Origin of the sequence: Dyella silvatica (assembly GCF_026283955.1) — a bacterium.
GTDB classification, from domain to species: Bacteria; Pseudomonadota; Gammaproteobacteria; order Xanthomonadales; family Rhodanobacteraceae; genus Dyella_C; species Dyella_C silvatica.
Genome location: NZ_JAPDPE010000021.1, coordinates 1 through 50,938 on the forward strand (window position 1 = coordinate 1; position 50,938 = coordinate 50,938).

Sequence of the window (50,938 nt, forward strand, 5' to 3'; positions counted from 1 at the left end):
GCATGCGGCAAAGCCGTGCGCGAGGTTGCCGCAGGACAGTCGCTCGCGATGGGTGCCCGGACCCTCGGCTGCCTCGATCCGGCTGAGGTAGGCCGCGCGCGTCGCGCGGCTGCGTTCGCGCAGGCGCTCGGTGACTTCGGCGACGACAGGGTGCAGCGTACTCATGATCGAACTCCAAAACAGACGCCCGTGCGGCTAAGCGCAGGCAACAGACGAAGGCAAATACATACGCGACTCAACGACACCAATAAACCGATACCGGTACCAGCTTTTGCGTCAATACCGCGCGTACCGGATAGTTAAGCGCCGGTCCGATACCCGACCGGGCATCGGCAAGCAGGTCGCGTTTGATGTCGCCTTCGATATGCAAGTACAGCGCGCGGGTTTGTAGTAGCGCAGCCAGCGTGAAGGTAATGCGTGGCTCGCCTGCGCCCTCGGCGCGCATGGGCAGCACGCGCACATTGCTCTGTAGATCCAGGGCCTCATCGAGCCGATCGCCGCCCGGAAAGAACGAAGCGGTATGGCCGTCATTGCCCATGCCGAGAATCACCGCATCGAACGGCAGTTGCAGCGCGGCGATACGAGCCTTGACGATAGCCAGCCCGGATTCCGGGGTGGCGCTATCGGCATACAGCGGCACGAACTGCGCCGCTGAGGCCTCGTGTTGCAGCAACAGCGATTTGACCATGCCGGCATTCGAGCGCTCATTGGTCTCGGGCACCCAGCGTTCGTCGACCAGGGTGACCTGTACTTTTGACCAATCCAAATGCTGCCGCGACAAGTGCGCGAAAACATGTTTCGGCGTGCTGCCGCCGGATAGCGCCAGCAACGCGCTGCCACGCTCGGCAATGCCTTCGCGCAATTGCTCGGCGATACGTTGCGCCAGTGCCTGGGCCAAGGCCTCAGCATCGGTGAAGCTGTGCGTGGTGACATTTAGCATGAGGGACTCGACCGCTTTAGTGCGCAAAAGAATCGTGCTTGCCAAAACCCGACTACTCGCCGTCTTCGCTCCAGGTGCGGCCATCGCGCTCGATCAGCGCCACGGCCGCGCTCGGCCCCCAACTACCGGCGGTATACGGCCGCGGCGCTTCGCCGCTGGCCGACCACGCCGCCAGGATCGGATCGGCCCAACGCCATGCCGCTTCCACTTCGTCGCGACGCATGAACAAGGTGGGGTTGCCACGCACGACGTCGAGCAGCAAACGCTCATAGGCGTCAGGCTGCTGCACGCCAAAGGCCTGGGCAAAGCTCATGTCCAGCGGCACGTGGCGCAAACGCAAGCCGCCGGGGCCGGGGTGCTTGATGGTCAGCCATAGCTTCACGCCTTCGTCCGGCTGCAGCCGCAAGACCAGCCGGTTTTGCGCCAACGGACCCGCCGAAGTGCCGAAGATCGAATGCGGCACGGGCTTGAACACCACGACAATTTCCGACAGCCGCGACGGCAGCCGCTTACCCGTGCGCAGGTAGAACGGCACGCCGGCCCAGCGCCAGTTCTGGATCTCTGCCTTGAGTGCGACAAAAGTCTCGGTATTAGACTTGCCGCCCTCTAGCTCATCGAGATAGCCCGGCACGCTTTGGCCTTCGCTGGCGCCGGCACGATATTGACCGCGCACGGTGACTTGCGCCGCGTTGCTTTCGTCGATGGCTTTCAGTGAACGCAGCACTTTGAGTTTTTCATCGCGCACCGCATCGGGCGCCAGCGATGAGGGCGGCTCCATCGCCACCATGCACAGCAGCTGCAACATGTGATTCTGCAACATGTCGCGCAGCGCACCGGCGCGATCGTAGTAGGCGCCACGGCGGCCTACGCCGAGGGTTTCGGCCACGGTGATCTGCACATGATCGATGTGCTCGGCGTTCCACAGCGGCTCGAACAAGGCATTGCCAAAGCGCAGCGCCAACAGGTTCTGTACCGTTTCTTTGCCTAGGTAATGATCGATGCGGAAGGTTTGCGATTCGGCGAAGACGCGGCCGACTGCATCGTTGATCTGATTGGCGCTGGCCAGGTCACGGCCGATCGGCTTCTCCAGCACCACGCGCGACTTGCCGCGATTGAGTCCGTGATGGCCAAGGCGGGAACAGATGTCGACAAACAATTCCGGCGAGGTGGAGAGATAAAACACCCTCACATGCTCGGGCTGTTCGCCGATCAGCGCGACAAACGCGTCCCAACCTTCGTCCTTGCGGGCATCCAGCGGGCGATAACTGACCTGTTTCAGGAACGCGTCGATCTTCGCCTTGGTACCACCGGCGTCATGCAATGCGCTGCGCAGGCTGGCGCGGTAACCGTCATCGTCCAGCGTTTCGCGGGCGATACCGACGATGCGGCTACCGGTGGGGATCTGGCCGTCGACAAAACGGTGGAATAGAGCAGGGAGCAACTTGCGGATGGCGAGGTCGCCAGTACCGCCAAAAATCACCAGGTCGAACGCTTCGACCTGAGCCTGGGAAGCCGTCACTTCGATGTCCTCGATGCGATGCTGGGCAGCGGCCGGGATGCCGTGCCGGATCGGCTTGGATCGTACCAGTGAAATACCAGATCACGCCAGCGTCTATCGCGCCATGCATACGTATGCGCTCGGATGGCTTTGAGATGCGGCGCGAGGAGCCAGCTGGTATCCGCGCTCAGCCGCATAACTATGCCCTAGTTGCTCTACTGGTATGGTCATTGGTATCTTTCATGCCATGGAAACCGCCCTGGCCAATGAATACCGCCGCCTCTGTGATGATTCGGCGATACATCAACCACTTGCCTATCTGCGGCTGCGGCGGGCGATTCGTAATGTCATCGAACATCGCGATATAGAACCGGGACAAACCTTGCCCAGCGAGCGCGATCTGTCGCGTGTGCTCAATCTGTCACGGGTCACCATTCGCAAGGCCATTGCCGGCCTGGTCGAGGAAGGGCTGCTGACGCAACGCCACGGTGCCGGCACCTTTGTCGCCGAGCGCATCGTCAAGCCGATGTCGCGGCTCACCAGCTTTACCGAAGACTTGCGCGCGCGCGGCCTGCATCCACGCTCCGAGTTTTCCGAACGCGGCATTGGCGAGGTCACGCCGGAAGAGTCGATGGCGCTGAACCTTTCACCGGGGTCGTTGGTGGTGCGCCTGCATCGCGTTCGCTATGCCGAAGACGAGCCATTGGCGATCGAGCGCAGCGTGGTACCCGCCAGCGTCTTGCCCGACCCGATGCTGGTGCACGACTCGCTTTACGAAGCGCTGGAAAAATTCGGCTGCCGCCCACGCCGCGCCTTACAACGTTTGCGCGCCGTCTCGCTGGGCGCACAACAAGCGCGCCTGCTGCACGTCGCCACCGGCAGCGCCGGCCTGAATATCGAACGACGTGGTTTTCTCGACGATGGCCGCGTCGTGGAATTCACCAGCTCCTGGTATCGCGGCGACATCTATGACTTTGTCGCGGAATTGCAGACTGACTGATCGGGCTTGCAAAAAAAGATCGCCGCAGTCCGCGGCGATCTTTTGGGAAAACGCTCAGTCATTGCAGCGCCTAGGCTCCCAACAACTTGGCTGACGTTACAGCGAGAAGTCGTAACGTGCCCCGAGCTGGAAGTAGCGCGGGGTCTGGAAGGCCAACGGGCGCAAGTACTCGATATTGCGCGTGGGTAGATGGGTGGTCCGATCGACCGTGGCGTTTTCGCCGACTTCGATCACGCTCAATACCTGTTTTTTCGAGAACAGATTGAATACGTTGAAGGTGAAGGCCAAGGGCTGATCGCTGCCGGCCCAGCGCGGGCGGTACTCGGCGTTCATGTCGAGCGACCAGGTCCACGGCAACCGGCCTTTGGAGCCACGCGGGCTGGGTTTGAAATTGCACTCGAAATACGAAGCGCCGTAGCCGATCGAATCGACCGGATCCAGACCGATGCAGTTCTTCGGGCGACCCGAGGCGACCGACAGATTCGCGCCGAACAACCACTCCTGCGTGGCCTGGAAATAACCATAGGCTTTTAGCTGGTGGGTACGGTCGTTAGGCAGCGGGCCGTTGGTGTACTGCATGATTTCGGGCGCGTCCCAATCCTGGGTCACCGACGGATCGAGCTGGCCGATATCCGATTTCAGCTGGCCTTCCGAATTGCCGTAGCTGCGCGAGAAGGTGTAATCCACGCGGCCGTACCAGCGCTGATCGAACTGGTGTTCCAGGTATAGATTCAAGGCGTAGTACTTGCGCTTGAGGTCCGGGAAGGCAACATTCCCGGGCGGTGGCGTGGTGAAATCGTCCTTGGTCAGCTTGAACGGCACGTAGTTGCCCTGGCCATTGATATCGACCAGGAATTCGTTGGACTGGCCCGGATTGAACAGATAGCAGCCGGCGAGGCGCGCGTTGCTGATGTCGATGTTGTTGCGCCTGGCGTATTTCTGAAACGGACGGGCGTCGCAGAAATCGTCGATCGAGCTTTTCAACTTACGCAAGGTCGCCTTGGCGCCGAAGCTCCAGTTGTTGCCGAGGGTCTTGTCGAAACCAAGAATGTATTCGTCCTGGTAGTAGGCCTTCATGTTTTGCGCGGCCACCGTACGTGTATCGGGTGTGGTGCCGTCCTCGCCATTCAAGTAGAACCGCTTGCCGAGCTGCTGCAGGTTCAGCGGTTCGCCATTGGTGCCCACACCGTTATAGGCGTAGTACTCGCTGTAGTAGTTGGACGCGGACGCGGCACGAATAGCGACGTTGGACGGTACGGCCAGATGGTAGCGACCGGCATTGGCGTAGACCTTGAAGCTGGAGTCGCCAAAGACGTCCCAGGTAAGGCCTAGCCGCGGTGCCAACTGATGGCGCTGTTTGACGTAAACCTGCCCGGCGCCATTGAGGTTCTTGAATTGCTCATTGCGCAGGCCGAGGTAGGCCATCCAGCGATCGGACACCTGCCAATGATCTTCGATGAACTGCGCGTCTTGCACTACCTTGACCGTGGCGCCGGTCTTGAACAGGCGTTTTTCGGCCACGTATTCGGTGCCGGGAGGCGGGACGATATCCTCGCGGCCCGGCACCGCACCCGCATTGCGATAGACCCAGCGATAACCGCCTTCGTATTCATTGCCCGCGGTGGATTGCAACGTCTGCGTATCCAGGCCGGCGCGCAAATTATGCGAACCAAGCTTGTATTCCACATCCAGGCGCCAGCCGCTGGTCTTGTCTTGCGCGCCCTTACCGAGCACGGTGCCATTGACCAGGCCGCAGCCGACGATGGTCTCGGGTGCGCCGCGACGCGCGTCCAGAATCCACGGACAGTTCGGATTCGAGGCGTAGCTCAAGTTGCGCACATGCTTGGTCTTGCTGGTGCCGTACAACGCGTTGACGGTCAGGCTGTCGGTGATATAGCCGGTGTACTTGCCTATATAGACATCGCCGCCGGGTGAAGAGCCAGGGCCGGAATCGAAGTTCTTGGTCTTGTCCGAGCCCAGATAATCGGTCGCCCGCATGCTTTTGTAGTCGTACTTATAGACCTGGGTATCGATATTGGTCTTGTCGGACAGGCCGGTGAGTTCGAGGATGTGGTTGTCGCTGATGTTCCAGTCGATCTTGGTCAACCACTTGGTCGCTTTGCTGTTGTAGTTCGCTTGCTGTGGCGTGGTGATCGGCCCGACCGTCTTGCCGCTGGTACCGGTGAAATCGCCGGCCGCATAGAAGAACAACTTGTCTTTGATCAACGGGCCGCTGATATAGCCGGTGTACTGAGTGGACGAGCTTTTGTTGTCGCCACGCGCCTGATACAGGGTGCCGTCAGTGCGATAAATGCTGCGCGGCGAATCGCGCAGATACTGCGGGATCACATAAGCGCCGAGGCCGCCCTTCCATTGATTGCCGCCGCGCTTGGTCACCACGCTGATCACGCCACCGGTAGAGCGGCCGTATTCGGCGCCATAGCCGCCGGTGTAAATCTGCTGTTGGTCGATGGCGTCAAAAGGCAGGCTGGTAAAGCCCAGGCCGGTCAAGGCATTGGTGACCGCATAGCCATTGATGTAGTACTGGTTCTCGGAGGCCGACGAGCCGCCGAACGATGCCACGTTGCCGTAACGCGAGTCACCGGAGATCACCCCCGGCGCCAGCAAGGCGGCGGCGGTGACATTGCGAGCCAACGGCAGCTTTTGCAATTGCTCCGAAGTCAGCACCGTGCGCGAGTCGACGGCGGATACATCGATCGCCGGCAAGGCATTGCCGGTGACCTGGATGCTTTCCAGATTCTTGGCCTGACCCGCGGCGGCGGTTGCGGTAAACGAGACATCGACACCCGAACCTACGTTGACGCTGACGTTGTCGCGCGTCTCGATCGCCTGACCGTTTTTCTGCAAGGTGACTTTATAGCGGCCGACCGGCAAAGAGCCCGCGCGGTAGCGGCCATCGGCCTCGACGGCGATATCACGGCTGAAGCCGGTATCGAGGTTTTGAATCTTGACATTGGTGCCGGGTTCAGCGGCGCGGCCGAAGATGGCGCCGGAGGCATTGGACTGTGCCATGGCGGCACCGGCGAAGCTCAAACTTAATGCGGTGGCGAGCGCGCTGTGGCGCCACAACGGGACTCGCGCACACTTCTGAAGTAATGACATTCGATGGTTCTCCCCAAAACGGTTCAATGTGATGAGCGCAATGGCGCCCAATCGCGAAGCGCGGGCTACGACGTTCGTGGCTGCTGCCTGCAGCGGGTAAACCACCGAAGCATCCCTCCATGCCTCGACCACTTTCGTAATTTTTCACGAATCGCTAACCGACCTTAGGGGCCGCAAGAAGGATGCGTCAACATAAAAACTTACGCCTGGCGTCGAATGAGCGTGGCCACAAAGTTCGCCGATACCAATCGCGATATTGAATTTAAAGTTCAATAAATTCATAGCATTGATGATGAAGCCGTGACGAGCTTGGGGTTTTGGAATCAAGCCGTATAGCTAAACACCTGCTTAATGATAGTATTTTCTTACGCTAGGCTTTCGCAGCTTTGCGCGCTGCCTGGACGCCGTCGGTAACCCAGCCCGTCGCTGGCGGACGGCTATCGCTAAGGCCGGCACCTCAAGCATCAAAAGGCCAGGGCAGCAGAGGTGAGCCGGTCATGCGGACAAACAGGCGGTCACGGTTAAGCCGTGTCGGCGCCCCCTGCGCCCTGACGCGGCCTGAGCAGACAGCGCCTCGTCTGGACTGCGCACTTATCTGGCCGCCAACGCCACTCAACGCGAGCCGCCGGAGATCGCCAACACACTCTGGAAGTAGGGGGTACTACCGGCACTACTCAGTACGGGTTTGCGCAGGCATAAAGCGAACATGATTAAGCCCCGCGCCCATTCTGTTCCCATGCCTTTGACGTGCTGTCGTCGATGGCCGCGCGAATCTGCCTGGATGCCGCGACCATGAATTTTTTCGCGCCGATGATCCGCCGTCCGGTGGGTACATCCTTGATGGCCATCGGACTGACCTTGGCCGGTATTTGCGCCTATCTGTTATTAGGCGTGTCCGCGCTGCCGGAACTGAAGTTTCCGGGCATGGCGGTGTATGCGGAGGTTCCTGGGGCGACTGCGCAAACCATGGCCTCGACGGTGGCCGCACCGCTGGAGCGCCACTTGGGGCGCATCCCCGGCCTGAAAGAAATGCATTCGGAAAGCAACGACGGCTCGACCTCGATCCGCCTGTTGTTCAACTTTGGCAAATCGACCGACAAACTGGCCCGTGATGTGCAGGCGGCGATCAACGCATCGGCTCGGGATCTGCCGTCAAGCATGACGGTGCAGCCGCGTTACTTTAAATTCGATACCGCGCAAATGCCGGTATTGCTGCTTGCGCTCACCTCCGACAGCTTGCCACCAGACCGCCTGTTCGATCTGGCAGACACGCTCGCCAAACCGGCGATTTCGCAAATCCCCGGCGTGGCCCAGGTGCGCGTGATCGGCGGCCGCCCTAAGGCGGTGCGGGTGCAGTTGAATAACAATGCGCTGGCAAACATGGGGCTTACCGCCAACGATGTAAGTAATGCACTGACCGCGGCCAATGTGACCTCGCCGCAGGGCACCTTGAGCGATGGCCGCAACCAGATGACGGTTACTGCCAACGACGCGTTGCAGACTCCTGAAGAATTCGCGCAGCTGGTTATCGGCACCCGTAACGGCAATTCGATCCGGCTCGCCGATGTCGCGACGGTAACCAGCGGACAGCAGGATGAATATCAGGCCGCCTGGTTCAATGACACCCGCTCGGTCAGCCTGCGCGTCACCCGGCGGCCCGAGGCCAATGCATGGCTGCCGGCCGACCTGAAAATCACGCCGATCTTCGATCTCACCCAGACCACCAAGTCGGCGCTGCGCGAAGTGCAGATCGCGCTGCTGATCAGCGTGGCCATGGTGGCCTTGGTGATGCTGGTGTTTCTGCGCCGGTTGCGGCCGACCCTGATCGCCATGCTCAGCGTGCCGTTGTCGCTGGCCGGCGCTTTCGTCGTGATGTGGGGGCTGGGCTACACGCTTAATACCTTGTCGCTGGTGGCCTTGGTGTTGTGTATCGGCTTTGTGGTGGACGATGCGATCGTGGTGATCGAGAACATCGTGCGCCATCTGGAGCATGGTCAACCGCCTTTGACTGCCGCACTGGACGGCGTCCGCGAGATCGGCTTTACCGTGGTGTCGATTACGTTATCGCTGATCGCGGTGTTCGCGCCCTTGCTGCTCGGCAACAATATTCTCGTCATGCTGTTGCGCGAGTTCTCGGTGACACTGGCGGCCGCGGTGGTGATTTCGGCGCTGATTTCGCTGACGCTGACCCCGGCATTGTGCGGTTATTTCCTCAAGCTCGAACCGCCGGGCGCGCACCAGCCCGGACGCATGGAGCGCGCGCTGGAACGTTTCGATCGCTGGCTGCAAGGCCTGTATGAGCGAGCGCTCGATTGGGCCATGCATCACCGCCGCTTGATGCGTTGGCAGCCCCTGCTGTTGCTGATCGGTACGATCGGCCTGGCGATTGCGGTAACCCAAACGGCCGGCGCCAATTTCATGCCTGACGAAGACATCGGCATGATCCAGGCCAACATCACCGCCGACGCCAATATCTCACCGACATTGATGGCCGAACGCGCGCAGCGCGCGGCCAAAATCATGCAGGCAGACCCCGCCGTGCTGGATGTCACTACCTTTCTCGGCAGTGACAACGCTGGCGGCAATGTCGGTAGTCAAGCGACTATGTTTGTCGATCTCAAGCCGATGGGCCGTGGCCCCGGCGAACGCCAGGATCACATCAAGCAAGTCATCACCCGGCTGGCCAAAGCCTATGAGGTGTTGCCGGAACTGCGGGTATCGCTGAACGCCATGAGCTTTCTCAACGGCGGGGATAATGGCGGCCCGAATTTTCAATTGATCAGCAGCAACAATATCGACCTGCAGCCCTGGGTGTTCAAGGTCACCAAGCTGATGCGCGGCATGAAGGAGTTTCGCGAGGTCAGCAGCGACTACGACAACATTGGCAAACAGCAAATGTTGAAGGTGGATCGCGCCGCTGCCGGCCGCTTGAAAATCGGCATGGGCATGGTCGACTCGGCGCTGTACAACGCCTTTGGTCAGAATCAGGTCTCGATCATTTATTCGGATATCAATCAGTACTGGGTGGTGCTCACCTCATCGGGCGAGCACTCGCTAAGCCCCAATACCCTGCTGAACACCTATGTGCGTACGCCACAGGGCCAGATGGTGCCGCTGTCGGCGATTGCGCATATCGAATCGAATATCGCGCCGTCGCTGGTCATTCATACCGACCAGCTGGAGGCCGCGCAAATTTTCTACAATCTGGTCCCCGGCGTCCCCCAAGACCAGGCCATGAAACTGATCGAGCAGGCGGTGCAGAACGCCCACCTGCCTGCCGGTGTGCAATTGGGCTATAGCGGCGATAACCAGCGCTTGCAGGAAAGCCAGTCCAACGTGCAACTGCTGTTGATCGGTTCGATCCTGGCGATGTACATCGTGCTCGGGATTCTTTACGAAAGTCTCGGCCATCCGCTGACCATTCTGTCGACCTTGCCCGCGGCCGGCGTGGGTGCATTCCTGGCCATGCTGATCACCCAGACTCCGTTGTCGCTGATGGCGATCATTGCGATCTTGATGTTGATCGGTATCGTCAAGAAAAACGCCATCCTGATGGTCGACTTTGCCCTGGTTGCACAGCGCGAACGCGGACTATCCGCTGCCGAGGCCATTCGCGAAGCGGCCATCGTGCGTTTTCGCCCAATCACCATGACGACCCTGGTCGCAATGGGTGCCGCACTGCCGTTGGCGATCGGCTTCGGCATGGGTTCGGAGATGCGCCAGCCCTTGGGTATCGCCATCGTCGGCGGCCTGCTGGTATCGCAGCTGCTGACCCTGCTCAGCACGCCGGCGATCTACCTGTGGAATCATGACCGACTGGTTCGCAAGGAAGCGCGACGCCAGCGCCGGGCCGCGCGCCGCGCGATGAAGGCGGGCTTGGCCACCTGAGATCGTGCTAATGGAACGTTGGCGTTGGCAAACCTTACGGCAGGCCTTCGCCGGGCTTATCCGTGATGATCGTCTTCACTTCATGTAGGCGGGAAAGCGGGCAAGATTCGGCCCCTGCCTTTCGGCAGGGACGGACTTCAGGCACATTCGCCGGTCATATACGGCAGGCATAAAGTCAAGATGATTGAACCTGCCGATCTCGCTGCTTTCGAAGACGCATCGCGTCATGTCGCGCGATGTCGTTTGTGTGGGATCCGCCTGGTACGTTGCAGCGATGGCCCGGGAGGCCTGTGAATATTTTCGCACCACTGATCCGCCGTCCGATCGGCACCTCATTGCTCGCGCTGGGCCTGATTCTGGCGGGTTCATGGGCGTATAGCCTGCTCGGCGTAGCAGCGCTCCCGTCGCTGGAAATTCCTGGCGTGTTCGTCAGCGCGCAAATGCCCGGCGCCAGTGCGCAGACCATGGCCAATAGCGTGCTCGCGCCGATCGAACGCCATCTTGGCCGTATCCCCGGCGTCGAGGAAATGTACGGCAATGCGACCGAGGGCTCGGCCACCGTCCAGGTGCGTTTCAACTACGACCGCAGCGCGGACAAAGCCGCCCGCGATGTGCAGGCGGCGTTGAACGCCGCCGCCGCGGATCTACCCACCAGCGGCATGCCTTCGCAGCCGCAGTATTTCAAATTCGATACCTCGCAGCTGCCCATTCTGTTTATTACGCTGACCTCGACCGGCATGCCGCCGGATAAGCTGTATGAGCTTAGCGATAACTTGCTCAAGCCGGCGATCGCGCAGATTCCCGGCGTAGCTCAAGTACAGATATTTGGCGGTTCGCCGCATGCGGTGCGAGTGGAATTGAATACCGCGGCGCTCGCTGTCAAGGGCTTGAGCGCCAACGATGTCAGCAATGCGCTGATCGCTGCCAACGTCAACTCACCGCAAGGTTTGTTGACCGATGGCCACACCCAGATGACGGTCACCGCCAACGACTCGCTGCATTCGCCGGAGGAATTCGGCAGTTTGCTGATCGCCATGAAGAAAGGCATACCGGTGCGTTTATCCGATATCGCCACGGTCAGCAGCGGCCCACAAGACGAGTACCAGGCCGCATGGTTCAACGGCAAGACGTCCGTGGCGATCCAAATCACCAAGCGAGCCGACGCCAACGCGGTGGCCACGGTGCAAGCAGTGCTCGACCGGCTGCCGGAATTTCATCGCTGGATGCCTGCCGATATCGTAATGACTCCCACCTTCAACCTGACCGAGACGACCAAGTCCGCGCTGCATGAAGTGGAGATCGCATTGCTGATCAGTATCGCGATGGTGATGCTGGTGATGCTGGTGTTTTTGCGCCGCATACGCCCCACCTTGATTGCCATGCTGAGCGTGCCGTTGTCGCTGGCCGGTGCGTTCGTAGCGATGTGGGCGCTGGGTTATTCGCTCAATACCTTGTCGTTGGTAGCGCTGGTGCTGTGTATCGGCTTTGTGGTGGACGACGCCATCGTGGTGATCGAGAACATCGTGCGCCATATGGAGCATGGCGAGCAGGCATTGCCCGCCGCCCTGAACGGCGTCCGCGAGATTGGCTTTACGGTGATCTCGATTACCTTGTCGCTGGTCGCGGTGTTCGCGCCGCTGCTGTTCGGCAACAACATCGTCGTCATGTTGCTGCGCGAATTCTCTGTCACGCTGACGGTCGCGGTGGTGATTTCCGCCATCGTCTCGCTCACGCTTACGCCAGCGCTCTGCGGCTACTTTCTCACTGTCGAGAAGCCCGGCGAGCGTACGCCCGGCAAGCTGGAGCTGGCGCTGGAGCGCTTTGATCGTCGCCTGCATCATCATTACGAGCGGGCGCTGGACTGGGCCATGCATCATCGCCGAATCATGCGCTGGCAGCCGGTGATCCTGCTGCTGCTTACGGTGGGGCTTGCCGTCGCGACAGCGATGACCGCGGGTGGCAACTTCATGCCGGAGGAAGACACTGGCCTGCTGCAGGCTGATATCACCGCCGACGCGAATATTTCACCCACGCTGATGGCCGAACGTGCGCGACGGGTCGCCGACATCATGCAGGCTGACCCTGCTGTGCTGCATGTGCTGACCACGTTGGGCAGCAACGACGGCAATGGCAATGGCGCGGTGGGCAATAACGCCGGCATGTTTGTCGATCTCAAACCGCGTGGCGATGGCCCCAACGATCGGCATGAAAGCGCCAAGGCAGTGATGGAGCGGCTGTCCAAACAGTACGACCTGATGCCCAATACCAAGGTGACACTCACCCTGTCGCAGTTCCTCGGTGGCGGTGGTAGCGGCGACAAGGGTGGCCAGTACGAGTTCCAGCTGATCGGCACCAGCGGCGAAGACTTGCAGCCCTGGGCATTGAAGATGGTGCGCCAGTTGCGCACGGTCAAAAGCATGCGTGACGTGACCAGCTCGTTCGAGCTTACCGGCAAGCAACAGCTGCTGAAGGTCGATCGCGAATCCGCGAGCCGCCTGCAGGTCAGCGCGGCCATGGTCGATACGGCGCTGGCCAACTCGTTCGGGCAGAGTCCGATCTCGGTAATCTATTCGGATATCAACCAGTACTGGGTGGTGCTGACCTCGTCCAGTGCGCAGACGATCAGCCCGGCGGCCTTGCTTAATCTGTATGTGCGCAATGCCCAGGGCACGATGATTCCGATGTCGGCGCTGGCGCATATCGAGCCTAACGTCAGCCCGTTGAAAATCCGCCACCACAATCAGCTGCAAGCGGCCACCATCAGCTACAACCTCGCCAAAGACGTCAAGCAGGATCAAGGCATCAGGCTAGTGGACCAGGCCGCCCTGGCGGTGCATTTACCGGCGGGCGTGCATGTGGAATACACCGGCAACAATCAGCGCCTGCAGCAGGCGCAATCCAATGGGTTTGTGTTGTTGCTCGGCTCGATTCTCGCCATGTATATCGTGCTGGGCATTCTCTACGAGAGTCTGGGGCATCCACTGACCATTCTGTCGACGCTGCCGGCGGCAGGCATGGGTGCGTTCCTGGCGATGCTGGTCACCCAGACGCAGATCACCTTGATGGCGATCATCGCGATCTTGATGCTGATCGGCATCGTCAAGAAGAACGCCATCCTGATGGTCGACTTTGCCCTGGTCGCGCAGCGCGAGCATGGCATGTCGCCGCCGGATGCGATTCGCCAGGCGGCGCTGGTGCGCTTTCGTCCGATCACTATGACTACCCTGGTGGCGATGGGCGCGGCATTGCCGCTGGCGATCGGCTTCGGTATCGGCTCGGAGATGCGCCAGCCCCTGGGCGTGGCCATCGTCGGCGGCCTGCTGGTGTCGCAGTTGCTGACGCTGCTCAGCACACCGGCCATCTACCTGTGGAACTACGATCGCAAGATACGCCATGCCGCGCGTAGAGCACATCGCGCGCAAAGGCGCGCGCTGAAGGCCGCCGGCCAGACGGCCTGACCTGATCGGATGGATGTCGCGAACGCACTTCCTCCTACTTGCAAGAGGAAGTGCGTTTGGCTACTTCGCGGCCTCGATTGGCGCCACGGTTTCGATCGGCGCGCTCAGCATGTGTGCCTTGCGCCAGCCACCTAAGCGGTAATAAGTGATGGCCATCAGCATCGAAATCATCGAGCTCAACGGAAAGCTCCACCAGATCGCATCGGAGCCGATGCTCGGCATCAAGGCCAAGGCGAACGGCGGCCGGATAAGCCAGGTGGCAATGAACAGGATGATCAAGGGCGGCCATACCGCACCCGTGGCACGCACGACGCCGAACAAGACAAAGGTGACGCCGAGGAACATAAACGACCACACGGCAATCACATTGAGATGCTGAGCCAGGTCCATGGCGGCGCTGTCACCCGGCAAGAACAGATTCAAGGCGCTTCGATTGAACAGGATGATCAGGCTGATCAAGCTGCCGCTGAGCAAGAAGTTGTACAGCACGCCGACACGGGCGATGCGGTGCACGCGCTCCCATAGCCGAGCGCCGACATTCTGCGCCGCCATCGACGATACCGCCGCACCGATGGCCATGGCCGGCATCAACACATAGTTCCACAGCTGGTTGGCTGCGCCATAGGCCGCCGTCGTGTGCGAGCCGTAGTTGTTGACCAGCCGCATCATCAGCATCGACGACGATGAGATGACAATCATCTGCAAGCCCATCGGCAAACCCTTGAAGATCAGCGAACGCAGAATCTCCGGGTTGGGCTTGAGATAACGCAGTTCGGTACCGGTCAAGCGCAGGAAATGCTTGCGCGCATACAGCGTACCGAGCAAGGCGAGCAAGGTCAGGCTTTGCGCGATCAACGTCGACATGGCGGAACCGGCGATACCCATGCGCGGAAACGGCCCGATGCCGAACATCAAGAGCGGGTTAAGCCCGATATCCAGCAGTACCGACAAGCCCATAAACACGAACGGGGTGCGCGAATCGCCGGCGCCGCGCAGCGTCATCATCACGAAGTTATAGAAATACATCGCCGGCAGGGCGATGAAAATGATGCGCAAATACGGCACCGCGTACGGCAGCGCATCGGCGGGCGTGCCCAGCTGGCGCAGCAGCCATGGCGTGCCCAGGTAGCTAAGCAGTGCGATCACCAGCGAAATGACGATGAAGAAACTCGCGCTGGTGCCGACCACGCGCTTGGCTTCGACCATGTTGCGCGCGCCCAGGCTTTGCCCGATCAGAATCGTGCAAGCCATGCTGATGCCGAACACCGCACTGAGCAGCAGAAACAGAATCAGATTGGCGTTGCTGATCGCACTCAAGGCTGATTCGCCGAGATAGTGACCGATCCACATCGCGTTGACCGAGGCATTCATCGACTGCAGCACCGTGCTGCCCAGAATCGGCAACGCGAACATCAACAGGGTACGGGCGATCGGACCTTCAGTCAGCGAAGGCCGACGGTTAGCAGGGGCTGACATGCATGGTTTTCCGCGATGAAGGTTGCTGTAGAGGACTACATGAGGGAACTACATGGGGATAGGCACGAGCTTTACATCATCTCAGTCCAGGCGGAGTCAAACCGGGCCGCCAGCTGGCGCCGTGAAGGTAGTCACCGGCTGACCGCGTGTCCTTAAGTCTATGGCCTGGGCGTGCTGCCGGCGTCATCCCACGCCAGTGCTGCCAATCGCCGTAGATGATCGCGCACATCGACCGGCCACGCGGCGATCAGCGCCTCGAAGGTCGCGGGCTCGTTGCGCCAGAAGGCGCGCGACGCTTCTTCATGACCGGGGAAGTCGCCGGTCATGGTCTGCATGAATCGATCGACCGCTTCGCTGGCCTGGCGCGCACGGAGCTTGCCGCTGTTCCCGCGCGCGGCTTCTTCGACCAGTCGCCGCAAGGTGGCAGAAGCACCGCCCGACTGGCCGCCCAGCCAATCCCAATGCCGCGGCAATAAGGTGACCTCGCGCGCGATCACGCCCAGTTTCGGGCGGCCTGGCCCACGGGCCACGACGGGCTCGGGCGCGTGATTGGGCAAACGCGCCAGCACCTCGTCTGGAGTGCCACGAAAATCGAACTCGACCTGGCGGCAGCTGTGATCGTCAAAGATCAGCACCGGCTCGTTACTACCGGCATCCAGTACGTGTTTGGTGGCCAGTACGACATCGCTGAGTGCGCCGGTGGCGATCAGCCGATGACCGGCAAAGGCAGTGCAAGTAACAGGGTTGGGCGTTTGCATGAAGGTCGCTGCCGGGTTTGTTGACTGGCAATTTTACCCGGCAAAATTACCCTGTCAATAAAATACGGGTAAAAATAACGGCGCAGCTCATGCCTCACGCCAGGTTTCCCGCAGATGGCGCTACAGCAGCCTGCTCCACGCGTCGATTTCAAAACACGAGCCTGGCAAGCCGCTTATTATGCTGGCCTACGCTGGCGGTCTGCCGCTCTCGATAGCGCAGCATCGCGTACCGCAGAGTCATGCCGATGACAGTCATCTCCATGATGACTAGATGCCCAAGATATCGATGGTACGGAGTAGATGGCCGTCGGCAGCTGGCGGCAGAATGTTGCGCGCGGCCCTGCGGGTGCGAAAGGTCAGTGCGCTGGCTTTTCACTCGGCCCGGGTTCTTTGCTTATCGCCGCGCGCGCTAGTTCGAGCGCCTTGTCGAGCGCGAGCTCAGGCGGGGTTGGTACATCCGGCTTCACGCCCACGCCCTGCCAGTCCGTGCCGGTGATGGGATTGATCGAGCGCATTTCCGGCAACTTGATCAGGAAATGATCGGTGAGGCGCCGACGCTCGTACGGATGCGCGCCACCACCACTGGCTTCGCCTACCACGGTGATCCGCTTCATGGCCTGCAGGTCGTAAGCGAAGGCTTCGGCCGCGGAAAAGGTCTTGTGCGAAATAAGCACATAGACCGGCTTGCTGCCACCGAATCGACGGCCGGGCACCCACACCGGCGAGGTGGCACGGGTGAGCCGGTTGCTCGGCCGGTCGTAGATGGCGCTCATCTCTGCCGGCTTGTCCAGCAGATAGGCGGCCATCAGCATGTCCATGCTGCTGTCGCCGCCGCCGTTGTTGCGTAAGTCGATGATTAATACCTTGGACTGCGCCAGCAAGGTCATCGCCGATTGCAGCATGTCGGCCGCCACGCGCGGCGGTGCGAATACGCGAAGGTCGAGGTAACCGATGTCGCTATCGAGGCGCCGCACGCTCTCGAAGCCATGATTGATCGCTGGGCCGGCCCAGCTGTCATCGTCTTCTTCATATTGATCGGCAGCGTTCGCATCGGGCATCGGTACCGGCTGCACGCTGTAATTGATGCGAAAGTGTCCGTCACCGGAAAGCTTGCGCAGCTCCTCGGTCAAAGACTGGGCGAACGCTTCGGGGCCGCGGTCACGCTTGAACGCATCGGTATTGGCCTGCTGGCGAATGGCCTGGGCGACTTTGCGTCCGATGGCCGGATCCACATAACGAGCTTGGATCACCTCGGCAGCTTGTTCGATCACCTCACGCTGACTGTTCGCCGTGATCACCGAAGCGTCGAGATCGGCGGCGACAGCGCAGCAGGAGCCGAGTGCCAATGACACGGCAAGCAGAATGTATTTCATAGAGGGCCTGGCTGGAGATGGCTAGGTAAGCGACGCCAAGTACTTCTGCACGTTGATCAAAAGATCGGCGTGGCAGTAGTTCGCCGCGAGTTACGGTGATTTCAACGGGGAAACTGCCGCAGGAATGGGGTGGTGGTCGTGTATCTCTTGCTGTTGCTCGCGAGGTACCGTGCTTGCGCAAGGCTGGTGGTCACGCGCCACTCGTCCGCTTCTTCTTTGCGGCATCCTTACCTGCGCCTGTATTGCGCTTTTTCACTGTGCTCTTGGTAGCTGGCGCTTTCGCACCGGATAGTCGCGTGCGCGCTTTCTCCATTCGGTCACCGAAGGTTTCCACGCCCAGTGCCGCGATGGCCTCGTCGAGTGACTGCGACAGAGGACGCGCTAGCGACGCATCGAGGCTTTCGCCGGCCAGCTGCGTTACCTTCCAGCATTCGTGCAGCTGCGGCAGTATCGCGCGACCGCGCGGCGATAGACGAATCAGTCGCTGGCGGCCGTCAACCGGCCCGGGCTCGGAAGCAAGCAGCCCTTCCTTGATCATCAAGGCAACCGTCTGTGTCGCCGCCGGTTGCGTGATCTTGGCAGCCTCCGCAATTTGTCCGATCGTGGAAGGCTCGCATACCATCAAGGCACGCACCACCGGTGTGAATCGCGGTCGATAACGCAGCCCCGCCAAGGCATAAGCCTCTTCCACCGCGCCGTCGAGCAGTTCGACCAAATGACGTAATTGGGTACCGAGTCCGGGCATCATGTGGGCATGTATATAAGCACTTATGTAAATTGTCAAGAACAGCTGATGACAGGGCCAGCGTGACTGGAACACAGCCGACGGATCAGGCCGTGACCAGCACCGGCAGCGCATCCATCTTGCGTGCCGCTGCCTGGCCGGGATGGGCGTGGCGACATTTACCCGCCCGGCTGACTCAAGCCGATCTGCAGCAAGGGCGGCGGCGACCGGCTGCCCGGCTACCGCTTTTCGCCGCACGGGATTTACCCGCTCCACCCGCAGGTCCGCCCAGTGGCTGCCTCGATTCAAGCCCGGCATCAGCCTCAATCTCAGCAGGGGTTGATTTTTAAACTTTCGAGTACATAAACGGAGTCTCATCACCATGGGACTCTGTCATGCATTACCCGCCGCCGCCGCCCGTATCGAAGTACAAGGCGGCCGCAGCTATATGGATAGCTACGGCACCAACACCGCTTTTGTCGAGGCCGTGCTTGATGAGCATCGCATCGGCAACAGCAACTTCAGCTGGTCGCCGGATGTATCGCTGGGCTGGATCAATGGCCGCAACGTCGAGCGTTTCCGTTACCGGCATTTCAGTACGGACCATGCGATCTGGCTGGTCGCGGGCGGTGCGCGCTTGCACTACGGCGAGCCCGGCGACTGGTATCACCAGCTGTACTACTCGCTGCAAGGGGCTTTGTTGAGTGGCCGTTCGCAAGCGCTGAGCAGTACCGGCCAATTCGTCAACACGGTGGGCTGGCAAGGTCAGCGCTGGAGTTTCCAGATTCGTCACCTGTCGAATGCCGGCCTGCATGACCCTAACCGTGGGGAAACCATGGCCTTGGTCGGGCTCGCTTTCGATATTTAAAAGGTCGCCCGTAGGCCTCGAGTACGACGCATCTCGCCGTAAGGGAGATGCGGGACGAGGGTAGCGCTGTACGAGCCCCTCGATCCCAACCCTCTCCTGAAACTCAGGAGAGGGGAAAAGCTCCCATCAATGGCCGCTTGCCGCAGGCCCTGCCTTGGCCGCAAACGGCGGCTTGGCCAGCCACACCACCAGAATCAGGCTGATGAAGATCCATCCAAGCAGATGGAATACTTCGTTGAAGGCGATGTGATAACTCTGCTGGGTAATCAGCTGATTGACCGATACCGCGGCGGTTTGCGCGTCGCCCATGCCACTCATCGTGGCTACCGTGGCCGGATCGTAAGGCGTGATGTGCTCGGTCAGCTGGGCATGATGAAGTGTCGCCCGGCGATCCCACAGAAAGGTGGTCAACGAGGCCGCGAAGCTACCGCCCAAGGTACGCAGGAAGGTCGCCAGACCGGAGCCTGCGGCAATTTCATTCGGCTGCAGATCCGAAAGCAGAATGGTCAGCACCGGCATGAAGAAGAACGCCACGCCCAGACCCTGTAGCAACTGCACAAAGGCAACGTGACCGAAATCCACGCCGGGGAAGAAATCCGAGCGCATGAACGAGGTCGCGCCCATCACGATGAAGGAAATCGAGGCCAGCATGCGCAGGTCAAAGCGACCCGCGTACTTGCCCACGAATGGCGTCAACAGCACCGGCAAGACACCCAGCGGCGCGGTAGCAAGACCCGCCCAGGTGGAGGTGTAGCCCATGTTCCGTTGCAACCATTGCGGCACCAGCAAGGCGATCGCAAAAAAGGCAGCGTAGCCCAGCACCAGCGACAGGGTGCCGAAACGGAAATTGCGATGCCGGAACAGCTTCAGATTGACGATCGGATCTTTGTCGGTGAGCTCCCAGATCAGGAACACGATCAGACCGACCGCGGCGACAATGCTGGTCAGCACGATAAATTGCGAGTTGAACCAGTCCTCGTCGTTGCCTTTGTCCAGCACGATCTGCAATGCGCCCACACCCAGCACCAGGGTAAGCAGGCCGACGTAGTCCACCCGTGGACGCTCGGTGCGCTCGGGGCGGCCCTTCATCTGATTGGCCACGACCATGCTGGCGAAAATACCGATCGGCACGTTGATGAAGAAAATCCACGGCCACGAGTAATTGTCGGTAACCCAGCCACCGAGAATCGGACCGGCAATCGGCGCCACCACCGTGACCATCGCCAGCAGCGCCAGCGCCATGCCACGCTTGGCCGGTGGATAAATCGAAATCAGCAAGCTTTGGGTGATCGGGTACATCGGCCCGGCCACCGCACCTTGAATCGCGCGGAACAGAATCAGCATGCCCATGCTCTGCGCCATGCCGCACAACAACGAGGCCAGCGAGAACAACAGGGTTGCCCAGACGAACAGCTTGGTTTCACCGAAGCGGCGCGTAAGAAAGCCGGTCAGCGGCAAGGCAATCGCATTGCTCACCGCAAACGAGGTGATGACCCAGGTGCTCTGGTTGGAGCTGACGCCGAGATTGCCGGCGATCGTCGGCAATGACACGTTGGCGATGGTCGTATCGAGCACCTGCATAAAGGTGGCCAGCGACAAACCGATCGTGGACAACGCCAGATTGGGCGGACGGAATTCGGTGCTCATGGCGGCGTGGGAGTCTCAAGAGTTGACTCCACCCCTTAGTTAGCGGGAGGAGGCTGAGAGGGGATGAATCCGGATACCGGATTTCTATCCCTCTCCAACCCTCCCCTGCGAACAGGGGAGGGATCCAGGTCACTTCGCGTGGGTGCCTTCGGTGGATGCGCTGTTGCCAGGCATATTGGCGTGCAGAATCTGCTCGATGACGCCGTCGGCCTTGGCCAGCTGCTTCTGATACACATCGGTGCTGAAGGCGGCCTGGGTCGGCGCCTGCTGCGACAGCATCGGGCCGCTCTGGTCATGCAGGCTGACGTCGACGTTGGCTGACAGACCGATGCGCAGCGGATGCTCTTCAAGCTGCTTGGGCTCGGTGAACACGATACGGGCCGGCACGCGCTGCACGATCTTGATCCAGTTGCCGGTGGCGTTCTGCGCCGGCAGCAACGAGAACGCGCTACCCGTACCAACACCCAGGCTCTTCACTTGGGCTTTGTAGATAACCTTGCTGCCATAGACGTCGGTGCTGATTTCCACCGGCTGACCAATGCGCATATGGGTCAATTGAGTCTCTTTGAAGTTCGCATCCACCCACACCTCATGCAACGGCACCACCGCCATCAGCGCGGCGCCCGGCTGCACCCGCTGACCGACCTGCACGGTGCGCTTGGCGACATAGCCGGTAACCGGCGCGACCAAGGTGGTGCGTACATCATTGAGATAGGCAGCGCGCAACTGCGCGGCAGCGGCCTGCACGTCTGGATGCGAGGCAACCACGGTGTCATCGACCAGTACCTTGTTGGTCTGGTACTGCTGTTGCGATGCAATCATCGCGCTCTCGGCCGAGGTCAGCGCGTCGCTGGCGTGCGACAGCTCTTCGGCGGAAATCGCACCCGACTTGGCCAGGTTGCGACGACGCTCGAAATCGGCGCGTGCCTTGTCCACCGCCACCTTGCGCGCAGCGACATCGGCCTGTGCACCGGATACGTTGCTATACAAGCCACGCACCTTACGCACGGTATTGGCCAGATTGGCCTTGGCCTGCGCCAAGGCGACATCGGCATCGGCCTGATCGAGCTTGATCAAGACATCGCCCTCATGCACCAGGTCGCCGTCATCGGCGCCGATGCTCACCACGGTGCCGGCAATCTGCGGGGTGATTTGCACGACGTTGCCGTTGACGTAGGCATCGTCGGTACCTTCGTACCAGCGGCCCTCGAGGAAGTACCACAGTGCCCAGGCAATGATGCCGAGCACGAGCACCGCCAGCAGCAGGCGCAACATCAAGCCGCGGCGGTTTTTAGGTGGCTGGACGACCGTGTTGTCGGCCGCGAGTGGGGTTTGGCTAGACATGGGATCAGCCTCAGGAACGGGGGGAGTTGGAATGATTGGCGAGGTCAGCGTCATCGGCCTGCGGACGGAAACCGCCGCCGAGCGCCTGGATCAGCTGCACCGAAAGATCGACTTGCTGCGATTGCAAGGCAGCCATGCGCTGGTCGGCCATCAGCAGTTGCTGACGCACGCTAAGCGCTTCGAGATAACTGCCGATGCCGGACTGGTAACGCTGCTGCGACAGCTGCCACGCCTGCGAAGCGGCATCCAGCGCGCGCTGTTCGGCCGCGATCTGTTCTTGCAGCGAACGCAGCGCCGACAAATGATCGGCCACTTCGTTGATCGCGCCGATCATGATCTGGTTGTATTGCGCGACGGCAAGATCGTAGTCGGCGTCCTTGCTGGCGAGGTTGGAGCGCAGGCGGCCACCGTCGAAGATCGGCAGGCTGACGGCCGGGCCACCTTCGTAGAAGCGCGCAGGCAGCTGGAAGATATTGCCGCCGCCCAGCCCGATCACCCCGGCCATGGCACTCAGGCTGAGGTTGGGCAAGAACTGTGTCTTGGCGGCCTTGATGTTCTTGCCGGCCGCTTCGACGCGCCAACGAGCAGCCACCAGATCGGCGCGATGGCCAAGCAATTCGACCGAAAGATCGGCCGGAACCGCCACCGCGGAAGGCTTGAGCACCTGCGGACGGCCGATATCCAGGCCACGATCCGGCCCCTTGCCCAGCAGCACGGACAAAGCCGAACGCGCGGCATCGATGGCGCGATCAGCCAATGCCAGCTGCTCTTCGGCGCTGGCGACTTCGGCGTCGCTCTGCTTGAGCTGCATTTGGTTGTCGATACCGGCATCGACGCGCTGGGTGGTCAGCTTGCGCGCGCTGTTGGCTCGCTCCAGCTCCGCCTTGGCGACATCTTGCTGGGCATAGGCATAACCGAGCTGCACGTAACCGCGGGCGACATTGCTGGAAATTTCGATCCGCGCCGCGCGCTGTTCGACATCGGCCGCACGGGCGGCGCCCAGGGCAGCTTGCCATGCCGCACGCTTGCCACCCCAGAGGTCGATATCCCACTTGAAGCTGGCATAGCCATATTTGGCTATGCCGTAATGACCGTTACCGATCGGCGGCAAGGTGGTCGGCAGGCGCGCACCCGCCACGCTGGCGCCGGCATTCACGCTGGGACCGCGTGCCGCATCGGCAATGCCGACCTCGGCCTGTGCCTGACGCGCGCGCGCATCGGCCAGCGCCAGGTTCGGGTTATCCTGCAGGGCTTCGCTGATCAAGCTGTCGAGCTGTGCATCGCCCAGGCCGGTCCACCAGTCTTGTGCCGGCCACTGTGCCGGCGATACATCGAATTTGGCCAGGCTGCGCTCGCTCTTCAGCGAGGCGGAGTCCATCGGCGTGCCGTCAGGATGCAAACCGCCGCTGCTGGCGCATCCCGCCAACGCGAGAGTCAGACCGACAGCCGCCGCAAGTAGGTGCAGACGCATGGGTATATGTCCGGAAAGTGTTGTATGTGACGAGTGATAGAAAACGCAGGTTTCAGGCTTTGTCGCGAAGCGCATTCAAGACACGCTCCAGATAGTCGTGCAGGTGGTCTCGCTCGGCGTCGCTCAGCGAACGCTGGGCGGCTTCCAGCACCCGGGCATTGCAGTCGGTCATTTGCAGCCATAGCGCCGTGCCCGCCTCGGTTAACTCGATCCGCAATGCGCGCCGATCTTGTTCGTGCGGCCGGCGGCGCAAATAACCCTTGCGTTCGAGCTGATCGAGCTGGCGGGTCATCGCGCCGCCATCCAGCTCCACCGAACGCGCCAGCTCACTGGCTGACATCGGACCCAGCCGGGCCAGCCGCTTGAGAATGAGGAACTGCGTAAAGCGCAGATCCACCCCCGTGGCCAGCAACTCGGCCTCCATGGTTCGAACCAGCTCACTGCGCACCAGACCTAGCAACACACCCAGATTCTCTTTGACAGGCTCAAACGGGGTGGAATCCTTTTTCATGATGCGCATACTATTGCCTTGCAGATATTTGTCAAGGCAAATATATGCAAGACACTATCTTCTTTGTGAACTATTCAGCATGTCAGGCCGCCTCGCTTTGCTGTTGCCAGGCCTGCTGGCGGGCCAGCAACTCTTCGCGCACCAGGGCGCGTAGTGCCGGATCGCGTATGGCGAATAGCTCGAAGACTCCCAGCGCCTGCAAGGTGGGCAGCTGCGCCAGCATGCGTGGCTCTACCTGGCGCCGCAAAGCCTCCGGGGTGGCCGGATCCAGCATCAAGAGTGCGTTGACGACGAAACGGGTAAGCGCTTCGTTAGCGTCCATCGGAACGGACGGCGAGTCGGATGACGACATACCGATCTCCTTAAGTGTGTACATGGAGGACGTCCGGACTGGCTTCGCCGTGACATGGCGGCTGATGACGGACAGCGTGCGACACGGGGATGCGCACATAGCCCTAGCCTAGGCGGAATACCGTTTGGCCTGATAACGTTAGTCAGACAACTTATGTCTAGAACACGCCATTTGAGTCACCGGCCAGGGAGGGCCGGCTCTGTACAAACGACACGCATAAGCCGGTCAGCCGAGGCGATCAAGCACTGCCATGAACCATGCCGAAGAAATCTTTCAACTTGTCGAGCGCCTGGACGGCCCCGCGCTGATTGCCTACGTCGTCGACGATCAGGCCGATGGCACGCCGCTGCAAACCATGGAAACCGAATGGCATAGCCATGTACGCGGTCAGTTGTTCTATCTGGAACGTGGCTTGATCAGTGTCCGCACCGAGCATGGCTCACTGACCTTGCCACCGCTGCGGGTCGGCTGGATGCCTCCGGGCGAGATGCATACGGTACGGATTGCCGACGCCACCCGTGGCTGGGGGGTGCATGTCGCCCCATCGGCCGCCATAGGCTTGCCGCAGAGAACCTGCGTGCTCGGCGTCAGCGAACTGATGCGGGCGCTGGTGTTGCGCGCCAGCACATGGACACTGCAAGACAGTTTGAGCGACGAGCAAGAGCGCGTGCTAAGCGTGCTGATGGATGAGATCCGGCATGCACCGGTTGAGCCGCTGCACTTGAACATGCCTAGCGACCGCCGCCTGTTGCGGATTGCGCACGCCGTGCTCGATCGCCCCGACGATGCCCGCAACCTCGATGCATGGGCCGCCTGGGCGGGCTTGTCGGCGCGCACGGTCAGCCGTTTGTTTCGTAGTGAAACCGGCAGCAGTTTCGCGCAATGGCGGCAGCAGGCACGGTTGACCCGCGCCCTGGAGCGGCTGGCGGGCGGGGAGACGGTAAGCAGCGTGGCCGATGCACTGGGTTACGCCAGCATCAGCGCGTTCGTGGCGATGTTCCGGCGCAGCTTTGGCGAATCACCGGGACGCTACTTTGCGCAGCGCCCGGTGTGACGCCTCCCTCCTAGACAAGGGAGGCGCCTCGGTTAACCCCTACGGCTGTGGCTTCAACCAGGTATTGAACAGCTCGTCGATACGGCGATATTCGTCGTACCACGAATCGGGATGGACAAAACTGTGCCGCTCCATCGGGTAAAGTGAGATCCAGAAATTCTTCTTGTGCAGCTCGATAAGGCGCTGATACAGGCGAATCGAATCTTCCGCCAACACGTTGTCATCGATCAGGCCGTGCTGGATCAATAACGGATCTTGCAGCTTGTCGGCATATTCGATCGGCGAGCTCGCCGCATACGCCTCGGGGTCGAGCTGCGGATCGTTGAGGATGTTCGAGGTGTATTCGTGGTTGTAAAGCCGCCAGTCACTGACCGGACGCAGGGCCGAGCCGGCGGCGAATTCGCCGGGTGCGCGCAGCAGGGCCATCTCGGTCATGAAGCCACCGTAGCTGCCGCCATAAATGCCCACGCGCTTGGCATCGACCCCTTGCTGTTTGACCAGCCACGCCTTGCCGTCGAGCAAATCGTCCAGCTCCGGGTGGCCCATCTGCCGATAAATCGCTGTGCGCCAATCGCGGCCATAGCCTTCCGAGGCGCGGTAATCCAGGTCCAGCACGACGTAACCCTGCTGCACCAGCAGGTTATGGAACATCTGCTCGCGGAAGTAGTTGGACCACGACAGCGTGACGTTTTGCAGATAGCCCGCGCCATGCACGAAGATCACCGCAGGCCGACCGGCGGCGGCAGCCTTGTCGGCCGGGCCGTAATACTTCGCCCAAACCGTGCCGGCGCCGTGCGTGGACGGCACGCCGACGATCCGCGGCGCAATCCACGAACGCGCGGTGAAGGCCGGTTTCATGGTGTTGGTCAGCTCATGCGGCGCCCCGCCGGCGGCATCCTGCACCGCCAGCTGCGGCAGCATGTAAGGCGACGAGTGCAGCACGGCGAGCTGCCGGTCATTGGGCGACAAGGCAAAGTCATCCATGCCCTGGTACTGCGTCACCCGGCTCGATTCACCGCCATGAGCAGCCACACGATAAACATCGTAGCTGTAGGGCGCGACCTGATTGCTGCGGAAATAAAACCACTGTCCGTCATCGGTCAGCTGCGGATGGCTGACCTCGAACTTGCCCGTGGTCAGCGCCTTGGCCTTGCCATCCAGCGGCTTACTGTAGAGCTGCGAGAAACCGGTCTCTTCGCTCATGTACCACAGCGTGCGATTGTCCTTGAGCCAACCGAAATCGTTGAAGTTCCAGTTGATCCAGGCGTCGTCATGCAGGCGGTGCTGGTTGAGCAAAGTGTGTTTGTCGACATCGACGCTGGCGATCCAGCGGTCTTTGTTGTCGATGGCACGCAATTGCACCGCCACGTTCTGACCGTCATCGCTCCATACGATGCCACCGCCACCACCATCGTCCGCCGCTGAAATGATTCTTACACCACGGACCTCTGGCGCCTTCAACGCTTTCGCCTGATCCTGCTTGCCGGCTTTTTCCAGGGTGGCGATGGCCTTGTTGCGTAGATCCTTGAGTGGGTCATCCTTGATGCCGGGCAGGCCTTCGATGGCCAGCGGATAGCTTTTGCGATTCAGCAGATCGAGCAACAACAGCGCCTGCGGCGCGGGATCTTTGCGGCCCACGTAGACGCGCGTTTCCCGCTGCTCGGCATAGCCACTGTCGGTGACGAAATGCGTGACTTGCGGCGCCTTGCCTTCGGCATAGTCCTTGGGCTGGGTCACTACCAGCATCCAGCGGCCATCCGGGGACAGCTCGGTATCGACTGCATCGATCTTGTCGCCAAGCCAGATCGGCTTCGGCGCGCGGCTGGGATCGGCGGCGGCAAGCGCATCGTCGTTCTCGCGCAGGCCGTCTTTGTCGGCTTTCAGCTGGCGCAGTGTCTTGAACAACTTCAGTTGCTCGTTACCCAACGCGTCCGGCTGCTTGGCCTGCGGATCATCAGCGAACTTCAGCACCGCAGCGGGCGCCGTCACGCCGGCGGCGATATCGTAGCGATACCACGTATTGCCTTGGCGAAATTGCAGCATGCGACCGTCGCTGGAAAAGCTCGGTGCGGATTCCGCCTCGGGCGTGCGCGTGACCTGCACACGACGGCCGCTGGCCAGCTCAACCAGGAATACATCGCCGTGGCGCAAGAAGGTGGCATATCGATGCGCGCGATCGAAAGTCACCGGGCCATCGGCCTGCGCTTGCGCGGCGGCATCGAGCTTCACGCTCTGCCCGCTCGCCGGATCGACCCGATACAGATCGCGCACCTTGCTGCCATCGCGCTTCAATGTGTAATACAGGCTCTTGCCGTCCACACTCCAATAGGGCGCCGTGACCGCCGCACCGATCCAGTCCGGGTTCGCCATGACGGTTTCCAGATCAAGACTGGGCGTGACAGCTGACTGCGCTGCCGCCGGTACGGTGGCGAGCGCAACGAGGCCGGCTACAAACATTCGGCGCATGGGGTACTCCGCGATCCAAAACCATGCAGGATAGCCAACAGCGCAGGCACCGCAAACGCCAAGTGTCCCGTTTCCCCGGAACCGGCTTCCGGTTAGGCTTCCCGGCTATCTGCCTTACGCGCAAGAGCCGATGGGCCTCCGTCGATGACGCGGTGAGTTGCCGCCGGACCAGCGGCCGCTGCGCTCATCGCCTCTTGCGCCTCTACCTCAGCGAGCCCGCATGACCCTGCCTACTGTTCAACACGAAACCGCCGCCAAGCCGCTGTATAGCGTGATCTGGCTGCATGGCCTGGGTGCCGATGGCCATGACTTCGCGCCCATCGTGCCAGAGCTGGTCGCCACCGATTGGCCGGCGCTGCGCTTTGTCTTTCCCCCTGCGCCGGTGCGCCCGGTAACCGTCAATGGCGGCATGCCGATGCGTGCCTGGTACGACATTGCCGGGGTCGACCTGGTGTCGCGCCAGGACGAGCCCGGCATTCGCGGCTCGATCGAGGCGGTGGAAGCCTTGATTGCGCAAGAACACGAGCGCGGAGTGCCGAGCGAACGTATCCTGCTCGCCGGCTTTTCGCAGGGCGGCGCGATTGCTCTCGCTGCCGGCTTGCGCCATGCCCAGCCTTTGGCTGGTGTGATTGCGCTGTCTACCTATTTGCCGCTGCACGAACTGTTTGCCGCCGAACGCAGTTCGGCGAACGCGAAAACGCCTATTTTCTGGGGCCACGGCACCGGCGATCCGATCGTTCCGTTAACCCGTGGGCTAGCCTCGCGCGAGCTGCTGCAGTCACTGGGATATGACGTGGCCTGGCATACCTATCCGATGCCGCATTCGGTCAATGCCGAAGAAATCACCGATCTGCGCCACTGGATGAGCCAGCGCTTTCGCGGCTGAGTGAGCAAAGCCCCGGCGGGACAGGCCGCCCTGCACTCACGTGCGGGGTGGGCCGCGCAAAGGCAGGCCGATAGTGCGCCTTGCTCCCCAGTCACAGTGGCTCGCTCTTGGTCATACTGTCGTCCATGCGCGATTCCACCCTTCGCCGGTCGCCGATCGAACCCAGCCCGCTGCCCGACTTTTGCAGTCTGCCGGTGCTATTCGCCTTGCTCGTCATTGGCGCATTGACCGCCACCGTAGTCTGGCTCGCCGCTGACAACGGCCGTGGCTGGCGCGGTTACTGCGTGTGCATGCTGTTCGTCGATTGGCTGATGCTGGTGATCGGGGTGCTGTTGTGCAAACTGCGCCCCTGGCTGCAACGCCTGCCCGGTCATCTGCCTTATATCGGCGCCTGGTTGCTGATCATGCTGCTCGCTACCTTTGCCAGCATGTTGGCGCACTGGCTCAATGAATCGCTGATGCTTGAACTGATGCACATCGATACCGCGGCCTTTGTACGCAACAGCATGTTGATCGCTGCGCTGCTCAGCGCGGCGGTGCTGCGCTACTTCTATGTGCTGGCGCAATGGCAGACCCGTCTTGAGGCGGTGGCGCGGGCGCAGGTCGATGCGTTGCAAGCGCGAATCCGTCCGCACTTCTTGTTCAACAGCATGAATACCGTGGCGGCGCTGATCCGACTCGACCCTGACGCTGCCGAACGCACCATCGAAGATTTATCCGAGCTGTTCCGCGCTGCCCTCGGCCAGCACGATACGCGCGATGGCACCTTGGGCGAAGAACTGGCCTTGATCGAGCGCTATCTGGCGATCGAGCAACTGCGCTTAGGCGAGCGCCTGCATGTGCGTCGCGAGCTCGATACCTTGCCAGCGGCCTTTTCATTGCCGCGCCTGCTGCTGCAGCCACTGGTAGAGAATGCCGTACGCCATGGCATTCAGCCGTTGCGCCAAGGCGGTGAGGTGATTCTGCGCGGCTATCGCGAAGGCCGTAGTCTCATCATCGAAATCGATAACCCCTTACCCTCGATACCGGGTGAGCGCGGTCATGGCCATGGCCTGGACAATGTGCGCCAGCGCGTTGCCTATCGCTACGGTCCACGTGCGCAAGTGCAAGCCGGACCGAGCCACGACCGTTTCATCGTGCGTCTGCAACTACCGGAAGAAGCCTGATGTCCGCACTTAATACGCAGGCCCTGATATGCGTGTCTTAATCGTCGACGACGAGCCGCTGGCACGGGCGCGATTGGCGGCGCTGCTGGGCGAATGCGACGACATCACCATCGCCGGCAGCATCGGCGATAGCGAGGCTGCGCTGACCTCCATCAGCGAACTGCAACCCGACCTGCTGCTGCTCGACATCAACATGCCTGGCATTGATGGCATTGCACTGGCTCGGCGGCTTGCCGGTCAATCGCGTCCGCAGATCGTGTTTTGCACCGCCTACGAGAACTACGCCGTGCATGCCTTCGACCTCGGCGCCATCGACTACCTGCTCAAACCGGTGCGAATGGAGCGCCTGCGCGAAGCCCTGCAACGTGCGAAGCAGCGCCTGACCAGCGCACCACGCGAACACATCCGTTATCTGGGCGGCCGCCAGCGCGGCGAGCAAGTACGCATTGCCCTCGACGAAGTGATTTACCTGCTCGCCGAAGAAAAATACGTCGTCGTGCAACACCGCGGTGGCCAGTTGCTGCTGGAAGAATCCCTGCGCCAGCTCGAAGAAGCCTACTCCGAGCAACTGATCCGCCTGCACCGCAACTGCCTGGTGCCTCCGCAGCGCCTGCTCGGCTTGAAAACCCTTAGCGACGGCCGCGTGCTCGCCCGCCTTGGCGGCACCGAACTCACCCCCGAGGTCAGCCGACGCAACCTGCCTGCCTTGCGCAAGCTTCTTCGAATCGGCTAACCGCCGCCTGCTGCGACAACGCGTATCGATGGCCTGCACTGCGCAAGCCCAGCGTTTACGCGACAATGGCGCACTTTTGACCCGCCATACGCCGGCCATACGCGGCGCCGTTAACGAGACCCTCCGATGACTTCACCCATCTTGCGCATCGCCACTCGCAAAAGCGCGCTTGCGCTATGGCAGGCCGAGCATGTCGCTGCTGCTTTGCGTGCGGCGCATCCGGGCTTAATCGTGGATCTGGTGCCGATGTCCACGCGTGGCGATGAGATTCTCGACCAGCCCTTGGCGACGATTGGCGGCAAGGGGCTGTTCCTGAAAGAGCTTGAGGTGGCGATGCTGGAAGGGCGCGCCGACCTCGCCGTGCATTCGCTCAAAGACGTACCCGCGGTGTTGGAACCTGGCTTTGCGCTGCCGGCGATTTTGCCGCGCGCGGATGCCGCCGATGCCTTTGTCAGCAATCAATACGCCAACTTGGCAGCCCTGCCGCACGGTGCGCGCGTGGGTACGTCATCGCTGCGCCGGCAGGCGCAACTGCGGGCGCTGCGACCGGATCTGGTTTTGCTCGATCTGCGCGGCAATGTCGGCACGCGCTTGGCCAAACTCGATGCCGGGCAGTACGACGCTATCGTGCTCGCCTGCGCCGGCCTGGAGCGCCTGGGGCTGGCTACGCGGATCCGCAGCCGACTGGCCGCGCCAGATTGGCTACCCGCACCTGGCCAGGCGGCGATTGCCATCGAAGCACGCGAAGACCAACCCGCCATACTGGCCTTGCTCGCCGCCCTGGATGACAGCGAAACCCGCTTAGCGGTCAGCGCTGAGCGCGCCATGAATCAGGCCTTGGGCGGCAGCTGCACGGTCTCCGTCGGCGCCTGGTGCGTGGTCACCGAACACGGCCTGCATCTACGCGGCGTGGTCGGCGATGCCGCCAGCGGCCAACTCATCCATGCCGAGGCCAGCAACGCCAGCGACCAGGCCAGCGCCTTGGGTCAGCAGGTAGCGAATGCATTGTTTGAGCGAGGCGCCGCTGCGCTGTTGGGCTAACGGGAACGGGGAACGGGGAACGGGGAACGGGGAACGGGGAACGGGGAACGGGGAAGAGCGTAAAAAGCAGCAGCCCAAAAGCAAACGCAGAATCAAAAAAGATCGAAAAAGAACGCGGCACTACCAGCGCCACTCGACCTTCATGTTCCCCGTTCCCTGCTTTTAATTAAAAGTTGTACACCAGGTTGGTCGTCGTCAGGGTGTCGGTCTTCTTGGTCCCCGGCTGTACGTTGCTGTTGTAACGCAGCTGATAGCCAAGCTTCAGCGCCATTTTCTTGGTCATGCTGACCGATAGGCCAATGTCATTCTGGTAATACTTGTTCTTCGAACCCGCTTCCATCAGGAAGGTATCCTCGAACGTGGTGTTGTCGGTGAGGCGATACTTGTAGTTGATCAGTCCGCGCGCCACGCCTTCGCTTTGCGTCTCTTGGTGAATCTTGGTGCTGACGTTATTGATCGTTACCGTGGCATCGGCCGGACGATAGCGCTTGAAACCGGGACCGATTTCGAATGACAGCTCGGAGCGGTCGGTTTTCAACGCGATGAAACCGTAGCCGACCGAGACAATGCCCTGCCACCGATTGGCGCCGAAGTCGTCGTGCTCATAACGTACCGCGCCGACGATGTAGCTGCGCGGATCCAGTTTGTAGCCCACCGAGGCGCCGGTGTCATAGCGATTGGCGGTGGTGCTGAATTGACTGATGGTCGCGCCGGAGCTGTCGACCACTTTGACTTCGCCTTTGGAGCGCATGCCGTTGAGGAAGAAATTGTTCTTCCACAGCTCGTTCTCCTGACTCAAGCCCAGCTTGGCGTTGATATTGTCGGTGCGCGAGTTGCCGCGCGCTGCAGCAAAGCCGAACTCGCCTGAACCGCTCCAGCCACCGTTGTTCGCGTTAGCGCTGCCTTGGGCGGCGGCATCATCGGCCTGTGCGCCGGTACTGGCGAATGCATGAATGGGAGGCGCCATGATCCGGTCTTATCCGGGCAATTTGAAGACCTAAATCGTGACAATAAAGGTTAAGTTGCCTTAAATGACCGAAAAAGCAGCGTACGTCGTAGCCCTGATCAGGGCGAGGCTATGCCACTACGACGCTGCTGCAGACTCTTGCCCAGGCTGCAACTGAGGGCGGCCGAGGCGGCCAATGGAACGGTCCCGCCATACAGGTAGCTCCACAGCAAGGCCAGGCACGGCCATCCATAGACCAGCAGCACGATGAACCAGCGCGCATACGGCCAGCGTACGGCCAGCTCACGATGGGCTGCTGACGATTGGCGCAGCATGCCTTCGAGCAAGGCCAAAAGCGCCGCCAGCACCAGCAGGCCCATGGCCCAGGACTCGGGGCTGATCTGGTTCGTGTCACCGGCTTGAGCCACGACGCAAAGCCAAAGCCAGAGCCCGCCGGCATAACACGCGGAAGCCACATGACTGCATAGCCACGATGCGCGCGGCGAGCCTGGATAATGTTGGTGTCCTGCATCGTTTGCGGTAGCGACCAGGCTGACCAGACTGCACACGACCAGCGCCCCGCCAGCCAGGCGGGTAGCCCAGAAATCGTTGCTGCCGCGGACCAACCCAGCCAGCGCCAACATGGGTAGAAAGGCACTGAAGGCGAGCATCGCCTTGCGGGTGGGCCAGCCGTCACGGCCTAGCTGCCAGCCATGCCAGTCCGGCAGGATCGGCAAGCGCAGGCAGGCCACTAGTAACCCTGCGCTGATGAAGCCGCAGCCCAGCGTCAGCGGCACCAAGGCCTGGCCCCGCCCTTCGCTGTAAATGCCCAGCCCCAGCAACAAACCCAGCAAGATCCAGATGCCATAACCGCTGACTGCCATCACCTCAAGCAGATCGGCGCCGTACCAGCGCAATCGCCAACCGCTGACCGCGGATGGACGGGAGGCCGCGGCGACTGCTTGAATCTTTCGGCTCTGCTCCATGGACTGCGCACTATGTCTTGGGGATGAGACGGTTTCAGCCTGCATGTGACCTTGCGGACTTGCGACTGCCATAAGCCATGCCCATGCTACGGATGGCTCCACACAGAACTTACCCCATGGATCGTTACGAGCGCAGTCTCACCCTGCACCGATTGTTGAAGTCGGCCCACTACCCGGTGCCGCTGCCACGCCTGATGGACGAATTGGAGTGTTCGCGCGCGACGCTATATCGCGATGTCGGTTTCTTGCGGGACGCCCTGGGCGCCCCGATCGAAAGTGCCGGTGGCGAACATGCGGCATTCCGCTATGAACAGAGCGAGGCCGAACGCTTTGAGCTGCCCGGTCTGTGGCTGACCTCAGATGAACTGGCCGCCTTGCTCGCCTTGAACGAGTTGATCGGCCGCTCCGGCCCAGGCGTACTGGCCGGCGCACTGGCCCCCTTCAAGGCGCGTATTGAACACCTGCTTTCGGACCAGGGCAGCGGCAAGGCGCTACCGATCGAACGCATCCGGGTCATTGCCTGGGGTGAACGTAAACTCGACCAGCAAGTGTTCCGCATTGTTGCCGGCGCCGTGCTGGAACGAAAACAGCTGCGCTTCCGCTACCGTGCCCGCACCACCAACGCCGATAGCTGGCGCACCGTGTCGCCGCAGCGGCTGACCCATTATCGCGACAACTGGTACCTCGACGTATGGGACCACCACCGCGAAGCGCTGCGCAGCTTCGCGGTGGACCGTATTGCCGAGCCACAGGCCCTGGATACGCTGGCCATCGACGTGGCCGAGGACAACCTCAACGACATGCTCGCGTCGAGCTACGGCATTTTTGCCGGCAAGCCGAAGGCCTGGGCCACGATCCGTTTCTCGGAACACGCCGCACGCTGGGTCGCCGATGAGCACTGGCATTCGCAACAGAAGGGCGAATGGCTGAGCGATGGCCGCTACGAGCTGAAATTGCCTTATTCCAATTCCAAAGAGCTGCTGATGGACGTACTCAAATACGGTCCGGACGCGGAAATCGTCGCGCCGCTGTCGTTGCGCGAAGAGATGAAGATCCTGCTGCAACTGGCGTTGACCGGATACCAGCAGGCGCCGCGGTAATTCGTACCGCACTCTGAGCATCGCTGTAGCTCCCCTGCCCTTCACCATCGGCAGGGGAGCATGTGCGGGTGCGATTTACCCGCGCTCACGGTGCGGATCGCACGCCGGCCGATGGATCCGCAGAGACTCTGGCGACCATACGCGGTGGCCCTGACTTGCAATCCAGGGCGACTGCGCAGAGGCTGGTCCGCTTTCAATGCCAATGATTTGCGTCATGAGCACAAACCTCACGCCCGCCCCCAGCCTCTCTACTCCACGCAAACCCACGGTCTCACTGGCACTGGGTGCCGGCGCGGCGCGCGGGTTGGCGCATATCGGCGCGATCGAGGAAATCGAAGCGCAGGGTTACCAGATTGCCGCGATTGCCGGCACGTCGATGGGCGCGCTGATCGGCGGTGTGTATGCCATGGGTAAGCTGAGCCTGTATCGGGATTGGGTTTCGTCACTGGCGAAAATGGATGTGTTGCGGCTGGTCGACTGGACGTTTTCCGGCGGCGGCCTGATCAAGGGCGAGCGGATTATCGACACGCTGCGCCAGCTCATCGGCGATACCAGCATTGAAGACCTGCCCATCGCGTTTACCGCGGTGGCCACCGATATCGACCGTGAGCGTGAGGTCTGGCTGACGCGCGGCTCGCTGTTCGATGCCATTCGTGCGTCGATTGCCATCCCTACCGTATTCCGGCCGCATATCATCAACGGCCGCCGACTAGTCGATGGCGCCCTGCTCAACCCCGTGCCGGTCACGCCCTTGATGCGCGAGCCCGCCGATTATTTGCTGGCGATCAGCGTCGATGGCCCGGCCCAAGCCGCCGTAGCCCCGGCACCTGTCAACGTCGACAACGCGGCTGATCCTGGCAGCTACCGGCATCGCATCAGTGAATTCGTCGGCCGGCTGTTGCCGCAAAGCGAACCCAAACCGCGCGAGCCCGGGGTGCTGGAACTACTGAATCAGTCGATGGATCTGATGCAAGCCAACTTGTCGCGCATGCGCCTGGTGGCTTATGAGCCCGACCTGCTGATTCAATTGCCGCGCAATGCCTCTACGGCGTACGAGTTTTATCGGGCACGCGAGTTGATCGAGCTTGGCCGCCAACAGACCCGGCACATGCTGGCCAACTGGCAGCCCACCCACCGCTTCAACTCGGACCAGGCGCCTTGAGCCAGGCCTCCAGGTAGGCCTTTAGCACCAAGGCGTGGCTATGCTCCTCATCGCGAGCGGCATAGAGCAAGGTGACCCGATGACGAGCGGCACGCTCGGCCAATGGCCGCCAACGATCGGCAATGGCATCGAGCTCAGCGGCGTAGCAATGGCGAAAACCCTCCCACAGCGAGGGGTCATGTCCAAACCATCGCCTTAGCGCGGTTGACGGAGCCAGGTCCTTGGCCCAGATGTCCAGTGCGGCATCTTCTTTTTTCAGGCCGCGCGGCCATAACCGATCGACTAAAACCCGATAACCGTCGGCTTTTGCGGCCGGCTCGTAGATCCGTTTGATAACGATGCTCATGGCAAACCGTCCCAGCTTGGCGACGAACGCCCAGCATACGCCGGAACGGGGAACGGGGAACGGGGAACGGGGAACGGGGAACGGGGAACGGGGAACGGGGAACGGGGAACGGGGAACGGGGAACGGGGAACGGGGAACGGGGAACGGGGAACGGGGAACGGGGAACGGGGAAAAGCCTAAAAAGCAGGAGCCCAAAGGCAAGGGCTAAAACAAAGAAAAATAAGAAAAGATCGAAAAGCACGCTGCGCCGCAATCACCACACGAACTTCACGTTCCCTATTCCCCATTCCCGCTCTACCCAAACCCTCAGAGCTCCTCTACCTGAGTCACCTTGCCGCGCCGCATCAGCCAGGCCACGCCGCGCAAATCAGCCAGGCCCACCCACAGGCGGTCGAGCATGCCGTACTTGGACGTGCCGGCGGTACGCGGGCGATGGCCTACGGGCACGCTTTCGCTGATAAAGCCGGCGCGTTTCACCAACGCCGGCAGGTAACGGTGCATGTGATCGAAATAGGGCAGGCGCAGAAAGACTTCGCGCTCGAACAACTTCAGACCGCAGCCGGTGTCGGGCGTGGCATCCCGCAGCATGCGCGAACGCACCGCATTGGCAATTTTCGATGAGATGCGCTTGTTGAAACTGTCACGGCGCGTGGTGCGCCAGCCGGCGAACAAGCGGACGTTGGCCGCGGCGGTTTCGCGTGCTGACAGCAATTTAGGGATATCGGCCGGATCGTTCTGGCCGTCGCCATCGAGGGTGGCGATCCACGGCGACTTGGCGGCGCGCACGCCGTTCCACACCGCGGTACTTTGGCCGCTGCGAGTAAGGTGGCGCACGATACGCAATTCGGGGTACTTGGCCTTTTCAGCAGCCAGTACCGCCACGCTGTCGTCGCTGGAGTCGTCATCCACGTAAACGATCTCGAAAGCAATCTTGCCGCGCAGCGCGGCAGCGATTTCGGCGAGTAGCGGCGGAATGTTGTCGCGCTCGTTGAACACCGGCACGACGACGGACAGTTGCGACATGGAGGCAGCCTTTCTGCAAAAACGGAAGCGCCTTAAAGCGCAAGGCGACGCATTTTAGTGCGTGTGGATGAACGGTGTCAGGCATTCCATGCCGGTAAGCGACTTTAGCCGCCCATGCCGAGTCCGCTGAAGCGCAACGACACCCCGGCGCGGACGGATGAGCCCAGGCCGCGCCTCGGCGACGCAGGCCACTGGCTTTAGCGGATCTTGCCCAGAATGCCTTCCAGCTCATCACTACTGTGGTAATGAATGACCAGTTTGCCGCGGCCGCCGCGGCCGTGCGCCAACTCGACTCGCGTGGCGAAGCGCTCGGCCAGCTCACGCTCCAGATCGGCGATATTCGGATCGCGTGATGGCGTGCCCTTGGCCTTACCCTTCGGCACGGTTTGCGCGCGACGGGCCGCTTCCTCCAGTTCGCGCACGCTCCAGCCGTTGCGTGCGGCTTCCAGCGCCAGGCGTTCGGCGTCCCGCTCGGGCAGGGTCAGCAGGCAGCGGGCGTGGCCCATTTCCAGCTTGCCTTCGTCGAGCAGTTTTTTGATCGACACGGGCAGTTCGGTCAGCCGCAGCAAGTTCGATACCGCCGCGCGCGACCGGCCGACGGCGTCGGCCGCTTGCTGATGGGTAAGGTCGAAATCGTCGATCAGGCGCTTGAGCGCATCGGCTTCCTCGAGTGGCGTGAGGTCTTGCCGCTGGATGTTCTCGATCAAGGCCATGGCCGGCACAGCCACTTCCGGCACGTCCTTGACCAGTGCCGGCAGCTCGCTCAGCTGCGCACGCTGGGCCGCGCGCCAACGGCGTTCGCCGGCAATCAGCTCGTAACTGTTCTTGCCGATGGCGCGGACCACCACCGGCTGAATCAGACCTTGAGCCTTGATCGACGCGGCTAATTCATCCAGCGCTTCATCGTTCCAATGACGGCGCGGCTGATATTTGCCTGGCTGGATCTGCTGGATCGGCAGCATGCGCAGTTCGCCTTCCTGCTCGATGACTGAGGGCGTGCCTTCGCCGCCACCGCCAAGCAAGGCATCGAGCCCTCGGCCCAGTCCACGCTTTTTCGCTGCAGCTGCCATGCTTACTCCTGATGAATGTCGACGACGGCGTCGAGTATGGCCGGATCGAGCGCCGGGTCACTTTCGTCGTGCAGCGGCAAGGCGATCGCCCCGGCCGGCTGGGCGGTACCCGCGGCAGCGGCAAGATCACGCTCGCGCCGGATCATCTCGCCGGCCAAACCGATATAGGCAATCGCGCCGCGCGAACTGCGGTCGTACAAATGAATCGGCTGACCGTGGCTGGGTGCTTCAGCCAGACGGACATTGCGCGGAATGATCGAACGCAACACTTTGTCGCCGAAATGCTGGGTCAGCTGGGCAGAAACCTCGTTGCCCAGGTTGTTGCGCACGTCGTACATGGTGCGCAGCATGCCTTCGATTTCCAGCTGCGGGTTCAGGCGCAGGCGCACTGCCTTAATCGTTTCCAGCAAGCTGGACAGCCCCTCCAGCGCAAAGTATTCGCACTGCACCGGGATCAGTACGCCATCAGCCGCCGTCAACGCGTTGAGGGTAAGCAGATGCAGCGAAGGCGGGCAGTCGATCAAGATGGTGTGATAGCTGTCGCCAAGCTTGGCCAGCTGCTCTTTGAGCCGGCTTTCACGGGCAATCGCATCCATCAATTTCAATTCGGCCGCGGTCAGGTCACCGTTGCCGGGCAGCAAATCGTAAAGCGCCTCGGTCTTGACGATGACTTGCTCGATCGGCACTTCATCCAACAACACTTCACAGCCGTTCGGCTTGGCCGCACGCTTGTCCACGCCCGAAGCCATGGTCGCATTGCCCTGCGGGTCGAGATCGACCAGCAGCACCTTACGCTTCGCGGCGGCGAGTGCCGCGGCAAGGTTGACGGCCGTCGTGGTCTTGCCGACGCCGCCCTTTTGGTTGGCGACAGCGATGATGCGAGCCATGGTCTCGGGTGTACCGTGCGCGAGTGAAAAGGGGGCTAGATTACCATTCGGGCGTGCTCTTCAGGCGTGTACGCGGCCAAGCACTGCCAGATGCCGTTCTGCATCAAGCCCCGGCACCCTCAGCAGGTGCATGCTGCGCACGGCAAAACCCGCGGGAATACCAGGCAGCTCATCGTCCGGCTGCTTGCCTTTCATCGCCAGCCAGATGCCGTCCTGCGCCAGCAAATGGCCACCCCAGCGAAGCATGTCGGCAAAGCTGGCGAAGGCGCGCGCGGTGATGCAATCGAACCGGCCTTGCACATCCTCCACGCGCGACTGCACCGCGCGCACGCCGTCCAGCTTGAGGCTGCGGATGGCCTCACGCAGGAAGCGCACCTTCTTGCCATTTGAATCGACCAGCAGAATCTCCCGGCCGGGCGCGGCAATCGCCAGCGGAATGCCCGGCAATCCGGGACCGGTGCCCAGATCGGCCAGAGTGGCGCCCTGCACATACGGCAGAATGGCCAACGAATCTAGCAGGTGACGGGTAATCATCTCGGCCGGATCGCGCACCGCCGTAAGGTTGTAAGTCGCGTTCCAGCGCTGCAGCAGCGCTTGGTAATCGAGCAGCCGGCCCACTGCATCCGCAGGCAAATTCAGACCCAGCGCGGCAATACCCCGTTCCAATGATGCTTGCAGGTCAGCGCGGTTGCTCATGAATCATCCTGGTCGTGCGCGAAAGGGCGGCAGTATCCGTGCGCAAGGTTGATGACGCCAGCGCCACGGCAAAGAAAAACCCGCCGAAGCGGGTTTGAGTATCCCCTAACGCGAACGCTCTCAGGCGTTTGGCGCATGGACTTCGCTCAGGCGAAATCCAACTCAACGCGCGTCACCATCATGCCGCGCTCGCGCAATACTTTATTCATGGCCTGCTTCAGACGGGTGCCGAGATCGCGGCAATCGACATGACTGAGATCGGCGTGATCGGCTTCAGGCTCTTCGCGTAATGCAGCCAGTGCGCCGCCGCGGATCAATTGATCGGCTTGTTCGATGACCGCATCGGCGCGCTCGGGCTCAAGCACTTGCCAGTAAACCGTACCACGCAAGTCGTGCGCGTCGGCCATCGGCTCCTCAAAGCGCAACACCTGGCCGCCAAGATCAATGCGATGACCCACCCGGTCGAGCCATGGCAGTACCAGATGCGTCCCAGAAGGCAACAGGCGCTGTGGCTTGCCATGACGGTAAACGCTGTGCACCTGCCCGTCCGGCACCCGCTTCACGGCACCTGCTATCAAGGCGAGCAAGCTGAATACGAGGATAAGCGTGAGCAAGGTAGTCATGGCAGCTAAATCAGCAAGTTATGCGCTGTTCGTATAGGTTCTTAGGAGCTGCAGCTTACAGCCGTATGGTGCTGTTTATATTAATGTCAATTTAACGATGAACTGATGTTTTTTTACCATTCAGCTTACGACTTGATAACTGACCCCTCATCTGGCCTTACGTTTTGCGCTGGGCCCGCCGTCAATCAACAACATCGCCGCCAGCCAGCGCTTCTCAGCCAGACATTTATTGCATCGCAGCAAAGTCGTTGATTTTAAAAAGCTTTACAAAACTTGATGAAAACGATTACGTTCCGCGTCAAGTCGTACTCCAGCAACTCTCCGAGGCGGATAGCACATGGGCGTGACCATCAAGGACGTAGCGCGTGAAGCCAAGGTCTCGGTGGCTTCGGTGTCTCGCGCGCTTAACGGTCAGGCCGGCGTGACCGCGGAAACCTTGGGACGCATACGTGAGGTCGCCGCGCGATTGCGCTATGTGCCCGATAATGCCGCGCGCAGTTTGATCACCCGTCGCACCCACACCATTGGCGCGTTGCTGCCCGATCTGTTCGGGGAGTTTTTCTCCGAACTGATTCGCGGCATCGACCTGGCCGCGCGTGCCCGCGGCCTGCATTTGCTGGTGTCGAGTTCGCATGATGATGCCGATGAGGCCGCCGCCGCGTTGCGCGCCATGCAGGGCCGGGTCGATGGCTTGCTGGTGATGTCGCCGCATGCCGATGCAGATTTTCTGCGACAGAATCTCCCGCAAGGCCTGCCTACGGTATTGATGAATACCGTGCTCGATAGCGACGCTCATGCCGCCTTGTCGGTGGACAACTACGGCGGCGCCTGCCTGCTGGTTCGGCATTTGATCGAGCGTGGCTATCGGCAGGTCGCCTTTATTCAAGGACCGCCGAAGAACCGCGATGTCGCCGAGCGCGAACTGGCTTACCGCGAAACCCTGGCTGAGCACGCGCCTGGCCAGGCACCGATCGTGCTGCCCGGCGATTTCAACGAGATTTCCGGCTATCGCGCGGGTCAGCAATTGCTGGCGATGCAACCCCGACCCGACGCCGTGTTCGCCGCCAACGACATGATGGCCATCGGTTGCATCGCCGCCATTCGCGAAGCAGGTCTACGCATTCCTGAAGACATCGCGGTCGCCGGTTTCGATGATGTGCCGATGGCGCGCTACGTGACACCGGCGTTGACTACGGTGCGCGTGCGCATCGCCGAGCTGGGCAAGACCGCGCTGGAGCAACTGATCGTGCAGATCGAACACACCGATACACCGCCACGCGCGCATCAACGCGTGAAGGCTGAACTGGTGATACGCGCGTCAAGCGACAGTCAGTGGCAGGGCAACGATATGAGATTTGCAGCAACCCAAGACTGAGCCAGGTTGGCCAGGGGCGTTTCAACAAAAACATGGTTTCTGTGGCAAGCGTGGAATGGGGTTCCGCTCTTGGCAAACTCACGGAAGCCGACAACAGCGGCGCATGCGATTGCGCTCATCGATCCGTTGAGGGGAAGGTGGTAGGCCATGGCAAACAGACTCAGAGTATCCCGACAGATTTCGTTAGCCCTCACGGGCTTGATCACAATGGCGGCACTGGCACCCGGCATGGTTGCCGCACAAAACAGCAGCGCCACCGTACGTGGACACATCGATACCGCCCAGGGTCAAGCCGCGACGCAAGTAGTCGCCACCAATATCCGCACCGGCTTTATCAGTCAGGCTAGCGTGAATGCCAATGGCAACTACACGCTGGTCAGCCTGCCACCGGGCAGCTATCGCATCGAAGCCAAAGGCCAGGGCGTAAGTGCCAGCCGCGAAGTATCGGTACAGGTGGGGCAAGCGCTGACTCTCAATCTCGATGCCACCGCCGCGGCGTCCACTGCGTCCGCTCCAGCCAGCGCGACCAACCTGCAAAGCGTCACGGTAAGTGCCACCTCGTTGATCGAAACACGCACCTCCGAAGTGGCGACCAACATCACCCAGGCACAGATCAACACCTTGCCGCAGAACGAGCGCAACTTCCTCGACTTCGCCAAGCTGGTACCGGGCGTCACCGTGTCGCGCGACCCGACCTCCAAGGGCTTCTCGGCGGGCGGTCAATCAGCCGACAATGTAAACGTTTTCATCGATGGTGCCAGTCTTAAGAACAACGCACTCAGCGGCGGCATCGCCGGTCAGAATTCAAGCCGCGGCAATCCCTTCTCACAAGAAGCCGTGCAGGAATTCCGCGTGCTTACGCAGAACTACAAAGCCGAGTACGAACAGGCCGGCACCGCCATCATCACCGCCGTGACCAAGTCGGGTAGCAACGAATTCCATGGTTCGGTGTACGACTACTTTCAGAACAAGGCGATGATTTCGCAGGACTCGTTCGACAAGCAGGCGAAGATCAAAAAGCCAGACTACCAACGGCAACAACGCGGCTTTTCATTAGGCGGCCCGATTCTTAAAGATCAGCTGCAGTTCTTCGTCAACTACGAGGAGCGCAAGGACGTCAGCAACAACACGGTAAAGATCGTCGACCCTCGCTTCACCCAATACAACGGCACCTTCTCGGCACCGTTCAACGAAAAAACCTTTTTCGGCAAATTGAGCTGGCAGCCCAACCAGAACAATAATGTCGACTTGAGCCTGACCACGCGACGCGACAATGAAGTGATTGGCTTTGGCGATAAAGTTGCCTACAGCGGCCGCAGCAATCGAAAGAACCGTGTCGATGACTTGCTGCTGAAATGGCAAACGCGCGGCGACATCTGGACCAATGATTTGATGCTCGATGCAGGGCATGCCAAGTGGAACCCAAGCTCGGCGAATCCAGACATCGTGCAGCAAGTCTACGAGCTCAATGTGGCCACCCTGGGCGGTGCCAGCGGCTTGCAGAACAAAGGCCAGGATCAAACCACGATCCGTGACGACCTTACCTTCGCCGGGCTTTCCTGGCATGGCGATCACACCATCAAAGTCGGTGTGAAATACGCTGCCTATGGCATCACGCTGGAGCAGAACAACAACGCCGTACCGTCATACGTCTACCAAGAGGGCGCGAATTATCCTGGCGGCTTTGCGATCCCCTACAAAGCGCTCTACGCCCCGCTCAGTGCCAGTGCCAACTTGCACACCAATCAGCTCGGCGCCTATGTGCAGGACGACTGGGACGTCACCCAGCGTTTGCAGTTGAACCTCGGCCTGCGTTGGGATTACGAGACCAATGCACTGAACAAGGATTACGTCACGCCACAGGCGCAGTACGCCACGCTGCAATACTTCGGCCTGCAAAACAACATCAGTACCGGCAGTGAACGCAAAGCCTTCAAAGGAGCGATTCAACCGCGTCTTGGCTTTTCGCTGGATGTGAGCAAAGACGGCGATCAAAGCACTACCTTGTTCGGTGGTGCCGGCCGCTATTACGACCACACACCCTTCGACTGGATCAGCCAAGAAGCTCTACACGCGGCGGTGCCAAACTATTTGTTCCAGTTCAGCCCGCCCAATCCGGACGGCACGCCGTCCAAGCCCGGCACCATTGCCTGGAACCCCGCTTACCTGACCAAGGCCGGACTGAACGGCTTGCTCGCCTCAGGCACGCCCGGTTTCAGTACCGAGATCGACACCATCAACAACAAGACCAAGCCGCCCTATACCGACCAATTCAGCTTTGGCGTACGGCAAGTACTCGGCGACTGGACCGGCTCACTCACTTTGTCGCGCGTGCTGGGCTATCGCCAGTTCACCTGGCTGTGGGCCAACCGACTGGTCGTGCCGGGCTTCGTGCTTGAGCAGGCACCGGGCAGCCCATACGGCGTAGTGCTGAAAAATGGCTATAAGAAAACCCAGTCCAGCAGCGTGCTGATTAGTATCGACAAGCCTTACAGCAAGGCGTCCGGCTGGGGCATGGGGGTGGCTTACACCTATCAGAATGCACGCCAGCAGGGTCACGACAATTACTCGCTGGACTATGTCGACCCGGCCGGCTATCCGGGTGGTCACGTCGGCGAGAAACATCACTTGGTCGTCAACGGCATCGTCAGCGGCCCGTGGGATACCCGTCTCACCGGCATTCTTACCTACGGCTCAGGCACGCCGTTCGACGTATTCAAGAGCGCGCCCGCCTGCGACTACAACTGCAGTTACTACTACAACGGCGCCTATGGGCGTACGTATCTGAATCTGGATCTGTCCATCGCCAAAGAATTCCGTTTCGGCGAAAGCCAGGCGCTGGAGCTGCGTTTTGACGTCATGAATGTGTTCAATCGCGATGTCTATAACGCCTACGAAGGCAACTTCTACAATCCGAACTTCGGCAAGCCGACCGCCGCCGATCCTAACCTGACCCGTCGTTTCCAGATCGGCGCGCGCTACAGCTTCTGATCCTCGCGTGCTCCAGTGCCCTGATGTTTCCGGGGCGCTGGCATACATTGCAGCGGTCATGCACTTTTTGCTGAGCGAGCATATGAAATGCTCCAGCCATGCCGCGCGTTTCTTAGAGGCAACACCATGCAAGTAAAGCAACAAACCGTACTGTCCTGCATGCTCGCTGCGTTGCTGGCCTTGCTGATCCCGCCAAGCGCTCAGGCCGATCAGCCAACAACATCGGCCGCATGCAAGACCGCAACCTGCACGGTTCAAGTAACACCAGTCATCGATGCCCTGGAGCGGCATACCTTCGACTGGTTCTGGGCCAGCGGCAATCCGCAGAATGGCTTGATCCCTGATCACTACCCCTCGCAGTCGTTCGCCAGCATTGCCGCCGTGGGTTTCGGGCTGACCGCATATGGCGTTGGCGCGGAACGTGGCTACATCACCCGTGAGCAGGCGATCGAACGCACCTTGAGCACGCTGCGCTTTTTCCACGACGCCGCGCAAAACGACAGCGAGGACGACGCCACCGGCTTTCACGGCTTTTTCTACCACTTCCTCAACATGCAGAGCGGCAAGCGCGAAGCGCGCTGGGTCGAGCTATCCACGGTCGACACCACCTTGCTGCTCGGCGGTGTGTTGTTTGCGCAGTCGTACTACGACCGCGACACCACGCAAGAAAAACAGATACGCCAGCTTGCCGACGATATCTATCGCCGAGTGGAATGGACCTGGATACAACCCCGCGCACCCTTGATCAGCATGGGTTGGACACCGGGCGGCCATTTCATCGAGCACGACTGGAAAGGTTACGACGAGGGCATGCTGGTTTATATCCTCGCCCTGGGCTCACCCACGTATCCGATCCAGGATGGCGCATGGAAGGCCTGGAGCGCCAATTACCAGCGCCACTGGGGTGATTTCTACGGCCAGACCCATCTCGGCTTCGCACCGATGTTTGGCCATCAATACAGTCATGTCTGGGTGGATTTTCGCGGTATCCGCGATGCCTGGAGCCGCGAGCACAACCTCGATTACTTCGAGAACAGCCGCCGCGCCACCTATGCGCAACGCGCCTACGCCATTGCCAATCCCGCGGGCTGGGCCGGCTATGGCGAAAACGTATGGGGGCTCACCGCCAGCAACGGCCCCGGTGAAGCCGTCGCAGAAGTCGATGGCAAGCAGCGTAAGTTCTACGGCTACACCGCACGTGGTGCCGGTATCGACTACATCGCCGATGACGGCACTATCGTGCCGACGGCCGTCGCTGGCTCCATCGCGTTTGCGCCGGAAATCGTGATACCGGCACTAACCGAGATGAAGCGCCGCTACGGCAAGTACATTTATAACCAGTACGGCTTCGTCGACGCGTTCAACCCCAGTTTCCATGTCCAGATGCCCTTGCGCACCGGCAAGCTGGTACCCGAGCTTGGCTGGGTCGATACGGTGCATTTAGGCATCGACCAAGGGCCGATCCTGCTGATGAGCGAGAACTGGCGCAGCGATTTCGTCTGGCGCGTGATGAAAAAGAACCCCTACATCCGCAAAGGGCTGCAGCGTGCTGGCTTTACCGGCGGCTGGCTGGATCAAGCTGCGAAGCAGCCGTGAGCAAGCGTTTTCATCATGACGGCGAACAGGCACTGAGCGCGGGCAGAACGCCGATAAGCGCTTGCGCCGTGGCGCTATCCGTAGGGATGACCTTGCTGCTTATGGGCTGCTCACCGGCCACAGAAGGCTCACAAGAGCTCACCTTCTGGACCATCGGCCGCGAAGGTGAGGCGGTTGCCAAACTGATTCCGGATTTCGAACGCGAACATCCAGGTATTCACGTCAAACTGCAGCAGCTACCGCTCAGCGCGGCGCATCAAAAATTACTGACCGCCGTTGCAGGCAGCTCGACCCCCGACCTGGGTCAACTCGGCAATACCTGGATCCCGGAGCTGGCTGCGCTCGATGCATTGGAGCCTTTGCAGGCGCGCGTCGATCACTCCAGCATCGTGCGGCAGGCCGATTACTTTCCCAGTATCTGGGCCACCAACCTGATCGGTAACTCGCCGGATAAAGGCGTGCTTTACGGCGTGCCTTGGTATGTCGACACCAGGCTGTTGTTCTATCGCAACGATTTGCTGCGCCAGGCCGGCTTCGATCATCCGCCTCACGATTGGGTCGAGTGGCGACGCATGCTCGCCGCGCTGAGCTCGCCGCAACTCGGCCATTACGGCATCTTGCTGCCGACCAACGAGTTCGAGCCCTTGCTCGCCCTGGCGCTGCAGCAAGACGAACCGCTACTGCGCGATGGCAACCGTTACGGCAATTTCCGTAGTGCCGGTTTCAAGCGCGCACTGAGCTTCTATGTCGAAACGTTCAAACTGCGTCAGGCACCGATGATTACCAACGTCGAGGCTGGCAACCCCTGGACCGAGTTCGGCCGCGGCGTTTATGCGTTCCATCTGTCCGGGCCATGGAATATCGGCGAATTTCGCCAACGCCTGCCGCCAACCCAGCAAGCGGATTGGTCGACGGCGCCACTGCCGGGACCGGAAGGTCCGGGGGCCTCCAATGCCGGCGGCTCCAGCCTGGTGATCTTTCGCCACTCCGCGCATAAAGACATGGCCTGGCAACTGATCGAGTATTTGTCACAGCCGACGGTGCAGCAACGCTTCTACGGTCTGCTCGGCGATATGCCGCCGCGTCGCTCTTCATGGGAGGGCGGTGCCTTGCATGACGATCCCAAGGCGCGCGCAGTCCGCGACCAACTCGAACGGGTGAAGCCGACGCCGCCGATTCCCGAATGGGAGCGCATCGTGACCAACATGCAACTGGTCGCCGCACAAGCCGTCGCGGGGCAGCTGACCGTGGATCAAGCGGCTGCGGAGATCGATCGGCGTGTCGACCAGATGCTGGAGAAACGTCGCTGGATACTGGATCGGCAGGAGAAAACACGGTGACCGCTAATCGCACGGCGCTAGCAAACGGAGCCTATGCGTGAATACCCAGCGCGCTGCCTGGCTGTTCCTCGCCCCGGCGTTGATGGTGCTGGGTCTGTTTTTTCTGCTGCCGGTGTTCGCCGCGCTGCTGCTCAGCCTCACCGATTACGATCTCTACGCCTTGGCCGATGTTGGCAATTTGCGCTTCGTCGCCTTGGGCAATTACTGGGAGCTGCTGCACCGTCCATTGTTTTGGTCGGCGCTGGGCAACACCTTTTACTTCGTCGTCATCGGTGTACCGCTGTCGCTGATGGCGTCGCTAGGTGCCGCGCTATTGCTCCATTCACCGCTGGCGCGGATGAAACCGTTCTTTCGTACGGCGCTGTTCGCACCCGTGGTAACCACGGTGGTCGCGGTGGCGGTGATCTGGCGTTATCTGTTCAATACCAAGTACGGCCTGGTGAATTACGCCTTGGGCAGTATCGGCATCCATCCGGTGGACTGGCTGGGCGATCCGCACTGGGCCATGCCGACGATCATCTTGTTCGCGGTGTGGAAGAACTTTGGCTACAACATGATTATTTTCCTCGCCGGCTTGCAAGCCATTCCCGGCGACCTTTATGAAGCTGCCCGCATCGACGGAGCCTCGGCGCCGCGGCAGTTCTGGCATATCACCTTGCCGATGCTCAAACCCACCCTGAGCATGGTCGGCATCCTCACGGTCGCCGGCTATTTCCAACTGTTCGCCGAGCCTTATGTCATGACCGAGGGCGGGCCACTGCAAAGCACGGTCAGTGTGCTGTACCTGATGTACGAGGAGGGCTTTAAGTGGTGGAACCTGGGATCGGCATCGGCGGTGGCCTTCTTGCTGTTCGTCATCATGTTTGCGGTGACGGCGACCATGTTTCGGCTCTCACGGCGTGGAGATGAGGCATGAACGCGCGGCTGGCGAAAGCCATGATCAACGGCTTGCTGATCGGTGTGGCCATCGTGGCGCTGCTGCCGCTGCTGTGGATGTTGTCGGTCTCTTTCATGACACCCGGCGAGGCCAGTTCGCTACCGCCACCACTGTTACCCAAGCAGGCGACATGGGCGAATTATCGCGAGCTGTTCACTCATGCCGGCATGGCCCGCTATCTGCTCAACAGCTTGCTGGTATCGACGGCGATTACCGCGCTTGCGCTGGCCATTAATCTGATGGCGGGCTACGCCTTCGCCAAGCTGCGCTTCGCAGGACGCGAAAGACTGTTTCAGGTGCTGCTCGGTGCCTTGGTCATACCCGCACAGGTCGCCATGCTGCCGTTGTTTCTGTTGCTGAAATATCTCGGCCTGGTCAACAGCTACGCCGGCGTCATCGTGCCGGCGATGGCGACCATCTTCGGTATTTTTCTGGTGCGGCAGTACGCACGCACGGTACCCGATGAACTGCTGGAAGCGGCACGCATCGACGGCGCCAGCGAGTTGCGCATCTTCGTACAAATCGTGCTGCCATTGCTCAAGCCGATCATGGTCACGCTGGCTATCTTTACCTTTCTTGCCGCGTGGAACGATTTCATGTGGCCGTTGATCGTGCTGACCGGGCAGGAGCATTACACCTTGCCGATCGCGCTGGCTTCGTTGTCGCGCGAGCATGTGCAGGATTCCGAACTGATGATGGCCGGCTCGGTGGTTACTGTGCTGCCGGTGCTGCTGTTGTTCCTCGCGTTGCAACGCTACTACCTGCAGGGGCTTCTGCTTGGTAGCGTCAAGGGATGATGGCGATGCAAGGAGACCGATCGCGCTTTTGCGGGCTGGGCGCGGCCTTGCTTGGCCTGTTGCTTGCACTCGGCACGTCGGCTGGCGCCAGCGAGGCCTCACGGCGACTCGATGACTTCAGCCAGCCGTCGGCATGGCATGCGCAAGGCACCGATGACATCAGCACATCTTTGCGAAGCGTCGATGAAAGGCAAGGGAAAACGCTGTGCCTGGCTTTCGATTTCAACGGCGTCTCTGGCGCGGCCAGCTTGCAACGCGAACTGCCGATTAGCTTTCCGGATAACTTTGCGCTCGCTTTCGATGTGCGCGGTACGATGGCGCCCAACGACCTGCAACTGAAGCTGATCGATGCCAGTGGCGATAATGTCTGGTGGTTTCGCCGCGAACACTTTCAGCCGACGGCCACCGGGCAACATATCGAGATACGTCGTCGCGATATCGAATTCGCCTGGGGCCCGACCAAGGACAAGACTCTGCGGCAGTCCACCGGGCTGGCATTCACTGTGTATGCGGGGCAAGGCGGCAAGGGCGAGTTATGCCTGAATAACCTCACGCTTACCCGCTTGCCGCCCGAGCCGTCCTCATCCGCACCGCCGAAGACGGCCAACGCGTTGTTCGAAGCACAGGCCAGGCATGCCCCCCGGGGCATGTATCCGCGTGGATTCTCTGGTGAACAGAGTTACTGGACCCTGGTCGGCGTGGATGGTGGCGCCCGCCATTCGGCCTTGCTGTCGGAGGACGGTGCAGTCGAGGTCGATAAGGGTAGTTGGTCGATCGAACCGATGTTGTTCAGCGGCGGCGAGGTTATTCACTGGGCCGCGGTAAAAACCACGCAACGGCTGGAAGATGGTTATCTGCCGATACCCAGCGTGCACTGGCAGACCGATAGCTTGAGCCTGGAGACCACGGCGTTTGCCAGCGGCACGCCGCAACGCTCGCAGCTGTGGCTACGCTACGTGCTGCATAACGATAGCGACCAGCCACGACGGCTCACCCTGGCTTTGCTGGCGCGTCCGTTTCAGGTCAATCCGCCCACACAGTTCCTCAATACCCCAGGCGGCATCGGCGCGATTCATGACCTCCAATGGGATGGTCATGCGCTAACCGTCAACGGGCAAGCGCGCGTGCTGCCTTTGCAGCACACCGATGGCTTCGCTGCGGATGCCTTTGCAACCCGCGGCTACGATGTCGCAGCCCTGGTGCAGCGTTTGGCTGCCAAAGCGCCGCCACAGATGTCGCAAATGCATGATGCAAAGGGTTTCGCCCAGGGCGCATTGCTTTACCAG

General features: G+C 61.0%; 38 protein-coding genes and 2 pseudogenes. 18 read left to right on the forward strand and 22 right to left on the reverse strand.

The window, feature by feature from the left end:
* The 3 genes and pseudogenes from OUZ52_RS06285 to zwf form a co-directional block, all read right to left on the reverse strand.
* Nucleotides 1–165: pseudogene (locus OUZ52_RS06285) on the reverse strand (dihydroxy-acid dehydratase); the annotation flags it as partial.
* 70 nt (nt 166–235) lie between these two features.
* Nucleotides 236–940, reverse strand: a complete 705-nt coding sequence (gene pgl / locus OUZ52_RS06290) for a 6-phosphogluconolactonase (protein WP_266157521.1) — start codon at nt 938–940, stop codon at nt 236–238.
* A gap of 52 nt (nt 941–992) precedes the next feature.
* Nucleotides 993–2,459, reverse strand: a complete 1,467-nt coding sequence (gene zwf, locus OUZ52_RS06295) for a glucose-6-phosphate dehydrogenase (protein WP_266157522.1) — start codon at nt 2,457–2,459, stop codon at nt 993–995.
* A gap of 226 nt (nt 2,460–2,685) precedes the next feature.
* Between zwf and OUZ52_RS06300 the strand changes: the two genes are divergently transcribed.
* A complete protein-coding gene (locus tag OUZ52_RS06300) occupies nt 2,686–3,438 on the forward strand; it encodes a GntR family transcriptional regulator (protein ID WP_266157564.1) in 753 nt (250 codons plus the stop codon).
* Nucleotides 3,439–3,534: 96 nt separating this feature from the next.
* Here OUZ52_RS06300 and OUZ52_RS06305 read toward each other — a convergent pair whose 3' ends face one another.
* Nucleotides 3,535–6,561 (reverse strand): TonB-dependent receptor, encoded by a 3,027-nt coding sequence (locus tag OUZ52_RS06305; protein ID WP_266157524.1) that lies wholly within the window; start codon nt 6,559–6,561, stop codon nt 3,535–3,537.
* 792 nt (nt 6,562–7,353) lie between these two features.
* Between OUZ52_RS06305 and OUZ52_RS06310 the strand changes: the two genes are divergently transcribed.
* Nucleotides 7,354–10,449, forward strand: coding sequence for an efflux RND transporter permease subunit (locus OUZ52_RS06310; protein ID WP_266157525.1), 3,096 nt, complete (start codon nt 7,354–7,356; stop codon nt 10,447–10,449).
* A gap of 290 nt (nt 10,450–10,739) precedes the next feature.
* A complete protein-coding gene (locus OUZ52_RS06315) occupies nt 10,740–13,907 on the forward strand; it encodes an efflux RND transporter permease subunit (protein ID WP_266157526.1) in 3,168 nt (1,055 codons plus the stop codon).
* A gap of 60 nt (nt 13,908–13,967) precedes the next feature.
* Here OUZ52_RS06315 and OUZ52_RS06320 read toward each other — a convergent pair whose 3' ends face one another.
* The 4 genes from OUZ52_RS06320 to OUZ52_RS06335 form a co-directional block, all read right to left on the reverse strand.
* A complete protein-coding gene (locus OUZ52_RS06320; protein ID WP_266157527.1) occupies nt 13,968–15,383 on the reverse strand; it encodes an MATE family efflux transporter in 1,416 nt (471 codons plus the stop codon).
* Between the two features lie 158 nt (nt 15,384–15,541).
* Nucleotides 15,542–16,141: a DUF2239 family protein gene (locus tag OUZ52_RS06325; RefSeq protein ID WP_266157528.1), complete on the reverse strand. Its 600-nt coding sequence runs from the start codon at nt 16,139–16,141 to the stop codon at nt 15,542–15,544.
* A gap of 356 nt (nt 16,142–16,497) precedes the next feature.
* Nucleotides 16,498–17,514 carry a S41 family peptidase gene (locus OUZ52_RS06330; protein ID WP_266157529.1) on the reverse strand — a complete coding sequence of 339 codons (1,017 nt, stop codon included), beginning with the start codon at nt 17,512–17,514 and terminating at the stop codon, nt 16,498–16,500.
* Between the two features lie 190 nt (nt 17,515–17,704).
* Entirely contained in the window at nt 17,705–18,262 is a 558-nt protein-coding gene (locus OUZ52_RS06335; RefSeq protein WP_266157530.1) for a MarR family winged helix-turn-helix transcriptional regulator, read from the reverse strand.
* Nucleotides 18,263–18,620: 358 nt separating this feature from the next.
* Here OUZ52_RS06335 and OUZ52_RS06340 point away from each other — a divergent pair, with 358 nt between their 5' ends.
* Nucleotides 18,621–19,106: an acyloxyacyl hydrolase gene (locus OUZ52_RS06340; RefSeq protein WP_266157531.1), complete on the forward strand. Its 486-nt coding sequence runs from the start codon at nt 18,621–18,623 to the stop codon at nt 19,104–19,106.
* A gap of 126 nt (nt 19,107–19,232) precedes the next feature.
* On the opposite strand, the gene OUZ52_RS06345 is transcribed toward OUZ52_RS06340, so the two are convergent.
* The 5 genes from OUZ52_RS06345 to OUZ52_RS06365 form a co-directional block, all read right to left on the reverse strand.
* The gene (locus tag OUZ52_RS06345) at nt 19,233–20,753 is read right to left on the reverse strand and encodes a DHA2 family efflux MFS transporter permease subunit (RefSeq protein ID WP_266157539.1); all 1,521 of its coding nucleotides are present in this window, start codon (nt 20,751–20,753) and stop codon (nt 19,233–19,235) included.
* A 129-nt stretch (nt 20,754–20,882) separates the two neighbouring features.
* Nucleotides 20,883–22,097: an HlyD/EmrA/EmrK family protein gene (locus tag OUZ52_RS06350; RefSeq protein ID WP_266157540.1), complete on the reverse strand. Its 1,215-nt coding sequence runs from the start codon at nt 22,095–22,097 to the stop codon at nt 20,883–20,885.
* A gap of 10 nt (nt 22,098–22,107) precedes the next feature.
* On the reverse strand, nt 22,108–23,568 hold the full coding sequence (locus tag OUZ52_RS06355; protein WP_266157541.1) for an efflux transporter outer membrane subunit: 1,461 nt from the start codon (nt 23,566–23,568) through the stop codon (nt 22,108–22,110).
* Nucleotides 23,569–23,620: 52 nt separating this feature from the next.
* Nucleotides 23,621–23,992 (reverse strand): MarR family transcriptional regulator, encoded by a 372-nt coding sequence (locus OUZ52_RS06360; RefSeq protein WP_323135319.1) that lies wholly within the window; start codon nt 23,990–23,992, stop codon nt 23,621–23,623.
* 169 nt (nt 23,993–24,161) lie between these two features.
* The gene (locus OUZ52_RS06365; protein WP_266157543.1) at nt 24,162–24,431 is read right to left on the reverse strand and encodes a hypothetical protein; all 270 of its coding nucleotides are present in this window, start codon (nt 24,429–24,431) and stop codon (nt 24,162–24,164) included.
* A gap of 250 nt (nt 24,432–24,681) precedes the next feature.
* Between OUZ52_RS06365 and OUZ52_RS06370 the strand changes: the two genes are divergently transcribed.
* Nucleotides 24,682–25,485 carry an AraC family transcriptional regulator gene (locus OUZ52_RS06370; protein ID WP_266157544.1) on the forward strand — a complete coding sequence of 268 codons (804 nt, stop codon included), beginning with the start codon at nt 24,682–24,684 and terminating at the stop codon, nt 25,483–25,485.
* A 39-nt stretch (nt 25,486–25,524) separates the two neighbouring features.
* Here OUZ52_RS06370 and OUZ52_RS06375 read toward each other — a convergent pair whose 3' ends face one another.
* Nucleotides 25,525–27,951 (reverse strand): S9 family peptidase, encoded by a 2,427-nt coding sequence (locus OUZ52_RS06375; RefSeq protein ID WP_266157545.1) that lies wholly within the window; start codon nt 27,949–27,951, stop codon nt 25,525–25,527.
* A gap of 220 nt (nt 27,952–28,171) precedes the next feature.
* Here OUZ52_RS06375 and OUZ52_RS06380 point away from each other — a divergent pair, with 220 nt between their 5' ends.
* The 4 genes from OUZ52_RS06380 (at nt 28,172) to hemC (ending at nt 31,777) form a co-directional block, all read left to right on the forward strand.
* Nucleotides 28,172–28,837 carry an alpha/beta hydrolase gene (locus OUZ52_RS06380; RefSeq protein ID WP_266157546.1) on the forward strand — a complete coding sequence of 222 codons (666 nt, stop codon included), beginning with the start codon at nt 28,172–28,174 and terminating at the stop codon, nt 28,835–28,837.
* 125 nt (nt 28,838–28,962) lie between these two features.
* Nucleotides 28,963–30,003: a sensor histidine kinase gene (locus OUZ52_RS06385; RefSeq protein WP_266157547.1), complete on the forward strand. Its 1,041-nt coding sequence runs from the start codon at nt 28,963–28,965 to the stop codon at nt 30,001–30,003.
* 28 nt (nt 30,004–30,031) lie between these two features.
* Nucleotides 30,032–30,736 (forward strand): LytR/AlgR family response regulator transcription factor, encoded by a 705-nt coding sequence (locus OUZ52_RS06390; protein WP_266157548.1) that lies wholly within the window; start codon nt 30,032–30,034, stop codon nt 30,734–30,736.
* A 126-nt stretch (nt 30,737–30,862) separates the two neighbouring features.
* On the forward strand, nt 30,863–31,777 hold the full coding sequence (hemC, locus tag OUZ52_RS06395) for a hydroxymethylbilane synthase (RefSeq protein ID WP_266157549.1): 915 nt from the start codon (nt 30,863–30,865) through the stop codon (nt 31,775–31,777).
* 166 nt (nt 31,778–31,943) lie between these two features.
* Here hemC and OUZ52_RS06400 read toward each other — a convergent pair whose 3' ends face one another.
* Entirely contained in the window at nt 31,944–32,744 is an 801-nt protein-coding gene (locus OUZ52_RS06400; protein ID WP_266157550.1) for a DUF481 domain-containing protein, read from the reverse strand.
* 98 nt (nt 32,745–32,842) lie between these two features.
* A complete protein-coding gene (locus tag OUZ52_RS06405) occupies nt 32,843–33,709 on the reverse strand; it encodes a hypothetical protein (RefSeq protein WP_266157551.1) in 867 nt (288 codons plus the stop codon).
* A gap of 116 nt (nt 33,710–33,825) precedes the next feature.
* Between OUZ52_RS06405 and OUZ52_RS06410 the strand changes: the two genes are divergently transcribed.
* Together OUZ52_RS06410 and OUZ52_RS06415 are read left to right on the forward strand one after the other, a co-directional pair.
* Nucleotides 33,826–34,809, forward strand: coding sequence for a helix-turn-helix transcriptional regulator (locus OUZ52_RS06410; RefSeq protein ID WP_266157552.1), 984 nt, complete (start codon nt 33,826–33,828; stop codon nt 34,807–34,809).
* 214 nt (nt 34,810–35,023) lie between these two features.
* Complete coding sequence (locus OUZ52_RS06415; RefSeq protein ID WP_266157553.1) at nt 35,024–35,971, forward strand: patatin-like phospholipase family protein; 948 nt, start codon at nt 35,024–35,026, stop codon at nt 35,969–35,971.
* On the opposite strand, the gene OUZ52_RS06420 is transcribed toward OUZ52_RS06415, so the two are convergent.
* From OUZ52_RS06420 to OUZ52_RS06445, 6 genes are all read right to left on the reverse strand, one after another.
* A complete protein-coding gene (locus OUZ52_RS06420; RefSeq protein WP_266157554.1) occupies nt 35,949–36,317 on the reverse strand; it encodes a DUF488 domain-containing protein in 369 nt (122 codons plus the stop codon). The genes OUZ52_RS06415 and OUZ52_RS06420 overlap by 23 nt on opposite strands.
* Nucleotides 36,318–36,623: 306 nt before the next feature.
* Nucleotides 36,624–37,340 carry a glycosyltransferase gene (locus OUZ52_RS06425; RefSeq protein WP_266157555.1) on the reverse strand — a complete coding sequence of 239 codons (717 nt, stop codon included), beginning with the start codon at nt 37,338–37,340 and terminating at the stop codon, nt 36,624–36,626.
* A gap of 197 nt (nt 37,341–37,537) precedes the next feature.
* Nucleotides 37,538–38,410: a ParB/RepB/Spo0J family partition protein gene (locus OUZ52_RS06430; protein ID WP_266157556.1), complete on the reverse strand. Its 873-nt coding sequence runs from the start codon at nt 38,408–38,410 to the stop codon at nt 37,538–37,540.
* Between the two features lie 2 nt (nt 38,411–38,412).
* On the reverse strand, nt 38,413–39,297 hold the full coding sequence (locus OUZ52_RS06435; RefSeq protein WP_266157557.1) for a ParA family protein: 885 nt from the start codon (nt 39,295–39,297) through the stop codon (nt 38,413–38,415).
* 60 nt (nt 39,298–39,357) lie between these two features.
* Complete coding sequence (rsmG, locus tag OUZ52_RS06440; protein ID WP_266157558.1) at nt 39,358–39,993, reverse strand: 16S rRNA (guanine(527)-N(7))-methyltransferase RsmG; 636 nt, start codon at nt 39,991–39,993, stop codon at nt 39,358–39,360.
* Nucleotides 39,994–40,139: 146 nt separating this feature from the next.
* Complete coding sequence (locus tag OUZ52_RS06445; RefSeq protein WP_266157559.1) at nt 40,140–40,616, reverse strand: SPFH domain-containing protein; 477 nt, start codon at nt 40,614–40,616, stop codon at nt 40,140–40,142.
* A 337-nt stretch (nt 40,617–40,953) separates the two neighbouring features.
* Here OUZ52_RS06445 and OUZ52_RS06450 point away from each other — a divergent pair, with 337 nt between their 5' ends.
* The 7 genes and pseudogenes from OUZ52_RS06450 to OUZ52_RS06480 form a co-directional block, all read left to right on the forward strand.
* Nucleotides 40,954–41,991 carry a LacI family DNA-binding transcriptional regulator gene (locus OUZ52_RS06450; protein WP_266157560.1) on the forward strand — a complete coding sequence of 346 codons (1,038 nt, stop codon included), beginning with the start codon at nt 40,954–40,956 and terminating at the stop codon, nt 41,989–41,991.
* Nucleotides 41,992–42,219: 228 nt separating this feature from the next.
* A complete protein-coding gene (locus OUZ52_RS06455; protein ID WP_266157561.1) occupies nt 42,220–44,982 on the forward strand; it encodes a TonB-dependent receptor in 2,763 nt (920 codons plus the stop codon).
* Nucleotides 44,983–45,108: 126 nt separating this feature from the next.
* The gene (locus tag OUZ52_RS06460; protein WP_266157562.1) at nt 45,109–46,578 is read left to right on the forward strand and encodes a glucoamylase family protein; all 1,470 of its coding nucleotides are present in this window, start codon (nt 45,109–45,111) and stop codon (nt 46,576–46,578) included.
* A gap of 86 nt (nt 46,579–46,664) precedes the next feature.
* Nucleotides 46,665–47,918, forward strand: a complete 1,254-nt coding sequence (locus OUZ52_RS06465) for a sugar ABC transporter substrate-binding protein (RefSeq protein ID WP_266157565.1) — start codon at nt 46,665–46,667, stop codon at nt 47,916–47,918.
* Nucleotides 47,919–48,000: 82 nt separating this feature from the next.
* A complete protein-coding gene (locus tag OUZ52_RS06470) occupies nt 48,001–48,834 on the forward strand; it encodes a carbohydrate ABC transporter permease (RefSeq protein WP_266157566.1) in 834 nt (277 codons plus the stop codon).
* Nucleotides 48,831–49,652: a carbohydrate ABC transporter permease gene (locus tag OUZ52_RS06475; RefSeq protein ID WP_266157563.1), complete on the forward strand. Its 822-nt coding sequence runs from the start codon at nt 48,831–48,833 to the stop codon at nt 49,650–49,652. The genes OUZ52_RS06470 and OUZ52_RS06475 overlap by 4 nt, the downstream gene beginning before the upstream one ends.
* 5 nt (nt 49,653–49,657) lie before the next feature.
* Nucleotides 49,658–50,938, forward strand: a pseudogene (locus tag OUZ52_RS06480) (discoidin domain-containing protein); the annotation flags it as partial.

Coding starts and splice junctions, on each gene's coding strand:
- pgl (WP_266157521.1), bottom strand. CDS start 940: ATGCTAAATGTCACCACGCACAGCTTCACCGATGCTGAGGCCTTGGCC.
- OUZ52_RS06300 (WP_266157564.1), top strand. CDS start 2,686: ATGGAAACCGCCCTGGCCAATGAATACCGCCGCCTCTGTGATGATTCG.
- OUZ52_RS06305 (WP_266157524.1), bottom strand. CDS start 6,561: ATGTCATTACTTCAGAAGTGTGCGCGAGTCCCGTTGTGGCGCCACAGC.
- OUZ52_RS06310 (WP_266157525.1), top strand. CDS start 7,354: ATGAATTTTTTCGCGCCGATGATCCGCCGTCCGGTGGGTACATCCTTG.
- OUZ52_RS06320 (WP_266157527.1), bottom strand. CDS start 15,383: ATGTCAGCCCCTGCTAACCGTCGGCCTTCGCTGACTGAAGGTCCGATC.
- OUZ52_RS06325 (WP_266157528.1), bottom strand. CDS start 16,141: ATGCAAACGCCCAACCCTGTTACTTGCACTGCCTTTGCCGGTCATCGG.
- OUZ52_RS06330 (WP_266157529.1), bottom strand. CDS start 17,514: ATGAAATACATTCTGCTTGCCGTGTCATTGGCACTCGGCTCCTGCTGC.
- OUZ52_RS06335 (WP_266157530.1), bottom strand. CDS start 18,262: ATGATGCCCGGACTCGGTACCCAATTACGTCATTTGGTCGAACTGCTC.
- OUZ52_RS06340 (WP_266157531.1), top strand. CDS start 18,621: ATGGGACTCTGTCATGCATTACCCGCCGCCGCCGCCCGTATCGAAGTA.
- OUZ52_RS06345 (WP_266157539.1), bottom strand. CDS start 20,753: ATGAGCACCGAATTCCGTCCGCCCAATCTGGCGTTGTCCACGATCGGT.
- OUZ52_RS06350 (WP_266157540.1), bottom strand. CDS start 22,097: ATGTCTAGCCAAACCCCACTCGCGGCCGACAACACGGTCGTCCAGCCA.
- OUZ52_RS06355 (WP_266157541.1), bottom strand. CDS start 23,568: ATGCGTCTGCACCTACTTGCGGCGGCTGTCGGTCTGACTCTCGCGTTG.
- OUZ52_RS06360 (WP_323135319.1), bottom strand. CDS start 23,992: ATGGAGGCCGAGTTGCTGGCCACGGGGGTGGATCTGCGCTTTACGCAG.
- OUZ52_RS06365 (WP_266157543.1), bottom strand. CDS start 24,431: ATGTCGTCATCCGACTCGCCGTCCGTTCCGATGGACGCTAACGAAGCG.
- OUZ52_RS06370 (WP_266157544.1), top strand. CDS start 24,682: ATGAACCATGCCGAAGAAATCTTTCAACTTGTCGAGCGCCTGGACGGC.
- OUZ52_RS06375 (WP_266157545.1), bottom strand. CDS start 27,951: ATGCGCCGAATGTTTGTAGCCGGCCTCGTTGCGCTCGCCACCGTACCG.
- OUZ52_RS06380 (WP_266157546.1), top strand. CDS start 28,172: ATGACCCTGCCTACTGTTCAACACGAAACCGCCGCCAAGCCGCTGTAT.
- OUZ52_RS06385 (WP_266157547.1), top strand. CDS start 28,963: ATGCGCGATTCCACCCTTCGCCGGTCGCCGATCGAACCCAGCCCGCTG.
- OUZ52_RS06390 (WP_266157548.1), top strand. CDS start 30,032: ATGCGTGTCTTAATCGTCGACGACGAGCCGCTGGCACGGGCGCGATTG.
- hemC (WP_266157549.1), top strand. CDS start 30,863: ATGACTTCACCCATCTTGCGCATCGCCACTCGCAAAAGCGCGCTTGCG.
- OUZ52_RS06400 (WP_266157550.1), bottom strand. CDS start 32,744: ATGGCGCCTCCCATTCATGCATTCGCCAGTACCGGCGCACAGGCCGAT.
- OUZ52_RS06405 (WP_266157551.1), bottom strand. CDS start 33,709: ATGGAGCAGAGCCGAAAGATTCAAGCAGTCGCCGCGGCCTCCCGTCCA.
- OUZ52_RS06410 (WP_266157552.1), top strand. CDS start 33,826: ATGGATCGTTACGAGCGCAGTCTCACCCTGCACCGATTGTTGAAGTCG.
- OUZ52_RS06415 (WP_266157553.1), top strand. CDS start 35,024: ATGAGCACAAACCTCACGCCCGCCCCCAGCCTCTCTACTCCACGCAAA.
- OUZ52_RS06420 (WP_266157554.1), bottom strand. CDS start 36,317: ATGAGCATCGTTATCAAACGGATCTACGAGCCGGCCGCAAAAGCCGAC.
- OUZ52_RS06425 (WP_266157555.1), bottom strand. CDS start 37,340: ATGTCGCAACTGTCCGTCGTCGTGCCGGTGTTCAACGAGCGCGACAAC.
- OUZ52_RS06430 (WP_266157556.1), bottom strand. CDS start 38,410: ATGGCAGCTGCAGCGAAAAAGCGTGGACTGGGCCGAGGGCTCGATGCC.
- OUZ52_RS06435 (WP_266157557.1), bottom strand. CDS start 39,297: ATGGCTCGCATCATCGCTGTCGCCAACCAAAAGGGCGGCGTCGGCAAG.
- rsmG (WP_266157558.1), bottom strand. CDS start 39,993: ATGAGCAACCGCGCTGACCTGCAAGCATCATTGGAACGGGGTATTGCC.
- OUZ52_RS06445 (WP_266157559.1), bottom strand. CDS start 40,616: ATGACTACCTTGCTCACGCTTATCCTCGTATTCAGCTTGCTCGCCTTG.
- OUZ52_RS06450 (WP_266157560.1), top strand. CDS start 40,954: ATGGGCGTGACCATCAAGGACGTAGCGCGTGAAGCCAAGGTCTCGGTG.
- OUZ52_RS06455 (WP_266157561.1), top strand. CDS start 42,220: ATGGTTGCCGCACAAAACAGCAGCGCCACCGTACGTGGACACATCGAT.
- OUZ52_RS06460 (WP_266157562.1), top strand. CDS start 45,109: ATGCAAGTAAAGCAACAAACCGTACTGTCCTGCATGCTCGCTGCGTTG.
- OUZ52_RS06465 (WP_266157565.1), top strand. CDS start 46,665: ATGACCTTGCTGCTTATGGGCTGCTCACCGGCCACAGAAGGCTCACAA.
- OUZ52_RS06470 (WP_266157566.1), top strand. CDS start 48,001: ATGGTGCTGGGTCTGTTTTTTCTGCTGCCGGTGTTCGCCGCGCTGCTG.
- OUZ52_RS06475 (WP_266157563.1), top strand. CDS start 48,831: ATGAACGCGCGGCTGGCGAAAGCCATGATCAACGGCTTGCTGATCGGT.